53 protein-coding genes, 1 tRNA gene and 2 pseudogenes (1 of these 56 only partly in view) are annotated in these 53,158 nt (G+C 68.8%); 31 read left to right on the plus strand and 25 right to left on the minus strand.

The features are described from left to right. Window positions 1–446, plus strand: partial view of a peroxiredoxin gene (locus HNQ73_RS14285; RefSeq protein ID WP_183335553.1) — the 3' portion only. The gene continues 109 nt to the left of window position 1, outside the view; the window shows 446 of its 555 coding nt (coding positions 110–555); the start codon falls outside the window, past its left edge; the stop codon is at window positions 444–446. Between the two features lie 56 nt (window positions 447–502). Continuing rightward, window positions 503–1,039 (plus strand): alkylhydroperoxidase, AhpD family, encoded by a 537-nt coding sequence (gene ahpD / locus HNQ73_RS14290; protein ID WP_183335554.1) that lies wholly within the window; start codon window positions 503–505, stop codon window positions 1,037–1,039. Window positions 1,040–1,115: 76 nt separating this feature from the next. Here the strand turns inward: ahpD and HNQ73_RS14295 are convergent, their stop codons facing one another. Then, window positions 1,116–1,898, minus strand: a complete 783-nt coding sequence (locus HNQ73_RS14295) for a CPBP family glutamic-type intramembrane protease (protein WP_183335555.1) — start codon at window positions 1,896–1,898, stop codon at window positions 1,116–1,118. A gap of 203 nt (window positions 1,899–2,101) precedes the next feature. Between HNQ73_RS14295 and HNQ73_RS14300 the strand changes: the two genes are divergently transcribed. Together HNQ73_RS14300 and HNQ73_RS14305 are read left to right on the plus strand one after the other, a co-directional pair. Further along, window positions 2,102–2,842 carry a P-loop NTPase family protein gene (locus HNQ73_RS14300; protein ID WP_183335556.1) on the plus strand — a complete coding sequence of 247 codons (741 nt, stop codon included), beginning with the start codon at window positions 2,102–2,104 and terminating at the stop codon, window positions 2,840–2,842. A 31-nt stretch (window positions 2,843–2,873) separates the two neighbouring features. Continuing rightward, window positions 2,874–3,590 carry a hypothetical protein gene (locus HNQ73_RS14305; RefSeq protein WP_183335557.1) on the plus strand — a complete coding sequence of 239 codons (717 nt, stop codon included), beginning with the start codon at window positions 2,874–2,876 and terminating at the stop codon, window positions 3,588–3,590. Between the two features lie 11 nt (window positions 3,591–3,601). Here HNQ73_RS14305 and cueR read toward each other — a convergent pair. Both cueR and HNQ73_RS14315 read right to left on the minus strand, forming a co-directional pair. Further along, window positions 3,602–4,041, minus strand: a pseudogene (gene cueR, locus HNQ73_RS14310) (Cu(I)-responsive transcriptional regulator). A gap of 10 nt (window positions 4,042–4,051) precedes the next feature. Next, window positions 4,052–6,568 (minus strand): heavy metal translocating P-type ATPase, encoded by a 2,517-nt coding sequence (locus HNQ73_RS14315; RefSeq protein ID WP_183335558.1) that lies wholly within the window; start codon window positions 6,566–6,568, stop codon window positions 4,052–4,054. Between the two features lie 149 nt (window positions 6,569–6,717). On the opposite strand from HNQ73_RS14315, the gene HNQ73_RS14320 reads away from it, so the two are divergent. Next, the gene (locus tag HNQ73_RS14320; protein WP_183335559.1) at window positions 6,718–6,921 is read left to right on the plus strand and encodes a heavy-metal-associated domain-containing protein; all 204 of its coding nucleotides are present in this window, start codon (window positions 6,718–6,720) and stop codon (window positions 6,919–6,921) included. A 6-nt stretch (window positions 6,922–6,927) separates the two neighbouring features. Here the strand turns inward: HNQ73_RS14320 and HNQ73_RS14325 are convergent, their stop codons facing one another. The 6 genes from HNQ73_RS14325 to HNQ73_RS14350 form a co-directional block, all read right to left on the minus strand. Then, window positions 6,928–7,881, minus strand: a complete 954-nt coding sequence (locus HNQ73_RS14325; protein WP_183335560.1) for a homocysteine S-methyltransferase family protein — start codon at window positions 7,879–7,881, stop codon at window positions 6,928–6,930. Between the two features lie 116 nt (window positions 7,882–7,997). Beyond that, entirely contained in the window at window positions 7,998–8,786 is a 789-nt protein-coding gene (locus HNQ73_RS14330; protein ID WP_183335561.1) for a DeoR/GlpR family DNA-binding transcription regulator, read from the minus strand. 29 nt (window positions 8,787–8,815) lie between these two features. Further along, entirely contained in the window at window positions 8,816–9,541 is a 726-nt protein-coding gene (locus tag HNQ73_RS14335; protein WP_210305303.1) for an LOG family protein, read from the minus strand. Window positions 9,542–9,704: 163 nt separating this feature from the next. Continuing rightward, on the minus strand, window positions 9,705–10,619 hold the full coding sequence (locus HNQ73_RS14340; protein ID WP_183335563.1) for a DMT family transporter: 915 nt from the start codon (window positions 10,617–10,619) through the stop codon (window positions 9,705–9,707). Window positions 10,620–10,798: 179 nt separating this feature from the next. Further along, window positions 10,799–14,233: an autotransporter domain-containing protein gene (locus HNQ73_RS14345; RefSeq protein ID WP_183335564.1), complete on the minus strand. Its 3,435-nt coding sequence runs from the start codon at window positions 14,231–14,233 to the stop codon at window positions 10,799–10,801. A gap of 483 nt (window positions 14,234–14,716) precedes the next feature. Next, the gene (locus HNQ73_RS14350; protein ID WP_183335565.1) at window positions 14,717–15,517 is read right to left on the minus strand and encodes a DUF72 domain-containing protein; all 801 of its coding nucleotides are present in this window, start codon (window positions 15,515–15,517) and stop codon (window positions 14,717–14,719) included. Window positions 15,518–15,700: 183 nt separating this feature from the next. On the opposite strand from HNQ73_RS14350, the gene modA reads away from it, so the two are divergent. From modA to modC, 3 genes are read left to right on the plus strand one after another with little or no spacing between them, the layout of a single operon-like run. Continuing rightward, entirely contained in the window at window positions 15,701–16,453 is a 753-nt protein-coding gene (gene modA / locus HNQ73_RS14355) for a molybdate ABC transporter substrate-binding protein (protein ID WP_183335566.1), read from the plus strand. A 13-nt stretch (window positions 16,454–16,466) separates the two neighbouring features. Then, window positions 16,467–17,144, plus strand: coding sequence for a molybdate ABC transporter permease subunit (modB, locus tag HNQ73_RS14360; RefSeq protein ID WP_183335567.1), 678 nt, complete (start codon window positions 16,467–16,469; stop codon window positions 17,142–17,144). Continuing rightward, window positions 17,141–18,235 carry a molybdenum ABC transporter ATP-binding protein gene (modC, locus tag HNQ73_RS14365; RefSeq protein ID WP_183335568.1) on the plus strand — a complete coding sequence of 365 codons (1,095 nt, stop codon included), beginning with the start codon at window positions 17,141–17,143 and terminating at the stop codon, window positions 18,233–18,235. Before modB ends, modC begins: the two co-directional genes overlap by 4 nt. Here the strand turns inward: modC and HNQ73_RS14370 are convergent. Further along, complete coding sequence (locus HNQ73_RS14370; protein ID WP_183335569.1) at window positions 18,201–19,034, minus strand: helix-turn-helix domain-containing protein; 834 nt, start codon at window positions 19,032–19,034, stop codon at window positions 18,201–18,203. The two genes, modC and HNQ73_RS14370, sit on opposite strands and share 35 nt — an antisense overlap. A gap of 115 nt (window positions 19,035–19,149) precedes the next feature. Here HNQ73_RS14370 and HNQ73_RS14375 point away from each other — a divergent pair, with 115 nt between their 5' ends. After that, complete coding sequence (locus HNQ73_RS14375; protein WP_183335570.1) at window positions 19,150–19,554, plus strand: hypothetical protein; 405 nt, start codon at window positions 19,150–19,152, stop codon at window positions 19,552–19,554. Between the two features lie 19 nt (window positions 19,555–19,573). Continuing rightward, window positions 19,574–19,894: a DUF1330 domain-containing protein gene (locus tag HNQ73_RS14380; RefSeq protein WP_183335571.1), complete on the plus strand. Its 321-nt coding sequence runs from the start codon at window positions 19,574–19,576 to the stop codon at window positions 19,892–19,894. Here the strand turns inward: HNQ73_RS14380 and HNQ73_RS14385 are convergent. Further along, window positions 19,887–20,588, minus strand: coding sequence for an ArsR/SmtB family transcription factor (locus HNQ73_RS14385; RefSeq protein ID WP_183335572.1), 702 nt, complete (start codon window positions 20,586–20,588; stop codon window positions 19,887–19,889). The two genes, HNQ73_RS14380 and HNQ73_RS14385, sit on opposite strands and share 8 nt — an antisense overlap. Window positions 20,589–20,735: 147 nt before the next feature. On the opposite strand from HNQ73_RS14385, the gene HNQ73_RS14390 reads away from it, so the two are divergent. Together HNQ73_RS14390 and HNQ73_RS14395 are read left to right on the plus strand one after the other, a co-directional pair. After that, window positions 20,736–21,050 (plus strand): NIPSNAP family protein, encoded by a 315-nt coding sequence (locus HNQ73_RS14390; protein ID WP_183335573.1) that lies wholly within the window; start codon window positions 20,736–20,738, stop codon window positions 21,048–21,050. Between the two features lie 97 nt (window positions 21,051–21,147). Continuing rightward, entirely contained in the window at window positions 21,148–22,041 is an 894-nt protein-coding gene (locus HNQ73_RS14395) for a dihydrodipicolinate synthase family protein (RefSeq protein WP_276513681.1), read from the plus strand. Here the strand turns inward: HNQ73_RS14395 and HNQ73_RS14400 are convergent. From HNQ73_RS14400 to HNQ73_RS14415, 4 genes and pseudogenes are all read right to left on the minus strand, one after another. Beyond that, window positions 22,022–22,717, minus strand: coding sequence for an ATP-binding cassette domain-containing protein (locus HNQ73_RS14400; protein WP_183335574.1), 696 nt, complete (start codon window positions 22,715–22,717; stop codon window positions 22,022–22,024). The two genes, HNQ73_RS14395 and HNQ73_RS14400, sit on opposite strands and share 20 nt — an antisense overlap. Then, window positions 22,714–24,393 (minus strand): ABC transporter permease, encoded by a 1,680-nt coding sequence (locus HNQ73_RS14405; RefSeq protein ID WP_183335575.1) that lies wholly within the window; start codon window positions 24,391–24,393, stop codon window positions 22,714–22,716. The genes HNQ73_RS14400 and HNQ73_RS14405 overlap by 4 nt, the downstream gene beginning before the upstream one ends. A gap of 7 nt (window positions 24,394–24,400) precedes the next feature. Further along, window positions 24,401–25,624 carry an ABC transporter substrate-binding protein gene (locus HNQ73_RS14410; protein ID WP_183335576.1) on the minus strand — a complete coding sequence of 408 codons (1,224 nt, stop codon included), beginning with the start codon at window positions 25,622–25,624 and terminating at the stop codon, window positions 24,401–24,403. 129 nt (window positions 25,625–25,753) lie between these two features. Next, a pseudogene (locus HNQ73_RS14415) lies at window positions 25,754–26,246 on the minus strand (peptide deformylase). Window positions 26,247–26,443: 197 nt separating this feature from the next. On the opposite strand from HNQ73_RS14415, the gene HNQ73_RS14420 reads away from it, so the two are divergent. The 7 genes from HNQ73_RS14420 to HNQ73_RS14450 all read left to right on the plus strand — a co-directional run bounded on the left by HNQ73_RS14420 (window position 26,444) and on the right by HNQ73_RS14450 (window position 33,069). Continuing rightward, window positions 26,444–27,127, plus strand: a complete 684-nt coding sequence (locus HNQ73_RS14420) for a TetR/AcrR family transcriptional regulator (protein WP_244650216.1) — start codon at window positions 26,444–26,446, stop codon at window positions 27,125–27,127. A gap of 43 nt (window positions 27,128–27,170) precedes the next feature. After that, window positions 27,171–28,409 carry a metal-dependent hydrolase family protein gene (locus HNQ73_RS14425; protein ID WP_183335577.1) on the plus strand — a complete coding sequence of 413 codons (1,239 nt, stop codon included), beginning with the start codon at window positions 27,171–27,173 and terminating at the stop codon, window positions 28,407–28,409. Between the two features lie 32 nt (window positions 28,410–28,441). Next, window positions 28,442–29,662: an ABC transporter substrate-binding protein gene (locus HNQ73_RS14430; protein ID WP_183335578.1), complete on the plus strand. Its 1,221-nt coding sequence runs from the start codon at window positions 28,442–28,444 to the stop codon at window positions 29,660–29,662. 191 nt (window positions 29,663–29,853) lie between these two features. Next, the gene (locus tag HNQ73_RS14435; protein WP_183335579.1) at window positions 29,854–30,717 is read left to right on the plus strand and encodes a branched-chain amino acid ABC transporter permease; all 864 of its coding nucleotides are present in this window, start codon (window positions 29,854–29,856) and stop codon (window positions 30,715–30,717) included. Continuing rightward, window positions 30,717–31,604 carry a branched-chain amino acid ABC transporter permease gene (locus HNQ73_RS14440; protein WP_183335580.1) on the plus strand — a complete coding sequence of 296 codons (888 nt, stop codon included), beginning with the start codon at window positions 30,717–30,719 and terminating at the stop codon, window positions 31,602–31,604. The genes HNQ73_RS14435 and HNQ73_RS14440 overlap by 1 nt, the downstream gene beginning before the upstream one ends. Further along, the gene (locus tag HNQ73_RS14445) at window positions 31,601–32,359 is read left to right on the plus strand and encodes an ABC transporter ATP-binding protein (RefSeq protein WP_183335581.1); all 759 of its coding nucleotides are present in this window, start codon (window positions 31,601–31,603) and stop codon (window positions 32,357–32,359) included. Before HNQ73_RS14440 ends, HNQ73_RS14445 begins: the two co-directional genes overlap by 4 nt. Beyond that, window positions 32,356–33,069: an ABC transporter ATP-binding protein gene (locus tag HNQ73_RS14450; RefSeq protein ID WP_183335582.1), complete on the plus strand. Its 714-nt coding sequence runs from the start codon at window positions 32,356–32,358 to the stop codon at window positions 33,067–33,069. The genes HNQ73_RS14445 and HNQ73_RS14450 overlap by 4 nt, the downstream gene beginning before the upstream one ends. 4 nt (window positions 33,070–33,073) lie before the next feature. Here HNQ73_RS14450 and HNQ73_RS14455 read toward each other — a convergent pair whose 3' ends face one another. Next, window positions 33,074–33,493 (minus strand): DUF3830 family protein, encoded by a 420-nt coding sequence (locus HNQ73_RS14455; RefSeq protein WP_183335583.1) that lies wholly within the window; start codon window positions 33,491–33,493, stop codon window positions 33,074–33,076. A 402-nt stretch (window positions 33,494–33,895) separates the two neighbouring features. Between HNQ73_RS14455 and HNQ73_RS14460 the strand changes: the two genes are divergently transcribed. Together HNQ73_RS14460 and HNQ73_RS14465 are read left to right on the plus strand one after the other, a co-directional pair. After that, complete coding sequence (locus HNQ73_RS14460; protein WP_183335584.1) at window positions 33,896–34,177, plus strand: hypothetical protein; 282 nt, start codon at window positions 33,896–33,898, stop codon at window positions 34,175–34,177. After that, on the plus strand, window positions 34,174–34,629 hold the full coding sequence (locus tag HNQ73_RS14465) for a group III truncated hemoglobin (protein ID WP_183335585.1): 456 nt from the start codon (window positions 34,174–34,176) through the stop codon (window positions 34,627–34,629). The genes HNQ73_RS14460 and HNQ73_RS14465 overlap by 4 nt, the downstream gene beginning before the upstream one ends. Here HNQ73_RS14465 and HNQ73_RS14470 read toward each other — a convergent pair. Beyond that, entirely contained in the window at window positions 34,626–35,336 is a 711-nt protein-coding gene (locus HNQ73_RS14470; RefSeq protein ID WP_183335586.1) for a L,D-transpeptidase, read from the minus strand. The two genes, HNQ73_RS14465 and HNQ73_RS14470, sit on opposite strands and share 4 nt — an antisense overlap. 242 nt (window positions 35,337–35,578) lie before the next feature. Between HNQ73_RS14470 and HNQ73_RS14475 the strand changes: the two genes are divergently transcribed. Then, window positions 35,579–36,817, plus strand: a complete 1,239-nt coding sequence (locus tag HNQ73_RS14475; protein WP_183335587.1) for an MFS transporter — start codon at window positions 35,579–35,581, stop codon at window positions 36,815–36,817. 15 nt (window positions 36,818–36,832) lie between these two features. Here HNQ73_RS14475 and HNQ73_RS14480 read toward each other — a convergent pair whose 3' ends face one another. From HNQ73_RS14480 to HNQ73_RS14510, 7 genes are all read right to left on the minus strand, one after another. Next, complete coding sequence (locus tag HNQ73_RS14480) at window positions 36,833–38,566, minus strand: SLC13 family permease (RefSeq protein WP_183335588.1); 1,734 nt, start codon at window positions 38,564–38,566, stop codon at window positions 36,833–36,835. A gap of 156 nt (window positions 38,567–38,722) precedes the next feature. Then, complete coding sequence (locus HNQ73_RS14485) at window positions 38,723–39,847, minus strand: sulfate/molybdate ABC transporter ATP-binding protein (RefSeq protein WP_183335589.1); 1,125 nt, start codon at window positions 39,845–39,847, stop codon at window positions 38,723–38,725. An 11-nt stretch (window positions 39,848–39,858) separates the two neighbouring features. Further along, the gene (gene cysW, locus HNQ73_RS14490; protein ID WP_183335620.1) at window positions 39,859–40,740 is read right to left on the minus strand and encodes a sulfate ABC transporter permease subunit CysW; all 882 of its coding nucleotides are present in this window, start codon (window positions 40,738–40,740) and stop codon (window positions 39,859–39,861) included. A 13-nt stretch (window positions 40,741–40,753) separates the two neighbouring features. Beyond that, a complete protein-coding gene (cysT, locus tag HNQ73_RS14495) occupies window positions 40,754–41,614 on the minus strand; it encodes a sulfate ABC transporter permease subunit CysT (protein WP_183335590.1) in 861 nt (286 codons plus the stop codon). A gap of 9 nt (window positions 41,615–41,623) precedes the next feature. Beyond that, window positions 41,624–42,658: a sulfate ABC transporter substrate-binding protein gene (locus HNQ73_RS14500; RefSeq protein WP_183335591.1), complete on the minus strand. Its 1,035-nt coding sequence runs from the start codon at window positions 42,656–42,658 to the stop codon at window positions 41,624–41,626. Between the two features lie 86 nt (window positions 42,659–42,744). Continuing rightward, window positions 42,745–43,194, minus strand: coding sequence for an RrF2 family transcriptional regulator (locus tag HNQ73_RS14505; RefSeq protein ID WP_183335592.1), 450 nt, complete (start codon window positions 43,192–43,194; stop codon window positions 42,745–42,747). A 359-nt stretch (window positions 43,195–43,553) separates the two neighbouring features. After that, window positions 43,554–43,628, minus strand: a tRNA-Gly gene (locus tag HNQ73_RS14510). A 253-nt stretch (window positions 43,629–43,881) separates the two neighbouring features. Here HNQ73_RS14510 and HNQ73_RS14515 point away from each other — a divergent pair. The 4 genes from HNQ73_RS14515 (at window position 43,882) to HNQ73_RS14530 (ending at window position 46,385) form a co-directional block, all read left to right on the plus strand. Further along, window positions 43,882–44,439 carry a prolyl-tRNA synthetase associated domain-containing protein gene (locus HNQ73_RS14515; protein ID WP_183335593.1) on the plus strand — a complete coding sequence of 186 codons (558 nt, stop codon included), beginning with the start codon at window positions 43,882–43,884 and terminating at the stop codon, window positions 44,437–44,439. Between the two features lie 52 nt (window positions 44,440–44,491). Then, window positions 44,492–45,391 carry a thioredoxin gene (gene trxA / locus HNQ73_RS14520; protein ID WP_183335594.1) on the plus strand — a complete coding sequence of 300 codons (900 nt, stop codon included), beginning with the start codon at window positions 44,492–44,494 and terminating at the stop codon, window positions 45,389–45,391. 31 nt (window positions 45,392–45,422) lie between these two features. Next, complete coding sequence (locus HNQ73_RS14525) at window positions 45,423–46,094, plus strand: LON peptidase substrate-binding domain-containing protein (RefSeq protein ID WP_183335595.1); 672 nt, start codon at window positions 45,423–45,425, stop codon at window positions 46,092–46,094. 63 nt (window positions 46,095–46,157) lie between these two features. Beyond that, window positions 46,158–46,385 carry a Trm112 family protein gene (locus HNQ73_RS14530; RefSeq protein WP_183335596.1) on the plus strand — a complete coding sequence of 76 codons (228 nt, stop codon included), beginning with the start codon at window positions 46,158–46,160 and terminating at the stop codon, window positions 46,383–46,385. A 7-nt stretch (window positions 46,386–46,392) separates the two neighbouring features. Here HNQ73_RS14530 and HNQ73_RS14535 read toward each other — a convergent pair whose 3' ends face one another. Then, window positions 46,393–47,691 (minus strand): ubiquinone biosynthesis hydroxylase, encoded by a 1,299-nt coding sequence (locus tag HNQ73_RS14535; RefSeq protein WP_183335597.1) that lies wholly within the window; start codon window positions 47,689–47,691, stop codon window positions 46,393–46,395. Between the two features lie 121 nt (window positions 47,692–47,812). On the opposite strand from HNQ73_RS14535, the gene tesB reads away from it, so the two are divergent. From tesB to HNQ73_RS14560, 5 genes are all read left to right on the plus strand, one after another. Further along, window positions 47,813–48,682, plus strand: coding sequence for an acyl-CoA thioesterase II (gene tesB / locus HNQ73_RS14540; protein ID WP_183335598.1), 870 nt, complete (start codon window positions 47,813–47,815; stop codon window positions 48,680–48,682). Between the two features lie 198 nt (window positions 48,683–48,880). After that, complete coding sequence (locus HNQ73_RS14545) at window positions 48,881–49,219, plus strand: P-II family nitrogen regulator (protein WP_183335599.1); 339 nt, start codon at window positions 48,881–48,883, stop codon at window positions 49,217–49,219. Between the two features lie 34 nt (window positions 49,220–49,253). Continuing rightward, window positions 49,254–50,600 (plus strand): ammonium transporter, encoded by a 1,347-nt coding sequence (locus tag HNQ73_RS14550; RefSeq protein ID WP_183335600.1) that lies wholly within the window; start codon window positions 49,254–49,256, stop codon window positions 50,598–50,600. A gap of 281 nt (window positions 50,601–50,881) precedes the next feature. Next, entirely contained in the window at window positions 50,882–51,571 is a 690-nt protein-coding gene (locus tag HNQ73_RS14555; RefSeq protein WP_183335601.1) for an OmpW/AlkL family protein, read from the plus strand. Window positions 51,572–51,866: 295 nt separating this feature from the next. Beyond that, window positions 51,867–53,158: DNA translocase FtsK 4TM domain-containing protein (locus HNQ73_RS14560; RefSeq protein WP_183335602.1), on the plus strand; the 1,292-nt coding region annotated here is incomplete at its 3' end.

Below are 53,158 nucleotides of genomic sequence, written 5' to 3' on the forward strand. Positions count from 1 at the left end.
AGAGCTTTCCCGGCAAGTGGAAGGTGATCTTCTTCTATCCGAAGGACTTCACCTTCGTCTGCCCGACCGAGATCGCCGAATTCGCCCGCCTCGCCCAGGAGTTCGCGGACCGTGACTGCGTGGTCCTCGGCGGCTCGACGGACAACGAGTTCTGCAAGCTCGCCTGGCGCCGCAGCCACCCCGACCTCGATAAGCTGCCGATCTGGTCCTTCGCCGACACGAACGGCTCGCTGGTTGACGGCCTCGGCGTGCGTTCGCCCGAGGGCGTCGCCTATCGCTACACCTTCATCGTCGACAACGAGAACACCATCCAGCACGTCTACGCGACCAACCTCAACGTCGGCCGCAACCCCAAGGACACGCTGCGCGTTCTCGACGCCCTGCAGACGGACGAGCTCTGCCCCTGCAACCGCGAGATCGGCGGCGCCACGCTGAAGGCCGCGTGAGCAGCAAGGCCGGGCGCCCCGCGCCCGGCCCCTCCCAAGCCAAGGATTTGCACGCGATGTCGCTCGAGACGCTGAAGAGCAAGATTCCCGATTTCGCCAAGGACGTGCGGCTCAACCTCTCGTCCCTGGCGCAGGACGAAACCCTGACGGACCAGCAGAAGTACGGCCTCATCCTCGCCTGCGGCATCGCCACGCGCAATGCCGAGGTGGCCACCGCCTGCGAGGCGGAGGCGAAGGCCAGGCTGTCGCCGGCCGCGCTCGACGCCGCCCGCGCCGCTGCCGCCATCATGGCGATGAACAACGTCTACTATCGCTTCGTGCACCTTGCCTCGAACAAGGAATACGGCACCATGCCGGCGAAGCTGCGCATGAACGTCATCGGCAACCCGGGCGTCGACAAGGTCGACTTCGAGCTGTGGTCCCTGGCCGTCTCGGCCATCAACGGCTGCGGCATGTGCATCGATGCGCACGAGAAGGTTCTGCGGGAAGCCGGCGTTTCGACGGCCGCCGTGCAGACGGCGGTGCGCTTTGCCGCCATCATCCAGTCCGCAGCCGTGGCGCTGGAAGCGGCTGCGCTCGCGCAGGCCGCCTGAGTCGGCCCTGCCCGTCGGGCCAGAACACTCGGTCGCACAAGGGCCGCCACGCGGCCCTTTTTCATTGGCAGAACGGTCATGCCGGCCGCCGCTCAGCCCGTCGCGAACAACAGAGGCAAGAGCTGCAGCGGAAGGTGCGCAGCCGCATGGGCGGCCATCGCGGCCTCCAGCCCGCGCCGGACGAAGAGAAGACCGCAGACCACGCCCACGAGTCCGTGGTCAGCAGGGCCCGCGCGACGATGGCCGGCGTGAGCGGAGAAAGTGCAGCTGTCGCCGGCAGATGGCCCAGTCCGAAGACGAGGGCAGCCACGGCGATGGCGAACGCAACGTGCCCGGCGCCGGCCCGTGCGCCGGATCGCCAGCCGCGAGCCCGAAGATAGACAAGCGCCGAGAGCAGGAAAAGGCGCAGCAGGATCTCCTCGGCGATGCCGCCATAGAGCATGCCGGCGAGCAGGCGCTTCCACGGCGCGATCTCGGCGAAGGCCGCGACTGCCGGCGAAAGCGCTCCACGGAACAGAACCCCGTCGAGAACAACGGTCAGCAGGCCGACACCGAGACCCGCGGCGATTGCCCGCGCGAGCCGCGCGTCCGCCAGCGGCACGGACCGGCCGCCGACGAGCGCAGCCAGCAGCGGCGCTCCGGCAAGCCCGACGCGCCCGGCGGCCTTGAGGCCGAGATGGGCGGCGAGTGCGAAGACAACCAGCGCCTGCACCGCCAGCCCGCCTGTCAGCACCGGCAGGGGCGGCAGATCGGCGAACGCGCCGCCGAGGGCCAAGGCGATCGGAAGGGTGGCGAGGGAAGCCGCGCATCCGAGGCACGACAGCAGCAGGACAAGGCGATGATGGACGCGTTTCTCCATGGTTTCCCTGGGCGACAGGCCCGCAACGGGGCACCGTGAGACCCAGCTAGGGCGCGGAGATTACCGCTGCATGACGAACCGGCGTCGCAGCAGCACCCCGCCACTCAAATTGCATTCTTGACGAACTACAACCTCTGCGCGAATAATGATTTTGCTTTCAATCATCCGGTTGTCCAAAGCCAGAATTTTCTTGGGGTCGTTTCATGAAACATTCGGTTATCCTGGTCGGCGCCGACAAGGGCGGCGTGGGCAAGACCACGACGTGCCGCGGTCTTCTCGACTATCTTATCGAGCGCAATGTATTACCCCGAGCTTTCGACACCGAAACGCCTCGCGGCACGCTGCAACGCTTCCACCCGGACATCACCGAGATCGTTGACCTGTCGCAGACGGCTGGCCAGATGCGCATCATCGACACGCTGGCACGCACGGACGTGAAGGCGAGCGTCATCGATGTGCGCGCCGGCCAGATGTTGCGGACGCTCGCCGCCCTGCGCGACATGGGCTTTCTCGACGCGGTGGCCGAAAAGCGCTTCAACTTCATCGTCCTGCATGTCCTCGGGCCATCGATCGCCTCCCTGGACGAGATCGCCGAGGCCGTACCCTTCACGGGGGATGCCCAGTACTTCCTCGTGAAGAACAAGGTGAACGACACGACCTTCTTCGACTGGAGCCCTGCGACAGCAAAGGCCTATTTCGGTAAGATCAGATGCGCCGGCGAGATCGTCATCCCCAAGCTCAACGAGATGGCCTACGAACAGGTTGAGCTGGCGGGGACGAGCTTTTCGTCCTTTGTCGCCGACAGGACGCGTGACGGCGAGGAGGCCGGCTATTCCTTCGTGCTGCGCGGCTATGTCCGCACCTGGCTGCGTGCCGTCTACGCGGAGTTCGACCGGGTGCAGCTCGCCGACATCCTGACAGCGTCGCCCGGCAAGCGAAGCTGAGCAAAGCCGAGGCAACGATCTGGACGCTGCTATGCGACACGTTGTCATGAGCGGCTGGACGCCCATCTTCATCGCCTGCGGGCCCCGGGCGCACGTCGGCAAGACACTCTCTGCGCGACTCTTCCTGGAGTTCTGCCGGGCGAGCGGTCGACCGCCGCTCGCCTTCGATGCCAACCCGCACGATGCAATGCTGGCCGCCGCGACTAAGGGGGCAGCCGAGGTCGTCAACCTCGCCACATCGGTCGGGCAGATGCGGCTGTTCGAGGGCATGCTGAGAGCGGGCCCGGAGCCCCGCGTCGTCGACCTGTGGCACGGATTCTACGATCCGTTCCTCGATCTCGTGGAACAGACGGACTTCGCCTCGGAAGCCGCACTGCGCGATTTCAAGCTGGTGCTGCTGCTACACGGGCGGACGCTGGAGGAGTTCGCCATCCACGCCACGCAGCTCAGCGCGCGCATCACCCCGGCTGAAACCATCGTCGTGCTCAATGGGCACGTCTGCGAAAATGCCAATTCAGGCTTCGGCCGCTTCGAGCATTCCCTGACGATCCTGCCGATCGCGTCGTCGATCCTGCGGCGGCTGGAGCGCGGGGGGCTCGGGTTCGTCGAGGCGACGGACGCCAGACACGGCCTGCCCTCGCCGGTGGCCCGCGGTTGCCTGAGAGACTGGCTGACGCATGCCTTCGCGCAGTTTCACGCCATCGAGCTGCGCCACCGCCTCGGGGCGACGACCTTCAATCCAGGCTGAGCATACTGTCGTCACATGCGCGCAGAATGCTCTGCCGCCGCGTGTCGCGATGCCTCATCGGGTCCACCTTCGGCGAGGCTGTCGAGGATAGGGCAGTCGGGCCGGTGGTCGCCGTGGCAGTGGTCCGCAAGATGCCGGAGCGTGCTCACCATCTCGCGGATCTGGCGCATCTTTTCCTCAAGCTCGGCAATGTGGGCGACGGCGATACGCTTCACGTCCGCACTGGCCCGGCCGTGATCGGCCCACAGGGCGAGCAGCTCGGCGATCTCCCTGACCGAGAAACCGAGGTCGCGCGCCCGGCGGATGAAGCGCAGCCGGTGGATGTCGCTCGTCGAATAGACGCGATAGCCCGCCTCGGTGCGCGCCACGCCGCTGAGAGGCCGATCCGTTCATAGTAGCGGATCATCTTGGCCGAGACTCCCGAGGCGGCCGCGGCTTCGCCGATATTCATGAGTCACTCCTCAGCTTCGGGCGATGGCCTCGCGTGGCGGCGAGAAGCGCCGTAGCCGCAAGGCGTTGGTGACGACGAAGACACTCGACAGGGCCATCGCCCCGGCGGCCAGCATCGGCGACAGCAGGATGCCGAAGGCCGGATAGAGCACGCCGGCCGCCACGGGGATGAGCGCAACGTTGTACGCGAAGGCCCAGAAGAGGTTCTCGGCGATGTTGCGCATGGTCGCGCGCGAAAGGGCGAAAGCCGTCGCGACGCCGGTGAGCGCGCCCGACATCAGCACCACATCGGCGCTCTCGATGGCGACATCCGTGCCGGTGCCGATGGCGATGCCGACATCGGCTGCGGCGAGAGCCGGCGCGTCGTTGATTCCGTCGCCGACGAAAGCGACAAGCCCGGCGCGCCTCAGCCGCTCGACAACCTCCACCTTGCCGCCGGGCAGCACCTCCGCCTCCACCGCATCGATGCCGAGGCGCCGGGCTACTGCCTCGGCCGTGCGCCGGTTGTCGCCCGTGACCATCACGACGGTGAGGCCGAGACCATGCAGGGCCGCCAGGGCGGCAGGCGTGGAGGGCTTGATCGTGTCGGCGACGGCGACGATGCCCGCAAGGCGCCCGTCGACGGCCGCGTAGAGCGGCGTGCGACCCTCGTCGGCAAGACGCGCCGCCTCCTCGGCAAAGGGTGCCACGGAGACGCCCAGCCGCTGCATCAGGCGGTCTGCCCCCACCTCGACGCGCCGCCCGGCCACGACGGCGCTGACGCCGAAGCCGGGGTCGGCCGAAAAGGATTGGGCAGGCGCAAGTTCGAGGCCCCGCTCGGCGGCGGCACGCACCACTGCCTGGGCGATCGGATGTTCCGAGCGCGCCTCGGCGGAAGCGAGGAGACGCAGAAGCTCGTCCTCATCGAACCCGTCGGCGACGACGAAGTCCGTCAGCGACGGCCTGCCCTGGGTCAGCGTACCCGTCTTGTCGAGGGCGACGGTGCGCACGCCCCGCAGGCTCTGCAAGGCGTCGCCCTTGCGAAAGAGGATGCCGAGCTCGGCCGCGCGACCCGTAGCGACCATGATCGAGGTTGGCGTCGCAAGGCCCATGGCGCAGGGGCAGGCGATGATGAGCACTGCGACCGCGTTGACGAGGGCCAGCGACAGCGCCGGCTCGGGGCCGAACGCGAGCCAGGCGAGGAATGTCGCAACCGCCGCAGCCACGACGGCCGGCACGAACCAGGCCGTGACCTTGTCGACGAGTCCCTGGATCGGCAGTTTCGCCCCTTGCGCGGCCTCAACCATGCGCACGATCTGGGCGAGCAGCGTGGCGGCGCCGACCTTGGTGGCGCGGAAGGTGAAAGAGCCGGTGCCGTTGACGGTGCCCGCCACGACTTCCGCGCCCGCCGCCTTGGCGACGGGGATCGGCTCGCCCGTAATCATGGATTCGTCGACGAAGGAGCTGCCGTCGAGGACCTCGCCGTCGACTGCGATGCGCTCGCCCGGACGCACCACCACGACATCGCCCACGGCGACATCGCCGATGGCAACCTCGCGCTCGGCGCCGTTGCGCAGGACGCGGGCCGTGCGCGGCTGCAGGCCGACGAGACGGCGCACGGCCTCGCCGGTCCGGCCCTTCGCCCGCGCCTCCAGATAGCGGCCGACGAGGATGAGCGTGACGATGACCGCCGCCGCCTCGAAATAGACATAGGCGGTGCCCGCCGGCAGCAGGCCGGGGGCGAAGGTGGCCACGCTCGAGTAGAGGAAGGCCGCGCCGGCGCCGAGCACCACGAGCGCATTCATGTCCGGCGCACCGCGTAGCAGGGCCGGCACACCCTTGGCGAAGAAGCGGCGGCCCGGCACAACGAGCACCACCGCCGTCAGCGCGAACTGCAGCGGCCAGTTGAGATCGCCGAGGAGCGCCATCACCCGGTGGTGAAAGCTGTCAAAGATGTGGCCGCCCATCTCGATGACGAAGACCGGCACGGTCAGCACGGCAGCCAGGATGACGTCCCGGCGCAGGGCTCGCGTCTCTGCATCGCGGCGGTCGATCGCCTCGGCGTTGCCGGCAGCCGCTTTGTCGAGCGGGCGCATGCCATAGCCGGCGCGCTCCACCGCCGCCACGAGGCTCGCCGCATCAACGGTGCGGGCAACATGACGCACGGTGGCCTCGCCGGTGGCGAGGTTGACGCTGGCCGCGAGGACGCCGGGCACTGCGGAGAGCACCTTCTCGATGCGGGCCACGCAGGAGGCGCAGGTCATGCCGTCGACGGCAAAGCGGCTGGTCTCGACGGGCACCGTATAGCCGGCCCTGGCCACGGCGGCGACCACGGGTGCGATGTCGGCCTGGCGGCCGGAGAAGGCGATGCGCGCCCGCTCCGTCGCGAGATTGACGTCGGCAGCCGCGACGCCGGAGACGCCCGATATCGCCTTCTCGACACGTCGCATGCAGGAGGCACAGGTCATGCCCTCGATGGGCAGGAAGACCGTGGCACCCTCCGCGGCGGCGACACCGGGCGAGCCGGCCTCATCGGGTGATCGTTTCATCGGCAACTCCCGGAAAGCGAGGTTGCCCCTCATATGAGGCTTCCCACGATGGGAAGGTCAAGGTCACCCGCCCCGACCCACGGCCGCTTGACCTTACCACGATGGGAGGGAGTAGACAGGGCTGAAATCACCCCTTCCGGAGATCCTCCATGCTCGTGTTTCACGTTCCCGAAATGAGCTGCAGCCACTGCGTGGCGACCATCGAGCGCGCCATCGCGGCGCTCGACCCGCGCGCCGAGGTGGCCATCGATCTTTCCGCCCGCAAGGTGACGGTGAAGACCACTCGCGAGCAGGCCGAGGTCCGCCGGGCGATCGACGAGGCCGGCTACAAGGCCGAGCCGATCGCTGCGTGAGCCGCCTCAGGCGAGGCATTCCTCACAGATAGCGCGCAGGTGGCGGATGTCGGTACCGCAGCAGCCGCCGAGCACGCACACGTGCTGCATCAATCCCTCGCGCAGCTGCCTGTAGCGCCGCCCAAGATCGACCGGGTCGCCCGGGTCGAGCTCGGGCGAGGCATCAAGCTCGGCATGGCTCATCGTTGAGGCACTGGCCCGGATGCCTCCGATGCGCCGGCGCCATGCCGCGTCCGTTCCCCCCTCGTCGAGCACGCCGGCGAAATGGGTGGGGTGCGCGCAGTTGATCATGTAATAGGCCGGATAGCCGCCGGTCTCGTCATCCACCAGCGCGACGGCCTCGGCCGGGCTCTCGCCAGAGGGCCGCCTGCCATCGGTCTCGACGGTGAAGGAGATGACGACCGGCATGGCGTGCGCCTGCGCCGCCCGCGCGATGCCCGCCGCCTCGCGGGCGTAGGTCATGGTGATGGCGCTCACCATGTCGGCCTCCGTCGCCGCCAGTGCCGCGACCTGGTGGGCGTGATAGCTCTCCGCCTCGGCCGGAGACATGCTGGTGTCGGCGACATAGCCGTCGCCACGCGGGCCGACCACCCCGTTGATGACGATGGGCGTATCGGCGGTCTCGAAGCGGCGGCGCAGTGCCTCCGCGAAGGACACGGACTCCCGCTGCACCTGCGCCAGGTCGGACAGCGTGTAGCCGAGACGCGCGCCCCAGTCGGGATTGGCCCGCCACGTCGCGGTATCGAGCACGAAGCCTGCGCCGTGGGAGCGGGCAAGCTCGAGATAGGGCACGAAATAGTCGCTCAGCCGCTGGCGCCCCTCCTGGTCGAGCAGGAGGGGAAAGGCCGCGAAGCAGGGCAGATCGACATTCTCGAGAAAGACGAGGGTGGTCTCCAGTCCGCCGTCCGCCAGGAAGGGGCGTCCGTCGAGCTGTGGCAGTCGCTGTCGGTAGAGTGCCATCATCCGCTCCTCTCAGCGCACAACGCCTCATGAGGCACGGTTTCTGGCCCACCGGTCCGTGCCAGAGCACACATGGCACCCTGCCGACAGCAGCTATTATCTTGCAGCCGTGCTCGCTACGTCTCGTCGCTCCGGGCCTCGCCCACCTCGACGACTTCCACGCCGTGTTCGCTGCACAGTTCGCGCAGGGGCGCGGAGGTCAGCCGGTCGGTGACGAACACGTCGACCTCGCGCAGATCGGCGATGCGCACCGGCGCCGTGCGGTCGAGCTTGTGGGCATCGGCGACGAGGACCACGCGGCGCGCATTCTCGATGATGGCGCGCGCCACGCGCACTTCCCGGTAGTCGAAATCGAGCAGCGCCCCGTCCTCGTCGATGGCCGAGGCACCGATGACGGCATAGTCCACCTTGAACTGGCGCACGAACTCCACCGCCGCCGAGCCGATGATGGCGCCGTCGGCACGGCGGACCGGCCCGCCCGCAAGGATGACCTCGATCGCCGGGTGGCGATAGAGCAGCGTCGCCACATTGAGGTTGTTGGTGATGACGAGCAGGCCCTCGTGATCGACAAGGGCGCGCGCCACCTCCTCCGTGGTCGTGCCGATGTTGATGAAGAGTGAGGCGTTGTTGGGCACGAGCCGCGCCGCCGCCTCGCCGATGGCCCGCTTGCTGGCGTGGGCGATGAGGCGCCGGGCCTCGTAGGACAGGTTCTCTACGCCGGAGACGACGATGGCGCCGCCGTGCACGCGCGTCATCAGCCGCCGGTCACAGAGCTCGTTGAGATCCTTGCGGATGGTCTGCGGGGTGACCTCGAAACGCGCGGCAAGGTCCTCGACGTTGACACGCCCCTGCACGCGCGCGATGGCCAGGATGTCCTGCTGGCGCGGGGTGATGCTGTCGCTCATGGGGCGCCCCTACCTCGGGCCGATTCGGATCAGCGGGATTGTGGGGGCAGCCGGAGGCCGGAGGCAACGAGCTTGTCCCATATTTCCTCGGCGCTTTCGGCGAAGTCGAACAGGTCGAGATCATGCGGGGAGATGGTGCCCTCGTCCACGAGCGCCTCGAAATTGATGATCGAGCGCCAGTAGCTGGCGTCGTAGAGCACCACCGGCAGGCGCGGCGCCTTCTGCGTCTGCAGAAGCGTGAGGAGCTCGAACAGCTCGTCCAGCGTGCCGAAGCCGCCCGGAAAGACGACGAGGGCATTGGCGCGCATGGCAAGATGCATCTTGCGCATCGCGAAATAGTGGAAACGGAATGTGAGCTCGGGCGTCGAATAGGCGTTCGGCTCCTGCTCGTGCGGCAGGGTGATGTTGAAGCCGATGGAGGGGGCACCGGCCTCGAAGGCGCCCCGATTCGCCGCCTCCATGATGCCGGGCCCGCCGCCCGTGGCGATGACGTTGTCGCGCTGGCCGTCGCCGTCGTGGTTCATGGCGCCGCCCCGCTCGGAGGCGATGCGGCCAAAGCGGCGCGCTTCCTCATACCAGCGGGCGCGGCGCTCGAGCTGCTTGCGCTCGCGCTCGCTCATCGCCGCGACGGCCGCCGGGTCGTCGAGAGGCCTGGCCCTCGCCGTCCCGAAGACGACGATGGTGGAGCGCACGCCCCAGCGGCGCAGCGTGACCTCGGCCTTCGCGTATTCGAGCAGAAAGCGCACCCCGCGCATCGCATCGCTGAGCAGGAACTCTTGGTCCAGCGCCGGCAGTCGATAGGAAGGGGATTCCAGCTGCTTGCGGTTGTCGCTCGTCACTGTTTCTGCCTCTTGCTCGTCAGGCGTTCCAACATGGCTTGCGATTATCAGGCTCCGCCGCTTTATCGAGCCGGCCCGCTCAGCGCCGGCGCTGCAGCGCCTGCTCGCGCAGGAAGATGAAGAGGCCCGCCGCGATGATGATGGCCGCCCCCGTGAGCATGGCGGCATCCGGGATGTCCCCGAAGACGAGATAGCCGAGGACCACCGCCCACACGATCAGCATGTATTGATAGGGCGCCAGCACTGAGGCGCTGGCGTGCTTGAGCGCGCGCGTCACGCAGACATGGGCAGCGAGCGCCACCACGCCGAGCAGCGACAGCAGGGCGAAGTCCCCCGCCGTCGGCGGCACCCATCCGAACGGCGAGAACACGATGCCGAAGGCGAGCGCGCCGAGCGTCTGCCAGAAGACGAGGGCAGTGTCGCTCGTGCCCCGCAGGTGGCGGGTGGTGATCATGAGGAGGGCGAAGAAGATGCTGCCCAGGAGCGCAACGAGCGCGTGGATGTCGAACGTCACCGCCGAGGGCCGCAGCGCAATGAGCACGCCGACGAAACCGACGAACACCGCCGTCCACCGTCGCCAGCCAACCTTCTCGCGCAGGAAGAGCGCCGACAGCGCCGTCACGTAGATGGGGCCGGCGAGGTAGTAGGTGACGACATCGGCGAGCGGCAGGCCGATGACCGCCCAGTAGAAGAACACGACCTCCAGGGTGGCGCAGACGACGCGAATGAGCTGCAGACCGGGTTTCGGCAGGGCAAGGATGTTGCCGAGGCCCTCGCGCCACACAAAGGGCACAAGCACGACGAGCGCAGCGAAGCTCCGGATCAGCAGCACCTGCGCCACCGTGAAGGTGGCGACCAGCCACTTGCCGAGCACGTCGTTGACCGAAAACATGAAGATTCCGAGCATCATCAGGCTGATGCCCAGGAGGGCGTTGCCCGATGGCGCCGCCCTGGCGGCGGCCGCGTCATCCTCGCGCGCCGGTGTTGCCGACATGCTGCTTCTCCCACGGCGCCGAGACGGGCCGACCTCTCGGACACCGTGCATCGCCCGTCACAGCAGGAAAAGCAAGCGCGCCCGCTGCATGGCTCGCCGGCAGCAGCAGGACACCGTGGGAGGACGTTCGCCGCCCCGACGCGCCGGGCTCCTGGCGGGGAGCCGGCGCGCGCGGCTTCTCAGAACTTCCAGCTCAGGTTGCCAACGACGCCATGGGTCTCGGTTGCCTTGCTGAACTGGCCGGAATAGGCGACGCCGACCGTCAGTTTTTCGGTGAAGGCGGCATCGAGGCCGGTCTCCACGACGCCCACGTTCTTCGCAAGCGGCACGCCGTAGACCCTGAAGGGGCTGCTGCCGGCGAAGGCATGGACGGCACTGACCCAGGTCTTGCCGAAGGTATGACGCCAGCCCAGCATGCCGCGGGCGGTCAGCCCTACGCCGTAGACATTGAAGTTCTGCTCGAGCCGCAGACCGAGCGTGCCGAAAAGCTTGTCGACGGAATGGCCGGTGCTCGTCAGGGCCGCAACGCCTACTTCCTCGCGGTACTTGTCGTCCTCCTGCCTGACATAGGCGAGGCTGCCGAAGGGCTCCAGCTTCAGGGCCTCCCAGCGCAGCGCATAGCCGAGGTCGCCATAGGCCTGCAGCGTGCTTGCGTCATAGTGCGAGGCGAGGCGCTCCGAGAAGCCGGGGAAATTCACGTCGCGCGTGGTGCTGATGTCGTGCCAGGTGTAGCCGGCGCCGAGCTGCAGGCCGAGCCGGTTCCACTGCGCGCCTCCGTAGAGGCCGATATGATAGTTGTCGCTCGTCGCATTGGAATTGCGCTCGCGGACGTTGAACCGGGACTGGCTGTAGCCGCCGACGACGCCGACACGGACCTTGTCTGCGAGCGGAATGTCGGCGCCGACGAGGAAGCCGAGCGTGCTGTGCGCGACGGTGGCAGCGTTGCCATCGCCGTTGTTGCTGTTCCAGGTCCCCAGGCCTTCACCCCACAGGACGAGACCATCCTTGGCCCTCGGCTCACCTTTGTCCGGCATCGGGTCCTTGAGGTCGCGGCTCACCGTCCGCGCCTTGCGGGCAAGACCGCCGAGCGCCGTGCGCAGGCGGTTGCCCGTGGCATCGCGGACGAAGCGGCTTTCCTCGAGAAGCCTGGTCTTGGTCGAGGCGTAGATCTCGCCCGAGATCTTGTCGAAGGCGTCGCGCGCCTCGTCGTCCGTCTGCAGGTAGGCGATGGCGCGGAACAACTCATTGGTCGGGTAGTTGGTGACCGGATCCCGCTGCCACTTGAGCTCCTGCGCAGCCGTCGCTGCGTTGATCTGGTTGACCGTCCGCCCCGCTTCCGGGAACAGGCGGAACTGCGCCACGTCGAGATAGACGTTGTTGTCGTCGTATTGGTCCTCGATGCGGTAGAAGGTCGACACCCAGGTGTCGCCGGTCAGGGTATACGTGCCGGTGCGGCCACCGTCCGCCGTCAGCACCGTATATCGGTGCTCCAGCTCATAGCGGGCCGGATCGATCTTGGTCACGTTGAGGATGGAATCGGCCTCGATCGTTGCCGTGCCGGTGACGTGGATGAGGTCGTTTTCACCGGTCGAGCGCACCTCGGTCTGGTAGAAGGATCCTGCCTCCTGCGTGAGATTGCCGGCGATGGTGAGGGTGCCGATGGGGGTCCGGTCGGGATCGGTGGAGTTGCCCGGGGCGATGGTGCCGTCCGCATGCACGACCGTGGAGCCCACCTGTCCGAGGCCTTCCAGCGTGCCGCCCGCATTCACGTCCACTGTGCCGCCGAGGACGCCGTTGACGGAGAGCGTGCCGGCATCGACGAAGCTGCGGCCCGTGAAGCCGGAATTGTTGGCGGTGAGACGCGTCACGCCGGTGCCGATCTGCCGGATCGTGCCCGCGCCGGTGATCTGACGGTCAAAGATCTTCACGTCGGACCGGTTGAAGGCGAGGGTGCCGTCGGCACGGATGTCGACGCCCGACGTGGCGTCGATGGAGCCGGTGGTACCGCCGTCGCCCAGCTGCAGCGTGCCACGGAAGATAGTGGTGGGCCCAGTATAGGTGTTGGCGCCGGTCAGGATCGTCGTTCCGGTTCCGATCTGCTCGACTGCCCCGGTCCCGCTGATCACCTGGCCGTAGGTGTAGGCATCGGACCGGTTGAACTGCACCACGCCGTTGTTGACGACGTCGTTGACGACATGGCCGGTGACGCCGGCGTCGGTCGCCCCCTCGTGGCCGATGCGCAGCGTGCCGCCGGCATGCACCGTGACATCGCCGGCGAGCACGTTGTTGACCACCATCGTGCCGCCGTAGACGTGAGCCGGTCCGGTGAATCCGGATGAGTCCCCGTCGAGGACCGTGAAGCCATCGTAGTGATTGACAGTGCCGAGACCGGCGAAGCCCGCCTTGAAGCGGTAGTCTTGGGCCAGGCTGCCCGTATGCTTGAAATTGACCGTGCCGGAGCCCTCCCCGAAGAGGACGAAGTTGGCGTCGAGCGTGCCCGGCGCGACGGCGGCAGAAGTCGTGTCGGCGTTCGAGAGCCAGTCCTTCGCCGTCGCGTGCAGGCCATAGTCGATGCCGAGCGGTGAAAAGGCGCCGATGTTGAGGATGCCCGTGGAGCCGGCTTTCTCGCCGATGGTCAGCGTGCCCAGGCCATTGGCCACGCGCACCGTGCCACCTTCGTTGATGACGAGTACGCCCTCGGTGCCGCTCTCGGAGCCGAGGGTGAGCGACTGGCGGCTGTGCCAAAGGCTGCCGGCGCCGTTCACCAGCGCGTAACCCCACGCCCCCGGCTCCTTGGCGATGACACCGATCTCGTTGTTGACGCTTCCGCCGCTCTGGACGATCAGATGCCCCGCGCCGCGCACGCCGACATCGAGGCGCCCGCTGCCGTTCATGGTCCCCTGGGAAGTGATGGAGATGCCGACACCGGTAGCAGTCGCGCCGATGGCGATGTCTCCGCCCACGGTCGTCGTTGCCGGCAGTCCGACCGTGTACAACTCGCCGTAGCCCGACTCGCCGATGACGAAGTGGTCGCCACTCGTGATCCGGCCGTTGTTGAGGAGGCGGCCGGTGCCCGATGCATTCGTGCCGAGCGATACGCGGCCGTTGACTGTGATCGTACCGGTCGCGGCATTGGAGAGGGCACCGGACACGATCGTGCCGACCGCGAGGTTGCCCCCCACCGTCGTGGTGCCCGAGTTTGAGAAGTTGCCGACGCCAGTCGAGCCGACAACCATGGTATTGCTGACCGCCAGCGTACCGGAATTGGTGAGGTAGCCCGCACCGAAGCTGCCGCTGGCCGCCCTGCCCCCCGAGAAGCCGATGAAGAGGTTACCGGCAGCGGCTGAACCGGTATTCTGGACCGTGTCGTGCTGGACCGGGCGTCCGCTGGAGCCGCTCTGATAGGTCGAAAGGCCGATGTTGACGTCCTGCGACGCCGTCGGGATCCCGTTGGACCAGTTGCTGCTCGTCGACCACAGATTGTTGCCGGCCACCGAGCACGTATAGATACCGCACGTGTAGTAGTATGAGCTCCCTCCGGTCCAGGAATTCTGAGCCAGAGCCGACGAGGACGATACCATCGCCAGCGCAACGAGCGAACCGCTCAATTTCATATTATTAGCCGGCTTCATTCTATCCTCTACGCGTTGCGAGCGCTGTGGAGTGGTGGGAGCGTCGGACGAGCTACCTCGCGCGCTACGGCGACATGCGCCGAACGCGGGGCGGCGAAGCCTTAAAATGGACAGAACGAAGGAGCGCCCCTCGAACACTCCGCTGTAGAAAAGCCGCCAACGTGCCTGCAGCTCAATGCATTCCGCGGCTGTGTTATGGGCGATCTGTGCACACGAGAGCGATCAACGACATATCATCAATTTTTCTCTTTCCGCCCGTTCTATACTGTAAGAAAAAACAGAACATCGTCCTGCCCGCAGATCTAACTGTTCGCACGAAAACAATCCGGTGCCCGGCGGGCGCTGCAATGCAGGGCGCGCAGAGAAGCATTCTCTGCTCTCGCGCAGGGCCAGGATCAGGAAAGGAAAATCGGAGGCTCCCCCCTGCCGCGCCTGGCGGCGAGGACGCCACGAGCGCGGGCCGTGCTAGGCCAGCCGTTCGACGAGCGCCATGGCGGCTGCTGGATTGACCACCTTGTGGCCGCTGATGACGTAGAGGAACACGTCACGCCCCTGTGGCGCCGCAACGTGGGGGGAGACGGTGTCGAGGTCGCCGGGTGCGCTCCCCGCCGCCCAGGCACGGGCACGCTCGGCCCAGGCGTCGAGCGCAGCCGTAGCATAGCCGAGCGCCTCGCCCGCGCTCGTGCCCATGATGCGGGCATAGACGAAGGGCGCCGTCACATCCGCGATCTGCGGATACGGGCTGTCCCCCGCCACGACCTCCGCGTGCTCGCGCAGCAGGGCGATGAAGTCCGGCGAGCGGAAGCTGTCGTGGCGCACCTCCACCGCGTGGCGCAGGGCGAGCCCGTCGACCGATTTCGGCAGGAGCGCGAGGAAGGCAGCGAAATCGTCCGGGTCGAACCTCTTGGTCGGCGCGAACTGCCAGTTGATGGGCCCGAGTTTCTCGCGCAGTTCAGCGATGCCGCCGGTGACGAACCGCTCGATCGACTCGCCCGCCTCGGCCAGCACGCGCCGGTTCGTGGCAAAGCGCGGTCCCTTGAGGGAGAAGACGAAGCCCTCCGGCGTCTCCTCCCGCCATCTGGCGAAGCTCTCGGGCTTCTGCGAGCCGTAGAACGTGCCGTTGATCTCGATGGAGGTGAGCCTGCGGCTCGCATATTCGAGCTCGCGCTTCTGGGCGAGCCCCTCGGGATAGAAGGTTCCCCGCCAGGGCTCGTAGGTCCAGCCGCCGATGCCGATGCGGATGGAGGGCGCTGCGTCCTGCGGCACGTCTCGTCTCCCGGTTCGCTGCACACGGGGCGGCCCTGCCACGGCGCCGGCGCCGCGGCCACCCGTTTCGGGCCACGATAGCATCGCCTGTGCTTCCCCGCAGCCAGACGACGCGTTATATACGTCGGAATATAACGCCTGCACGAAGCCCGGACCGGCCGCCGCCCGCACGGAGCCCCGCCGATGAAGACGCCAGCCATCGTCTCCCTTCTCGTTGCGGCCGTGCTCGGGACGCAGGCTCTTGCGGGCGAGGTTCATGTCGCTGTCGCCGCCAACTTCACGGAGCCGGCGAAGGAAATCGCTGCCGCCTTCAGGGAGAAGACCGGACACGATGCCGTGCTGAGCTTCGGCGCGACAGGCCAGCTCTATGCGCAGATCACGCAGGATGCGCCCTTCGGCGTCTTTCTCTCCGCCGACGCCGAGCGCCCCCAGCAGGCGATCGACGAGGGCCTGGCAGAGAAAGGCAGCCGCTTCACCTATGCCGTCGGCCGCCTCGTCCTGTGGAGCAGGGACGCCAGCCGCAAGGCCAGCGAGGATGCACTGCGCGAGGGCGACTTCCAGAAGCTCGCCATCGCCAATCCGCAGGTCGCCCCGTATGGCGCCGCGGCCGTTGAGGTACTCCGGAGCCTTGGCGGGCTCGCGGCGGTCGAGTCCCGGCTGGTGCAGGGCAACAACATCACCCAGACCTTCCAGTTCATCGACACCGGCAATGCCGAATTCGGCTTCGTCGCCGCCGCGCAGCTTGCGGGACGGAGCGACGGCTCGCGCTGGCTCGTGCCCGAGCATTTGCACCGGCCGATCCGCCAGGATGCCGTGCTGCTGAGGAAGGCGGCCGGCAACGAGGCAGCGGCCGCCTTCGTCGCCTTCCTGAAGGGGCCGGAGGCGCGCGCCATCATCGAGCGCTACGGATACGGCACCGGCGACGGCGGAACCTGAGCCGGGCTGCCCCATGACGACGGAGATCTCGACAGCCGTTCGCCTCACGCTGCAGCTCGCTGCCGTCACCACGCTCGTGCTTATCCTCGTCGGCACGCCGCTCGCGTGGTGGCTGGCGCGCTCGCGGCGCTGGTGGGCGGAGGTCGTCGCGGCCATCGTCGCCCTGCCCCTCGTGCTACCGCCGACCGTGCTCGGCTTCTACCTGCTGCTGCTGCTCGGCCCGTCGGGGCCCGGCGGGCTGCTCGCAGGACTGTGGGGCGCACGCACCCTCGCCTTCACCTTCGAGGGGCTCGTCATCGGCTCCGTCATCTATTCCATGCCCTTCGTGGTTCAGCCCATCCGCAACGCATTCCTGGCCATGGGCGAGCGGCCGCTCGAGGTGGCGGCGACGCTGCGCGCCTCGCCGCTGCGCGCCTTCTGGACCGTGGCCGTGCCGCTCGCCCGGCCCGGCTTCCTCACCGGGGCCGTGCTCGGCTTCGCCCACACGGTGGGCGAATTCGGCGTGGTCCTCATGATCGGCGGCAACATCCCCGGCGAGACGAAGGTGCTCTCGGTGGCCATCTATGACTATGTCGAGACGCTGCAGTGGCGCGAGGCCAATCTGCTGGCCGCCGGCATGGTCGCCTTCGCCTTCCTCGTCATCCTGGCGGTGACGCTCGTGGACAGGCACGTGGGACGGGTGCGCGAATGACGGCGCCGACGATCGAGGTGGCCTTCACGGGGCGCCACGGCAGCTTCGCGCTCGACGTCGCCTTCACGGCGCCGGGCCGGGGCGTCACCGCCATCTTCGGCCCCTCCGGCTGTGGCAAGACGACGGTGCTGCGCTGCATCGCCGGCCTCACGCGTCTTGCCGGCTCCTGCCGCGTCGCCGGGGAGACGTGGCAGGACGCCGCCACCTTCCGCCCGCCGCATCGGCGGCCGGTCGGCTACGTCTTCCAGGAAGCAAGCCTCTTTCCGCACCTGTCGGTGCGGGCCAACCTCCTCTATGGCGTGCGGGGACGCATGCCGGCCGATGCGGCCATCCGCTTCGACGACGTCGTCGACCTGCTCGGCCTCTCCCCGCTCCTGTCCCGCGCGCCGCACAACCTCTCCGGGGGCGAGCGCCAGCGTGTGGCCATTGGCCGCGCCCTGCTTTCGCAGCCGCGGCTGCTGCTGATGGACGAGCCCCTGTCGGCCCTCGACCGGGACACGAAGGACGAGATCCTGCCCTTCCTCGAGCGGCTGCACCTCGCCCTTTCCCTGCCCGTCCTCTACGTCACCCACGACATGCGCGAGGTGGAGCGGCTCGCCGACCATCTCGTGCTGATGCGCGCGGGGCGCGTCCTCGCCGCCGGGCCGCTCGCCGCCCTGCAGAGCGATCCGGCCCTGCCGCTCGCGACGGCACGCGATGCCGCTGTCGGGCTCGATGCCGTCGTCACTGCGGTCGATGCCGCCTATGGCCTTGCGACGCTCGCCGTCGCGGGCGGCACCTTCATCGTGCCGGCAGGCGCGGGCACCGCGATCGGCGAGCGCCGGCGACTGCGCATCGCTGCCGGCGACGTGAGCCTCGCCCGCGAGCCCCCCGGACCGAGCACCATTCTCAACGTGCTCGAGACGCGCATCCTGACCGCACAGACTGGCGGCGACGAGGTCACGGCCGTGCTCGGCCTCGGGCGCGACGGCGCCGGAGCGCGCATCCTCGCGCGCGTCACGCGCCGCTCCTTCGAGCGGCTCGGCCTCGCCGAGGGCATGGCCGTCTATGCGCAGATCAAGAGCGTGGCGCTGGCACCCGGGGCGCGCTGAGGGCCGCCGCCGTCGCCTCGTCCGCCGGGAAGAAGGCCTCGATCGCGAGCTCCGCGAGGGTGATGTCGACAGGCGTGCCGAAGACGGTGGTTGTCGAAAAGAAGGAGAGCACGCCCCCCGGCGTCGCAAGGCGCAGCGGCACGAGCACGCCGCCGAAGTCCTCGATGCCCGCCAGCGCGCTGTCGCCCTCGCCTCCGTCCGGTGCGGGAAGGGCCTTCAGCTCGTCCATCAGCGCCATGAGGACGGGATCGGCGGTCACCTCGATCTGGTGCCGCAGACGGTCGAGGAGATGCGCCCGCCATTCGGCGAGGTTGAGGATGTGGGGCGCGAGCCCGGCCGGATGCAGGCTGAGGCGCAGCACGTTGACGGGCGGCTCCGTCAGGCTCCTGTCGGCGGCGAGCGCCACGAAGGGCGACACTGCCGCATTGGCGGCCACCATGGTCCAGTGCCGGTCAATGGCGAGGGCAGGGAACGGCGCATGGCCCTCGAGCACCAGGTCGATGGCCCGCCGGGCCGGCGCGAGGGCCGGATCGTCGAGGCTCCGCTCGGGATAGAGGGGCGCGTAGCCTGCGGCCAGCAGCATGAGGTTGCGCTCGCGCAGCGGCACGTCGAGCCGCTCGGCGAGGCGCAGGATCATCGCCCGGCTGGGCACCGAGCGGCCGCTCTCGATGAAGCTCAGGTGCTTCTGCGAGATCTCGACATCGAGCGCGAAGGCGAGCTGGCTGAGCCGCCGGCGCTGCCGCCAGCGGCGGATGTGGTCGCCCACAGTGCGGGCGGGAGTGGTGAAGGGCCTCGTCATGGCCCGACGATAGCGCCCCGGCGCCGCTTGCCAATTACCTGCGGCTTAATTGGCACGCCGCCGTCCGGGCGGGATGCTCCCCGGCGTTGATGACACCACGCCACGGAGAGAACCCATGCCGACCAAGCGTTCCATGTCCTTCCTGCGCCTCGCACTCCTCGGCGATGGCGTGGCGAGCGAAGCAACGGGGCTTGCGATGATCGCGGGCGCCGGCCTGCTGGAGGGCGTTCTCGGCCTGCCGGAATCGCTCCTGCGCTATGCGGGGCTGTTCCTGGTGCCCTATGCGATCGTCGTCGCCTTCGTCGGCACGCGCGAGCGCATTGCCCGCGGCGCGGTGCTCGCAATCGTCGCCGTCAACCTCCTGTGGGTCGTCGAGAGCCTTGCCCTCCTCGTCGGCGGCTGGGTGGCGCCGACCGCGCTCGGCACCGCCTTCGTGCTGTTCCAGGCGGCCGTGGTGGGGGGTTTTGCGGCGGCGCAGTGGCTCGGCCTGCGCCGCGACGCGGCCCTTTCGCCGGCCTGAACCATTCCGGGAGACCGACATGACCACTTTTGCCGTCGCCCACCTGCACGCCGTCAGGATGGGCCCTGCCATCGCGGAGTATCTCGAGCGGATCGACGCGACGCTCGCGCCCTTCGGCGGCCGCTTCGTCCTGCACGGCGAGCCCATCGAGCCGCTCGAGGGATCGTTCGAGGGCGACCTCGTCATCATCGCCTTTCCCGACAGGGCGAGCGCCCGCGCCTGGTACCGGTCCCCGGCCTACCAGGCCATCCTGCCACTGCGCCGGGAGAATGCGGAGGGTGCGGTTTTCTTCGTCGATACGGTCGGCAGCGACCATCGCGCCACCGACATCCTCAGGTGAGGACGATGCCGAAATGCCGGCGCAGCGCCTCCTCGCCCCTGCGCGTGACGGCGACTGCGCGGCTGCCCTCGATGCGCCGGATCCAGCCTTGGGCGAGGCAATGGCTGCACAGGGCCGCACCGACGGCGCCGCCCAGATGCGGGCGGCGCTCGCTCCAGTCGAGACAGGGCCGGCACAGCATGCGGGCGCGCCGCCCGGCCGCCGGAGACGGCAGGTCGATGCCGAGGCTGGCGAGGAGATCGACGCCGCTCGCCGTCAGGCTGGCGGCCTCCGGCTCGATCTCGGCATGCCCGGCCGCGACGAGCGCATCGGCCAGGGCGACCCCGAGCCGGCCGGCGAGGTGATCGTAGCAGGTGCGGGCGCGGCGCAGCGCCTCGTCGCGCGGCCCGACCACCAGCCGTCGCACCGGCGCGGGGCGCGTCGCGGCGATCTGCATAATGCCCTCCACCATCTGCGCCACGGCCGGCGAGGCGAGCCGGTGATAGCGATGGCGGCCCTGTTTCTCGACGGCGACGAGACCGGCCCCGGCCATACGGGCGAGGTGGCCGCTCGCCGTCTGCGGCGTCACGCCGGCGGCCCGGGCCAGTTCACCGGCCGTCAGCGCCCGCCCCTCCATCAGGGCCTGCAGCATGGCCGCCCGTGCGGGCTCCCCGGCGAGGGCGGCAATTTCGGCGAAGGCCGCTGTCGACACCATCTGCGGTCTCCCTGCGAGGCACCCAGTCTGGCACATGCCTTTGCCTTATGTTTCGGAGAAGACCGTAACACCGGCGCCCGCATGAGCCCATGGTACCGCTCCGGTCTCCACCGACAGGACTGAAGCCGAATGGCCAGGAGCGACCCCATGACCGTCACCGTCTCCATCCGCTACTGGATAGACCCCTACAGGCGCGACGCCTTCGAGGCCTATGCGCGCAACTGGCTCGACATCATCCCCGCCTGCGGGGGCGACCTCGTCGGCTATTTCCTGCCGCACGAGGGCGTGAACAACATCGCCTGGGGCCTCATCTCCTTCGACAGCCTCGCCGCCTACGAGGCCTACCGGGCCCGGCTCCGGGCCGACCCGGCCGGGGCGGCGAACTTCCGCATGGCGGAGGAAGGCCGGTTCATCCACGCGGAGGAACGCACGTTCCTGAAGCCCGTCCGGCGGCAGCCGTGAGCGGTGCCGCGCACACTTGCCAGTCAATGTGGAATCTGTAACATGTTAGTCTATCCATCACGCGGCCCTCCTCCGCTCTCGTCAGGGGATTCTCGTCTTGTCCGCCACGCGCGACCGTTTCGGCCTGTCGGCCGCCATGACCCTTCCCGTCCAGACGGACGGCGCCATCGACCTGCCGCGCCTCGTGGCCCATGCCGGATGGTGCCTTGCCAACGGCTGCGACAGCGTCACGGCGTTCGGCACCACCGGCGAGGGACCTTCCATCGGGCTCGCCGACCGGTACAGGATCACCGGCGCGCTCCTCGGCGCCGGCATTCCGGGAAGGAAGATCGTCGGCGGTCTCGCAGCAACGTCGCTGGACGAAGCGCTCGCGCAGGCGCGGCTGACGCTCGACGCCGGCTGCAGGGCCCTGCTGCTGCCGCCGCCCTATTACTTCAAGGGCGTGAGTGACGACGGGCTCTTTGCCTGGTTCGCCGCCTTCTTCGAGAAGCTGGGCGGCGCGGCGCGCGACGTGATCCTCTACAATATCCCGTCCGTCACGGAGGTGCCGCTGTCGGTCGCGCTGATCGGCCGGCTGAAGGCCGCCTTCCCCGGCATCGTCGCGGGTGTCAAGGATTCCTCCGGCGACTGGGCCTATACCGAGGCGCTCCTCGCCGCCCATGGCGATCTCGTCATCCTGATCGGCGACGAGCGCTACCTCGCGCAGGGCGTGGCGCTCGGCGGCCAGGGCTCGATCTCGGGCCTCGCCAACGTCTGCCCGGACAGGCTCGCCCGGCTGATCGACCGCGCCGAGCCGGACGAAGGCATCAGCCGGCTCGTGGAGCTGGTGCTGAAATATCCCGTCACACCGGCGGTGAAGGCGCTCGTCGCCCACCGCACCGGCGACCCCGCCTGGCTCAACGTGCGCCCGCCGCTCGTGCCGATATCGGTGAGCGATGCGGCCGCCATCGGCGCCGGCTACGACGCCATTTTCAATCGCAGGGCGGCCTGACGCCGCCGGGGCCGTTGAGCGCCACCACCGGGCCACCTGCCGCCTCGGCATCCTCCGCGTCATGCGTGACGAGCAGCGTCGGCAACCCGCGCTCGCGGGCATGGGCAAAGACGAAGGCGCGCACCTCCGCGCGCAGCGGAGCGTCGAGCTTGCCGAACGGCTCGTCGAGCAACAGCGCCCGCGGCTCGGCGAGCAGGGTGCGCAGAAGGCTGACACGCGCCTTCTGCCCGCCTGACAGCGTGGCGGGATCGCGGTCCTCGAAGCCGGCAAGCCCGGCCTGCGCCAGCACCTCGGAGACCCGCGCGCGACGCTGCGCCCGGCTGCGCCAGCGTGTGCGCGGCAGGCCGAACAGCAGGTTGCCGGCGACGCTGAGGTGCGGAAACAGCACCGGATCCTGGAACAGGATGCCGACGTGCCGCGCCTCGGCCGGCAGCGTATCGAGCCGCTCCTTCCCGATCATCACGCGCCCCTCGGCCGCGAAGGTGCGCCTGTCGAGAAAGCCGGCGACATAGGCGAGCAGGGTGGACTTGCCGATGCCGCTCGGCCCCATCACCGTCGCCACGGTGCCGGGGGCGACGGTGAGGCTGAGCCTGTCGATGAGCCGCGCGCCCACGCGCGAGGTGATCGAAACCTCCTCGAGCACAAGCGCGCCGCGCAAGGCCGTTCCCTCGCTCATGCCATGCCCCTGAAGCGGCGGAAGGCGAGGAAGGGCAGCGCCAGCGCGAGGCCGTAGGCCGCAAGCGGCAGCGCCGCCTGCAGCACGGCGACGAGACCGAGGATGCGCCGATCGCCGCCGGAGGAGAGCGTGACGGCCTCCGTCGTCAGCGTCGCCACCCGCCCGGCCCCGGCGAACAGCGTCGGCAGGTACTGCGCGATCGAGACGGCAAAGCCGACGGCTGCGGCGATGAGGATGGGCCGGGCGAGCAGCGGCAGCTTCACCGTGAGGAAGACCTGCCACCGGCCGGCGCCCATCGCTGCCGCCGTCATGGCATAGCGCGGGTCGAGCGCACGGTAGGCATCGGCAAGGGACAGGAAGACGAAGGGCAGCACGAAGACGAGGTGGGCCCAGACGACAGCAAGCAGCGTGCCGTCGAGCCCGGCCCGGACCAGCAGCACCTGCACCCCGAAGAGGAAGGCGATCTGCGGCACGATGAGCGGCAGATAGACCAGCCATTGCACCGCAGCCCCGGGATGCAGCCCGTGGCGCTGCTCGTTCTCGAGGCAGGCCAGCGTCAGCACGAGGGCGACGGCAACGGCCGCAAGACCAATGCCGGCGCTCGTCGAGGCGAGCGCGGCGGCATCGCCGGCCTCGCCCCGCCAAAGCCACAGCTGCCAGCTGTCCGGCAGGGCGGCGGGAAAGCGCCACGACCCGGCGAGCGACCACACCAGCATCGCGAGCAGCGACAGCAGGCCGAGAAGGATGAGGAGAGCGGCGACGGCTCCGGCAACGCCGGCAGCCCCGCCGGCTGCGCGCGAGCGCGATCCGCGGGCGAGCCAGCGGCGTCCGAGGGCGGCAACGGGCCTTTCGAGGGCGAGCCAGAGCAGGATGGCAAGCGCCACGAGCACGAGCTGCAGCGTCGCGGCCGCTGCGGCCGTATGGAAGTAGGCAAGGTCGTAGCCCAGGAACCACCGCGTGGCGAGGACCGCAAGCGGCGGCGGGTTGGTGGAGCCGACGATGATGGCAACGTCAACGACCGACATGGAGAAGGCGAGGACGGCGAAGACCGGCAGGCGCACCTGCCTGTAGAGCTGCGGGAAGACCACCGACACCCAGGCCGTTGCCGCATCGCGGCCGAGCGCCCGCGCCGCCGCCATGAGCCGCTCGACCGGCACCGTGGCGGAGGCGGCGAAGACCATCAAGGTGAGATAGGGCACTTCCTTGATGAGAAGCGCGGCGACGAGGCTGATGCCGAGCGGGTCGCCCACTGTCACCAGCCCTGCCGGCGGCACCGCCCAGCCCGTCGCCCAGGGGGAGACGAGGCGCACCAGCCAGCCGCTCGGCATGACGAGGAAGGCGAAGCCCAGGGCGAGCCCGCTCGGCGGGCTGGCGAGCAGCGGAACCATGAGGCGCTGCAGCCGCGCCATGCCGGGCCGGTGCGCCACAGCGGCGCAGAGGCCCGCGGCGAGCGCGAGGGCAAGAAGCGTCGTCGCGAGCCCGGTGCCGACGGTGAGCGTCAGCGCGGTGGAAAGGCCGGGCGCGGCCAAGAGCCCGCGCCAGGGATCGAGCGAGAAGGTCGTGCCGCCGAGCGCCGGGAGGAAGCCGAAGGCCGGCAGCACCGTGAAGGCGAGCCCCAGGACAACCGGCCCGGCGAGGACGGCGAGCGTGGCGGCCGGGGCAAGGCGCAGCAGCATCGCCAGCTCAGCGCGTATAGCGCCGCTCCCACTCCGCGACGAGCCGCGTCATCCAGCTCGGATGCGGCTCGGGCAGCGGCGTGCCCAGCGCGGCATTGTCCGGCAGACCGACCGCATCGGCCGGCGGCGTGAAGCGGGCGCGCTCGGCCTCCGAAAGGCTGGCGAGGTCGAGCACCGTGAAGGCGCCGATCGTCGCAGGATCCTGCGCGCGCGCCTGCACCTCCGGCGACATCAGCAGGTTCGCCAGCACCATGGCGGCTTCCTTGTGCGCCGCGTTGAAGGGAATGGCGACGAAGCTCGTGTTGCCGATCGTGCCGCCGTCGAGCACATGGACGCGCGCAGTCTGCGGCAGCGTGCCCTTGCGGATGCCGACGGCAGCGTCGGCCGGGTTGAAGGAGATGGCGAGGGCGATCTCGCCGTCCGCGAGCATGGAGAGCTGCGCCGTGCCGGTGGCTGGAAAGTCCTCGCCGCCGCGCCACAGGTGCGGCCGCAGCGCATCGTACCAGGCCCAGAGCGGCGCCGTAGCCGTCGCGAAGGTTTCCTCGCTCGCCGGCTGCTGCAGCACGGCGGGGTCCGGCGCAAGCTCGACGAGCGCCTGCTTGAGGAAGGTGGCCCCCAGGAAGTCCCGCGGATGGGGATGCGTCAGCCGCCCCGCATGGGCCCTCGCCCAGTCGAGGAAGGCGGGGATCGTCCTCGGCAGGCTGGCGGGAGGCGTGCGCGCCGAATCATAGAGAAAGACGACCTGCGCCATTCGCCAGGGCGCGGCGTAGCCCTCCACCGGGATGGTGAAGTCGGTGAGGTTGGAGGGCTTGGTCCTGTCGACATGGCGCCAGTTGGGCAGCTTCTCGACGAAGGGACCGAAGAGCAGGCCCTTCTCCTTCAAGGACAGGAGGTTGGGGCCGTTGATCCAGACGAGGTCGACACTGCCCCCCGTCTCACGGCCGGCCGCCTTCTCCGCCACGACGCGGGTCACCGCCTCGGCGGTATCGGCGAGCTTCACGTGCCGCACGTCGATGCCGTAGCGCTCGCGGGCAAGCTCGCCGACCCAGGCGATGAAGGCGTTGGTCTGCGGATCGCCCGCCCAGGCGTTGAAGTAGACGCTCTGGCCGCGCGCCGCCGCCAGGATGTCCTGCCACGCCTCCTTCGCCTCGTCGGCCCCGGCAGGCGGGCCGAGGAAGGCGGCGAGGGCGGAGAGGCCCGCGGCCAAGGCAAGCGCGATAGAGCGATTCATGAACGGTACCCCGGCGCAGGCATGCGAGCCCTCCCGGCCGAGATTGGCCCGCTTTGCCGCCGCCGTCACGCGCCCGCCGGCCGCGCGGCGACGACGCCCGTTCAATTTGCGTTGAGGAGCCCTCCGTTCTCAGGGCCGGCGCAGCTTCTCATAGCGGCGCACGGCGCGCTCGCGCTTCAGCCGCGACAGCCGGGCGGTCCAGAAGATGCCGTCGAGCTGGTCGATCTCGTGCTGCAGGCACACCGCGAGGAGCCCGCCGGCCTCCTCCACCTTCTCCTCCCCGTCGAGCGTCCAGAACCGTACGCGCACATACGCCGGCCGCTCCACTTCCTCGCTGATGCCCGGCATGGAGACGCTGCCCTCCGTATGGCGCGCGTTCGTCGGATGCCCATTCGACAAGCGGGTTGACGTAGAAGCGTGGCTCCTCGTCCGGCAGCTCGATGACGACGAGCCGCAGCGGAACGCCGATGTGCGGCGCGGTGATCCCGATGCCCGGCGCGGCCCGCATCGTGTCGAGGAGGTCGTGCGCCAGGGCGTGCAGCGCCTGGTCGAAGGCGACGACGGGGGCCGCCACCTCGCGCAGGCGCGGATCCGGAAACATCACGATCGGTCTTGCCGCCATCGGCCCACGTCCTCGGCCCGCTTGCTCTCGGGCGGGCTTTGCCACGGGCGGGGCCGAAAGTCATCCCATCCGCGAAACGACGAGCAGGATGCCCGTTTCGGCGGCAGCCGTGCCCAACTTAAAAACAGGCCGGTCTGTACAAACAGGATTGACGGTTTCTTTCCGACGATTCAAACTTGTGGCGAAAAGGAGGCAACATGACAGAACGCCGGCAGCGACGGACGCAGCAGGAGCGCAGCGCGGACACGGTGGCACGCCTGCTCGAGGCGACCATTGACCTGCTGCACGACCGCGGCCTCTACCGCATGTCGACATCGGACATCGCCGAGCGCGCCGGCGTCTCGCGCGGGGCCCTGACCCACCATTTCAGCTCCAAGGAAGAGATCATCGTCGCCGCCGTGGCGCATATGCTGCGCCAGAGCACGGCCTCCCTGCACCAGATGGCCGCTGACATCCGCCACTCCGGCGGCTCCACCGACGAGATCGTCGACTTCCTCTGGCGGATCATGAACGACCGCCTGTTCTACGTGACGATGGAGTTCCTGCCGGAGGCCCGCCATAATGGCGACTTCCGCGAGAGCATCATTCCCGTCGTCAAGGAGTTCCATGCCGGGCTCAACGCCGTCTGGGCCGAGCTCGCCGGCCAGGCGGGGGTCGAGGTCGACCATGCGCTCGTCCTCATGAACGCAACCATGTGCCTCATCCGGGGCATGATCGCCCAGACACCCGTGAAGGACGACCCGGCCTATTTCCGGGACCTGCTCGCCTTCTGGAAACGCCAGGTCAAGCGCGAGTTCCGCCCCGCGGGGGAAACCGCCGCGACCGCCAGCAGCATCGCCGAGACCGTACCGGCGCGCGCGGACGTCGCACGGAAGGGCTGACAACGAGACACGGCGGCACCGCCGCACAAACCCAGGGAACACGATGAGCATCACCATCTTCCAGAACGCCAGCATCGTCGACGGCACCAGCGACGCGCCGCGCGAGGGAGTTCACGTCCTGGTGGAGGACAAGTACATCCGCGAGGTCTCCGACGCGCCGCTGCACGCGAAGGATGCCCGCGTCGTAGACCTTGCCGGCAAGGTGTTGATGCCGGGCCTCATCGACTGCCACGTCCACGTCGTCGCCTCCGAGGCGAACCTCGGCCGCAACGCGCTGCTGCCCGACTCGCTCGTGGCCGCCCATGCCTCCGCCATCATGCGCGACATGCTGATGCGCGGCTTCACCACCGTGCGTGATGTCGGCGGCGCCGACGTCGGCCTGCAGCAGGCGGTGGAGCTGGGGCTCTTCGAGGGGCCGCGCCTCGTCATCTGTGGCAAGGCGCTGTCGCAGACCGGCGGCCACTGCGATTTCCGCGGCCGCTACGACGTGCGCGACCGCCACGCCTTCGACCGCAAGCTCGGCTCCCTCGGCCGTATCTGCGACGGGGTGAGCGAGGTGCGTCTGGCCGCGCGCGAGGAGATCAAGGCCGGCGCCCAGTTCATCAAGATCATGGCCAACGGCGGCGTCGCCTCGCCCACCGACCCGATCGCCTTCATGGGCTTCTCGCGCGAGGAGCTGACGGCCATCGTCGAGGAGGCGCGCAACGCCCAGACCTATGTTGCGGCCCACCTCTACACCGACGAGGCCATCCGCCGCGGGGTCGAGTGCGGCATCCACTCCGTCGAGCACGCCAACCTCATCACGGCCGAGACAGCCAGGCTGATGGCCGAGAAGGGCGCCGTCGCCTGCCCGACGCTCGTCACCTACGAGGCACTGAAGAACGAGGGTGCCGAGTACGGCCTGCCCGAGACCTCCGTGGTCAAGATCGACGACGTGCGCCTGGCGGGCCTGCGCTCGCTCGAAATCCTGAAGGCGGCGGGCGTAACCATGGTGTACGGATCCGACCTCCTCGGCGCCATGCACCGCCACCAGTCGGAGGAGTTCGTCATCCGCGGCCGCGTGCTGCCTGCCGGGGACGTGATCCGCTCGGCCACGATCGATGCGGCGAAGCTTTGCGGCATGGAGGGCAAGATCGGCTGCATCGCGCCCGGCGCCTATGCCGATCTCATCGTCGTCGACGGCAACCCGCTCGACGACCTTGCCCTGCTGACGGGCCAGGGCCGGTCAATGCCCGCCATCATGAAGGAGGGGCGCTTCGTGAAGGACGCGCTCGACGCATGAAGCAAGAAACCCGATAAGCCAGAGGATATGCCATGAAGACAACCAGACGGGAATTCCTGGGCTCGGTCGCCGCCGGTGCGGCGCTCATTGCCGCGCCCGCGATCGTGCGCGCCCAGGGCGCCGACGTCATCCGCATCGGCGCGCTCTGCCCCATCACCGGTGCCGGCGGCCCCTACGGCTCCGGCATGCAGAAGATGATCATCGCCGCCGCCGAGGCCGTGAATGCGGCGGGCGGCGCCGCCGGCCGCAAGATCGAGATCGTCGCCGAGGACACGCAGACGAACCCGCAGGCGGCCGTGCTCGCGGCCAAGAAGCTCATCGAGGTCAACAAGGTGCAGGCCATTCTCGGCACCTGGTCCTCGGGCGTGTCGCTTGCCGTCATTCCGCTGACCAACGACGCCGGCATCCCGCTGATGCACTGCTCGGGCGCGCCGGCCCTGTCCGTGCCGCCGGCCAACGCCAAGGGCCTCGGCTTCCGCTTCCAGGCCACCAACGAGCGCTTCGGCCGCGCCTTTGCCGAGATCTGCGAGAAGGAGGGCTTCAAGCGCCCGGCCACCATGGCCTTCAACAATGCCTCGGGCATCGGCAACACCGAGGGCTTCGCCAAGGCCTGGAAGGCCAAGGGCGGCGAGGTGGTGGAAAGCGTCGTCTACGAGCCGAACCAGGCGAGCTACCGCTCCGAGCTGATGAAGGTGCTCGCGGCGAACCCGGACGTCATCGTCACCGGTTCCTACATCGCCGATACCACCATCATCCTGCGCGAGTGGTTCCAGACAGGCCAGCCGGTCAAGTGGATCATCCCCGGCTGGGCCGCGAACCCGCAGCTCGTCGAGGCCCTCGGCAACGAGGTCGTGGAAGGCATCATCTCGGTCGACTCCGTGTCGAACGAGGGCTCCGAGGCCTTCAAGGTCTATGACGAGGCCTACCAGAAGGCGATGGGCCAGCCCGGCACCAACAACGTCTATGCTGCCATGACGTGGGACATGATGACGTTGCTGGCGCTCGCCATCGAGGCGGCCGGGACCGCCGACATCCCCGCGGTCGTCGCCAAGCTGCGCGACGTCGACCACGCCGACGGCAAGAAGGTTTCCACCTTCGCCGAGGGCAAGGAGGCGCTGAAGGCCGGCAAGATCAACTACGAGGGCGCCTCGTCGTCGCTCGACCTCGACGAGTACGGCGACGTGACGCCCGACTTCGGTGCCTACTTCATCGAAGGCGGCAAGTTCAACCGCCGCTACATCGTCAAGATCTGAGAAGGGTTCGGGCGGCACCGCCTCCTGCACGTCGTCCGGATGGCCGGGAGCGGCCCGGCCATCCGCACGCCTCACGGCCCCCCTGCGCGGCCCGGCCGTGAGACTGACGGGAATCGGTCTGCGGAACTGTCGTCAAGCGACGCCGGCCCCGGGCGGCCGCCGTCGTTCATCAACCGGGCGGGGGAGATCCCTTGATCTACGCTCAACTCGCCGTCAACGGCCTTGTCCAGGGGCTCGTGGTCGGTCTCGGCGCCCTGGCGCTCACTCTCGTCTTCGGCATCGCGCGCTTTCCCAATGCGGCGACGGGTGACACCATGACCTTCGGCGCCTACACGGCGCTTACGGTCCACAAGGCCAGCGGCTCGCTGGTGCTCGGCAGCATCGCCGCTGTCGGCGGTGCCGCGGTGCTGGCGCTCGTCGCCTATCTCGCCGTCTTCAAACGCCTTGCCGGACGCTCGGTCGTGTCGCTGCTCGTTGCCTCCATCGGCATCGGCTTCATGATCCGCGCCGGTCTCGGCATCGCCTTCGGCCATCAGCAGCAGGTGTTCAACGTGCCCCTGTCGCGGCCGATCCGCATCGCCGGACTCGCCATCAACCCGCTCGACCTGCAGCTGGCCGTGGTCGCCGCGGTCGCCCTCGCAGCGGTCTTCGCCATTCTCTATCTCACGCCCATCGGCCGGCAGATGCGCGCCGTCGCGGACAACCGGGATCTCGCCCGCGTCTCCGGCATCCGCCCCGAGCGCGTGATGACGGCCATGTGGCTCATCGCCGGCGGCGTCTGCGCCATCGGGGGCATGATGCTCGGCATCAAGACGGTCGTCGCGCCGGAGGTCGGCTGGGACATGCTGCTGCCGATCTTTGCCGCGACGATCCTCGGCGGCATCGGCAGCCCGGTGGGTGCGGTGGTCGCCGGGCTTGTGCTCGGCGTGGCGCAGGAGGTGTCGACGCCCTTCGTCGGCTTCACTTACAAGATCGCCCTGTCCTTCGTCGTGCTGCTCGCCGTGCTCCTGGTGCGGCCACGCGGTCTCTTCGGACGCATTGAGGGAGTGCGCTGATGGACGCCTATCTCGCGGCGATCGCGATCATCGCCCTCATCTACATGCTCCTGTCGCTGGGCCTGACCTTGCAGTACGGGCTCACCGGCCTCATCAACTTCGGCCATGTCGGCTTCTTCGCCATCGGTGCCTACACCTCGGCGCTCCTGTCGCTGCAGGGCGTCCCGCTGGCGCTGTCCATTCCCGCCGCAGCGGTGACGGCGGGCATCGCGGCCTGGCCCATCGGCCTCATCTCGCTGAGACTGCGCGACGACTATTTCGCCATCGTCACGCTCGGCTTCTCCGAGACGGTGCGCCTCGTCATCACCAGCGAGAAGTGGCTCACCAATGGCGTGCAGGGCATCCCCGGCATTCCGCGCCTGTTCGAATCCATCTCGGTGGGCATCGGCGCGCAGCTCGCCGTCATGGGCGTGCTCCTCGTCGTCACGCTCGCGGCGATCTATGCCATGCGCCGCATCGTCGCGAGCCCCTTCGGCCGCGTCATCGAGGCGATCCGCGACAACGAGGAGGCGCTGCAGGCTCTTGGCAAGGATCCGGCCCGTTTCAAGATCCAGGTGCTGATCCTCGGCTCGGCGCTCGCCGGCATCGCCGGGGCCTTCTATGCCCACTACATCACCTACATCGTGCCTGACCAGTTCATCCCGCTCGTCACCTTCTACGTGTGGATGGCCATCATCATCGGCGGCGTGGGGCGCGTCTCCGGCGCCGTCGTCGGCACCGGGCTCCTGATGCTCTTCCTCGAGGGCTCGCGCTTCCTGCGCGACATCGTGCCGGGCGTCTCGGAGGTGGAGATGGCCTCGCTGCGCATCGGCGTCGTCGGGCTCCTGCTCGTTCTCTTCACCATCTACCGCCCGCAGGGCCTCATGGGGGATTTCACCAAGCGATGAGCCTCCAAGTCAGCAACATCTCCAAGGCCTTCGGCGGCTTCCAGGCGCTCTCGGGCGTCTCGCTCGAGGTGCCCACGGGCGCCCTCGTCGGCCTGATCGGCCCGAACGGCGCCGGCAAGTCGACGCTCTTCTCCGTCATCTCGGGCTTCATGCCGCCGGACGAGGGCTCGATCAGCTTCGACGGCAGGAGCCTCGACGGGCTGAGCCCGGCGGAGCGCGCCCGCAGCGGCCTCGTGCGCACCTTCCAGGTGCCGCGCGAGTTCGCCCACCTCACCGTGCGCGAGAACATGATGGCCGCAGCGCCCGACCAGACGGGCGAGAGCCTCGTCGGCCTCTTTTTCCGCCCGGGCAAGGTGCGCGAGGAGGAGCAGCGGCTGGCCGAGGAGGTCGCCGAGGTCATCCGCTTCCTGCGGCTCGAGCGCGTGGCGGACCAGCCGGCGGGCAAGCTCTCCGGCGGGCAGAAGAAGCTCGTGGAGCTTGGCCGGGCGCTCCTCGTCAAGCCGCGCCTCATCCTGCTCGACGAGCCCTTCGCCGGCGTCAACCCGGTGCTCATCGGCGAGATCATGGAGCGCATCCGCGAGCTCAACGGCCGCGGCATCGGCTTCCTCGTCATCGAGCACGATCTTGAGGCGCTGACGCGGCTGGCCCCGCACCTCTACGTCATGGACCAGGGGCGCATCCTCACCCAGGGCGCGCCGGACGCGGTGCTCGCCGACGCGCGCGTGCGCGAAGCCTATCTCGGAGGCGCAGTGTGACCATCCTCGCCATCGAAAACCTCAAGGGCGGCTATTCCGAGGTCGACATCCTCAACGGCATCGACCTCTCCCTCGACGAGGGCGAGATCCTGACCGTGGCAGGCACCAACGGCGCCGGCAAGTCCACGCTCGCCAAGGCGGTGGTCGGCCTGCTGCCGCGCGTCTCGGGCGCGGTGCGCATCGCCGGGCGCGACATCCTCTCCCTGCCGGCGGAGGACCGCATCGGCCTCGGCATCGGCTACGTGCCCCAGGTCGCCAACATCTTCCCCTCGCTCAGCATCCTCGAGAACCTGCAGGTCGTGCAGGGCGTCAGGGACCAGCACGCCCGCATTGCGGAACTGTTCGAGCTCTTTCCGCTGCTCGGCGAGCGGCGGCGCACGCGCGCCGGCAGCCTCTCGGGCGGCGAGCGCCAGCAGCTCGCCTTCGCCCGTGCCCTGATGCCGCGGCCGAAACTGATGATCCTCGACGAGCCGACGGCCGCCCTGTCGCCGGCGCGCGTGGCCGACGTCTTCTCGCTCATCGCCCGGTTGCCGTCGCTCGGCGTCTCCGTGCTGATGGTGGAGCAGCGCGCGCGCCAGGCACTCGCCATCTCCCATCGCGGCTGCATCCTTGACGGCGGCAAGGTGGCGCTCGAGGGCTCGGCGGCGACGCTGCTCGCCGACGAGCGGGCGGCCGAGCTCTATCTTGGCCGCGGCCGCACGGAGGGTTGAGACCTCACACGCGCTCGAAGGAGATGTCCTGCGCCCCCTCCCACAGCACCTTGTTGCCGAGCTCCGGCAGCTTGTCGAGATTGCTGGTGATGGTCAGGAAGTGGTTGCCGGCAAGCGGGCCGGCCATGCTGGCGAAGGCAACGCGGCCGTAGGCAAGCAGGATCTCCGTCTCGCTGACGCCGCCGGGATAGAGCACGACCTCGCCCGGCGCCGGATAGCAGGTGGCGTTCTCGAAGCCGACGCCGAACTGCATGTCGCCGAGCGGGATCCACACCGCCTGGCCGCTCCAGCGTACGTGGATGGCCTTGTTGCGGAAGGGCAGATGCTTCAGGAAGGCTGCGCAGGTCGCCGGGGCCTTCTGTGTTTCGAGCCGTGCGTCAAACCTGACGCCGGCAAGCGTGATGACGAGTTTCTCCACACCCATGCTCCCCTCTTGCGGGACGGCGCGGGCGGTTGCACCCGCCGCCCTCCGTCCTGTCGATCGTTCGCCGCGGCGTACGGCGGCTCCGTCGTTCTCGCCCGCCGGTGCCGTCCGGGCAAGCCCGTTCCGTCGGCACCTGCGCCCGAGGCCTCGGGCGCGGTTTCGTGCGTACGATGGGCGACGGCAAAAGTCCTCCAAACTGCCGCAATCGTCCGGCACTCGTGAGCACATGATTCTCGGCGCATCCAGAGATCCGAACCGCTTCCGCCGGCTGACGCATGTCGTCACCCGGAACGGGTGCGGTCCGGCCTGACGACCAGGCGAGCGCCTCACCCGTTCCGGGACTTCCGCACATCGAACATCGCTGTGTTGCAGCGCGCACCCGCGCGCAAAGGAGGTCGACCCGTGACGATCGGTATCCGGACGTTCTTCTGCCATGCGTGCAGCCGCACCGTGCCGCGCGCGGCCGTGCGCTGTCCGTGGTGCTTCAGGCCCGTCCATGCCGGCATTGCTGCCCCGCTGCCTGCGGACTGGCAGGGCTATCTCGCGCCCGCCGAGCCGGCAGTGCCCCGGCGCTCGCCCGTACAGGGCGACAAGGGAGGCCATGAGCCGCACCCCGAGAAGGTTCTGCCGGAAGGCGACCGTGATAAGGTACCGATCGCCGACATCGACGCGGAACAGGGATGATGGAACAGAACCGGCGCCCGCGCGGCGCCAGTCCAGGCGGCGACACCGGCATCGACGAGGCGATGATCGAGCGGCTCGTGCGGACCTTCTACGGCAAGGCTCGCGCCGATGATCTGCTCGGGCCGGTTTTCGCCGCCCATGTGGCGGACTGGGAGGCGCACATTGCGCAGATCTGCGCCTTCTGGTCCTCGGTGACGCTGAAGACCGGGCGCTACAGCGGCCGGCCAATGGCGCGGCACCTGCCGCTGCCGGTGGACGCGCGGCACTTTGACCGCTGGCTGGCGCTGTTCGAGGAGACGGCGCGCAAACTGTGCCCGCCCGCAGCAGCCGCCCGTTTCATGGCCCACGCGAGAGCCATCGCCGAGAGCCTCGAGCTCGGCATCGCGACCCATAACGGCCGCCTTCTCATGCGCGGCGAGCGCTACCGGATGGACGCCCCCGGCCGGAACTAGGCCGGCAGCACGATCACCTTCGTCTTGACCGGCGTGCGGTCGTAAAGGTGGATCATGTCCTGGCTCAGCAGGCCGACGCAGCCGCTCGTGATGTTGTTGCCGATCGTCTCCGGGTCGGAGGTGGCGTAGATCGTGTAGAGCGTGTAGGCGCCGTTCTGGTAGAGGTAGAGCGCGCGCGCCCCGAGGGGGTTGTCGAGCCCGCCCGGCATGCCGCGGGCATATTTGGCAACCTCCGGCTGACGGCGGATCATCTCCGGGGGCGGCGTCCAGACGGGCCATTCGGCCTTGCGCCCGACATAGGCATCACCGTGCCAGAGGAAGCCCTGGCGGCCCACATTGGCGCCGTAGCGGGTGGCGTAGCCGTCCCCCTCGATGCGGTAGACGTAGTAGTTGCTCGGGTCGACGATGATGGTGCCCGGCTCCTCCTTCGACTCGTAGCGGACGGTGCGGCGGTAGTATTTCGGATCGACCTTGGAGACGTCGACCGCCGGAATGGGAAACTTCTCGTCGGGCACCGGCCCGTAGACCTGCCGCGCTTCGGCGAGGCTCATGCCCTCCGATGTCACGCAGGCCGACAGCCCCAGCCCGCCGAGGCCGACGGCGGAGCCGACCAGGAACGCCCTGCGGTCCAGAAGCCCCCGGCAACGCCCGGGCGAAACCGCCTTGTCCGTCTCGCCGGCATCGGCAAACCCACCGTCCATCGTCATGTCTGGAGCCCTACGCCTGTTACCCGGCAAGGGAACGGTCGCCCTTTGCCGCTGTCGTACCGAGACTGCCGCCATGCGGCGCCGTTGGCAAGCTCGGCCCGTTCGCGGCGCGCGGCGCTTGCCCTGCTGCCGGTGCCGTGCACGGCTGCGCCGGACGCGCTTGTCCCCCCGGCGGACCGCACCTAATCATGGGCCAACGACAAGGCCGGCGTCTGCCGGATGAGGCTTTCGAGGGAGGAGACATGACGCCCGACGAGCGGCGCTATGCGCCGGATTCCGCCTATGCCTGGCTGCGCCTCGCATTGTCGCTCGTCATCGGGACCGTCGCCTGTGTCGGCAGCTGGTCGGTGGTCGTCGTGCTCCCTGCGGTCCAGGCGGAGTTCGGCACGTTGCGGGCGGGCGCCTCCCTGCCCTACACCTGCGCCATGCTGGGCTTCGGCTTCGGCAACATCGCCCTGGGCCGCATCGCCGACCGCTACGGCATCGTGGCACCGATCTTTGGCGGCGGCATCCTGCTCGGGTCCGGCTACATCCTAGCAGGGCTCTCCGAAACGCTGTGGCAGTTCGCCCTTGTGCATGGCCTGCTGATCGGCATCGGCGGCGGGGCGGGCTTCTCGCCGCTCATCGCGGACCTGTCGCACTGGTTCCGCCGCCACCGCGGCCTCGCCGTCGTCTTCGGCGCCTCCGGCAGCTACCTCGCCGGCGTGATCTGGCCCCAGGTGATCAGCTGGGGCCTGCAGAGCCACGGCTGGCGCGCCACACACATCGGCATCGGCATCGTCGCCCTCGTCGTGATGCTGCCCCTCGCCCTCTTCTTCCGCAAGCGTCCCGCCGCCGAGACGCTGGTAGAGGCCGAGCTGTCCAGCGCCGGCGCGCGCAGCGACCTCGGCCTGACGCCGAACCAGCTGCAGGCGCTGCTCGTGGTCGCCGGTTTCTGCTGCTGCGTCGCCATGGCGATGCCGCAGGTCCACATCGTCGCCTATTGCGGCGATCTGGGCTATGGCGTGGCGCGTGGGGCGGAAATGTTGTCCCTGATGCTCTTCCTCGGCATCGTCAGCCGCATCGGCTCCGGCTTCGTCGCCGACCGGATCGGCGGCACGGCGACCCTCGCGCTCGGCTCGCTGATGCAGGGCGTGGCGCTCTTCCTCTATCTCTGGTTCGACGGGCTGAGTTCGCTCTACATCGTCAGCGGCATCTTCGGCCTGTTCCAGGGCGGTATCGTGCCGATGTACGCAGTCATCATCCGCGACTACCTGCCCCCTCGCGAGGCCGGCGTCCGCATCGGCATCGTCATGTCGGCGACCATCCTCGGCATGGCCTTTGGCGGCTACGTCTCGGGGCTGATCTTCGACCTCTTCGCCTCCTACCGCATGGCCTTCCTGAACGGGCTGCTGTGGAACCTGTTCAACCTCTCCATCGTCTGCTGGCTGATGGTGAAGGCACGGCCCAAGCTGCGGGCGGCGCCGGGCGCCGCCTCCTGAGGCCGGCGGCGGGCCTCACGTCCACCACGCCCACAGGGCGAGGATGGCGGCCACGGCGACGACGAGCGTAACAGGCCATCCTGCCCTCGGGAAATCGCTGAAGCGATAGCCGGCGATGCCCATGACGACAGTGTTGTTGTGGTGGCCGATCGGCGTGAGGAAATCGACGGAGGCGCCGACGGCCACAGCGAGCAGCAGCGGCTCGGGCGGCAGGCCGGAGGCTTGCGCCGCCCCGACGGCGACGGGGCCGAGCACGAGCGCCGTTGAGGCGTTGTTGACGAAGGGGGTGATGAGGAGCGCGATCGTCATCATGACGGCCGCGACGACGAGCGTGTCGTGGGACGGCAGGACGGACAGCAGGCCGTCCGCAAGAAAGGCCGCCGCGCCGGTCGTTTCCACGGCGCTGCCCAGAGGGATCATCGTCGCGAGCATGAGCAGGATGGGCCAGTCCAGTTCGGCGAGCCCCTGCCGCAGGTTGAGGCGGCCGAGAGCCGCGAGGACGAGCACGACCAGGGCGAAGGCGAGCTCCGGCGGCGCGAGACCGAGAGCCGCCAGCGCGATGCCGCAGGCGAAGGCGGCGACCGGCGTCCAGCGCACGTCGCCCGCCTTGTCCCGCGGATCCGGCCACAGCGGCAGGATCTCGGCCTCGTCAATCGCCTCGTCGATGGCCGCCCGGTCGCCCTCAAGATAGAGCACGTCGCCGATCGACAGGCGCAGGTCGGCGAGGGAGCCCTCGATGCGCGGCGTCCGGGCGGCGACCGCCACGACCGTGATGCCGCGGCAGGAGAGCAGCTCCAGCGTGCCGACGCGCGAGCCCACCAGCGTGCTCTCCGGCATGATCACCGCCTCCACCCGCTGCCGCGCCCCGGACGGGGAAGCGCCGCCGGGCAGCGCCAGCGCCCCCGCGGCCAGAAGCGCCTCAAGATGCAGCAGGCCGGTCTCGACGAGCAGCGTATCGCCGCTCGCGATGGTCGTGCCGGGCCGCTGGTGCAGAAGGTGGGCACCGGCGCGCCGCACGGCATGGATCGCAAGTCCCGCCTCCCCGACCGGCCGGCCGACGAGCGGCGAACCGGCCGGCACCACGACCTCGCTGATCACGGTGCGGAACGCCTGCGGCGGCAGGCGGCCGCGGCCCGCGGTGTCGCGGCCGAGCACCCGGCGCGGCCAAACGACGACCGCGAGAATGCCGGCCACAGCGGCGGGCAGCCCCACCCAGGCGAAATCGAAGAAGGCGAAGCCGCGTCCCGTCGCCGCCGCGAGCTGGCCGCTGACGATCAGGTTGGCCGGCGTGCCGATGACGGAGCAGAGGCCGCCGAGCAGCGCCGCGAAGCTGACGGGCATCAGCATGCGCCGGCTGTCGAGCCCGCTCACCCGGCAGACGCTGGTCACAACCGGGATCATCAGCGCCAGCGCGCCGATGTTGTTCATGAAGACCGAGATGCCCGCCGTCGCTATGCACAGGAGGGCGAGCACCGCCGTCTCGGTGCCGGCCACCTCGCTGACGCGACGGGCGAACGGATCGAGGATGCCGCTGCGCCCCAGCACCTGCACGATCAGCAGGATTTCGACGACAGTGACGAAGGCAGGGCTGGAGAAGCCCGCAAAGGCCTGCGCCGGTCCCACGAGGCCGAGCGCCACCGCAAGGCCGAGGCCCCCGAGCGCCACCAGCTCCATGCGGATGCGGTCGATGGCGAAGAGGGCGAGCATGCCGACGAGAAGAGCGAGGATCGCGGCCTGCTCGAAACCCATCGTCGCATTGGCCCCCGGTGCCTGTTTTCGCCATGCCAGGTGCGATGGCCGGAGGCTGAGAGATAGCATGCCAGGCGCCGCAAGCGTAGCCGCGGCCGCCCTCGGGGCAGGTCACCGCCCGCGCCCCCCGGGCGCGGGAGCACGGTCGACGGGCAGCTACAGGGACGCAGCGAGCATCAGCTCGGCTTCGTCGGCCTTGCCGGCACTGCCGTCGTCCGTTGCCGACAAGGCAGCCGTGCCGCCGCTTGCGGGAAAGAGCTTCCAGCGCCGCGGGCGGAACGAGATGCGGCTGTTCGCGGCCTCCGGGTGATCGACCGGAAGCTCGATCTCCACGCGCTCGCGCGCGCCGCCCACCTCGAGCTCCACGCGGCGCGTGCCGGCAACGCGCCGGCTCGCCGTGACGGTGCCCGCGATGCACCCGCCGCCGCCGTCGAGCAGCTCGACGTCGTGCGGGCGGAAGTAGAGGCTGGCCGGCCCGTCCGGCACGTCCCGCACCTCGATCCCGATGAAGCGGTCCTGCAGCCAGAGCTTGCCATTCTCGACCCGCACGGGCAGCACGCTCGAGTCGCCGATGAAGCCGAAGACGAAGGGCGAGTTCGGGCGGTCGTAGACGTCATCGGCCGAGCCGACCTGCTCGATGCGCCCCCGGCTCATCACCACGACGCGGTCGGCGAGTTCGAGCGCCTCCTCCTGGTCGTGCGTGACGAAGACCGTCGTGTGGCCGGTGCGGTCGTGAATCTCGCGCAGCCAGCGGCGCAGCTCGCGGCGAACCTGCGCGTCGAGCGCGCCGAAGGGCTCGTCAAGCAGGAGCACGCGCGGCTCGATGGCCAGCGCCCGCGCCAGCGCCACGCGCTGGCGCTGGCCGCCGGAGAGTTGGCTCGGATAGCGGTCTTCCAGCCCGGAGAGCTGGACGAGATCGAGAAGCTCCGAGGCGCGGCGGCGGATCTCGCGTTTTGACGGGCGGTTCGCCGCCGGGCGCACCTTGAGGCCGAAGCCGATGTTCTCAGCCACCGTCATGTGGCGGAAGAGCGCGTAGTGCTGGAACACGAAGCCGACATTGCGCTCCTGCACGGTGCGGTGCGAGGCATCCTCGTCTCCGAAGAAGATGGCGCCGGCGGTGGGGCGCTCGAGGCCGGCGATCAGGCGCAGCAGCGTCGTCTTGCCCGAGCCGGACGGCCCGAGCAGCGCGATCAGCTCGCCCGAGCGGATGTCGAGCGAGACGTCGTGCAGTGCCGGATAGCCGTCGAACTCCTTGGAAACGGATCTGATCGAGACGTCCATGGCGGGCGCTCCTAGTGCTTGGCCGTCGCGGCGATCTCGTCGCCATAACGGTATTCGAGGAAAGACTTGAAGACGAGCGTCACCAAGGCAAGGCTCGCAAGCAGCGTGGAGACGGCGAAGGCGGCGACGAAATTGTACTCGTTGTAGAGGATCTCGACATGCAGCGGCATGGTGTTGGTCAGGCCGCGGATGTGGCCCGAGACTACCGAGACGGCGCCGAATTCGCCCATGGCGCGCGCGTTGCAGAGCAGGACGCCGTAGAGCAGGCCCCATTTGATGTTGGGCAGCGTCACGTAGCGGAACGTCTGCCAGCCCGACGCGCCGAGCGACAGGGCGGCCTCCTCGTCGCCGGTGCCCTGGTCCTGCATCAGCGGGATGAGCTCGCGGGCGACGAAGGGGAAGGTGACGAAGACGGTCGCCAGCACGATGCCCGGCACCGCGAACAGGATCTCGATTCCGTGCGCCTTCAGCCACGTTCCGAGCACGGACCCGGTGCCGAACAGCAGCACGTAGACGAGGCCGGATATCACGGGAGAGACCGAGAACGGCAGGTCTATCAGCGTCGTGAGGAAGGCCTTGCCCTTGAACTCGAACTTGGCGATCGCCCAGGCGGCGGCGACGCCGAAGACGAGGTTGAGCGGCACGGCAATGGCCGCCACCGTCAGCGTGAGCCGGATGGCTGCCAGCGTGTCAGGCTCGCCGAGCGCCGCGAGGAACTCGCCCGCCCCCTTGCGGAAGGCCTCGATGAAGACCGCGATCAGCGGCAGGACGAGGAACAGGGCCAGGAATCCGAGGGCAATCGTAATCAGGATGGCCTTGGCGAGCGGCCCTTCCGTCGTCGGGCGGCGGAAGCTGTGCGCAGCGGCGGGACGGGCCGCAGCCGGCCGTGGCATGCCCGTCAGCGTGTCAACCGACATAGCCAAACCTCCTGCGGCTCCAGGCCTGGATGAGGTTGATCGCGAACAGCATCGCGAAGGAAATAACCAGCATGATGGCCGCGATCGCTGTCGCGCCCGCGTAGTTGAACTCCTCGAGCCGGATAACGATGAGCAGCGGTGCGATCTCGGACACGTAGGGGATGTTGCCCGCGATGAAGATCACCGAGCCGTACTCGCCGACGGCCCGCGCGAAGGCGAGCGCAAAGCCCGTCAGCACGGCCGGCGCAATGCCGGGCAGGATAACGCGGCAAATCGTCTGGAAACGGCTGGCGCCCAGGGTCGCCGCCGCTTCCTCGACCTCGCGGTCCATGTCCTCCAGGAGCGGCTGCACGGTGCGCACCACGAAGGGCAGCCCAATGAAGATGAGCGCGATGACGATGCCGAGCGGCGTGAAGGCGACCTTGATGCCGAGCGGGGCGAGGAGCTGCCCGACCCAGCCGTTGGGGGCGTAGATCGAGGCGAGCGATATGCCCGCGACCGCTGTGGGAAGCGCGAAGGGCAGGTCCACCGCGGCGTCGACGATGCGCCGCCCCGGGAAACGGTAACGAACAAGCACCCACGCCACGAGCGTGCCGAACACCACGTTGACCATGGCGGCAATCAGCGACGCGCCGAAGGAGATCCTGAGTGCCCTGACCGTCCGCTCGTCGGTGGCGATGGCCCAGAACTCGGCCCAGCCGAGCTCCATCGAGCGCCAGGCAACGCCGGACAGCGGAATGAGGATGATGAGCGTAAGATAGGCGACCGTGAAGCCGAGCGTCAGCCCGAAGCCGGGGATGACGCTCGGCTTCCTGAAATGCCATCCCTGCGCCGCGACGAGGGTGGTCATCGTCCCTCCTCAGTTCGACGAACCGGGGCGGTAGATCTGGTCGAAGATGCCGCCGTCACCGAAGTGCAGAGGCTGCACCTTCGCCCAGCCGCCGAACAGCGGATCGTCGATCGTGACCAATTTAATCTCCGGCAGCGCCGTGAGTTCCTCCGCCGGCACGAGCTCGCGCTTGGAAGGACGATAGAAGTGCCTGGCGGCGATGCGCTGGCCCTCCGGCGAATAGAGGTATTCGAGATAGGCCTGCGCCACGTCGCGCGTGCCCTTGGCGTCGACATTGCCGTCCACCAGCGCCACCGAAGGCTCGGCAAGGATCGAGGTGGGCGGAACGACGATATCGAACTTGTCGTCGCCGAACTCGGCGCCGGCCAGATGCGCCTCGTTCTCCCAGGCGAGCAGAACGTCGCCGATCTGGCGCTGGGCGAAGGTGGTCAACGATCCGCGCGCCCCCGTGTCGAGCACCGGCACGCGCTTGAAGAGCTCGGCCATGTAATTCCTGATCTTGGCCTCGTCCCCGCCGAACGTCTCGTGCGCCCAGGCCCACGCCGCCAGGTAGTTCCAGCGCGCGCCGCCCGAGGTCTTGGGGTTCGGCGTGATCACCTGCACATCGTCCTTCACGAGGTCGCCCCAGTCCTTGATGCCCTTGGGGTTGCCCTTGCGGACGAGGAAGACGATGGTCGACGTGTAGGGAGCGTTGTTGTTCTCCAGCTTGCCGCGCCAGTCGGCGGGGATCTTGCCCGTGTTCTTGGCGATGGCGTCGATATCCGCCTCGAGCGCCAGGGTGACGACGTCGGCATCGAGGCCGTCGATCACGGCACGCGCCTGCTTGCCGGAGCCGCCGTGCGAGGCGCGGACCGTGATCGTCTCGCCGGTCTTCTCCTTCCAGTACTTCGTGAAGGCCTGGTTGAAATCGCGATAGAGCTCGCGCGTCGGGTCATAGGACACATTGAGAATGGTCCTGTCGGCAAAGGCGGTGCCGGACGCGCCCAACTGGACCGCAGCCGCGACTGCGGCGACAAGCAGCACTGACCGTCGATTGAGCGACATGGCTACCCTCCGTTGTTAGTAGATAAACTCTATCGACATAGTCGTGATAAGCTGCACACCTTCCTCTTGCAAGCAGGAATTGGAAACTAGGCGATCAGCATGCGCGCCTCGTCCTGCGCGGCATCACCGATGCAATCGGCGATCGTGGTGCCGTCGAGAACCTCCCGCGTCGCGGTCGCGACACGGGCGAAAACCTGGCGGATTTCGCAACTCGCCTCGTCGCTGCAGTCCTCGCAGCGGCGATAGGCCACATGGCTCAGGCACGGCAGCGGGGCGACCGGGCCGTCGATGATGCGCAGCACCTCACCAAAGGTGATGGCGTCGGGGCTCTTGAGGAGCATGTAGCCCCCCGCCTTGCCCCGCCGGCTCGACACGATGCCGTGATGCTTCAGGTCGAGCAGGATTTGTTCCAGAAACTTCTTGGGTATGCGCTGCTGTTCGGCGATCTCGGAAATGAGCCGGGCGTCGTCGCGCCCGTGCGTCCGCGCCAATGCGACCAGGGCCCGAAGCGCATATTTGGCCTTTTGTGAAATCATGGTCTCGTTCGTGTCTTGAGCGCTTCCGGGGAAGGGCGATTGACCCGAGGGCCACCGAACCGGCTGGCCGACACCTCCCGAGCAGCTGCCCCGGCCACACCGTTTCGGCGGGCTGCTCGGTCCAAGAGTGTACGCGACGATCTCGACCTGATGGGTCGTATAATGGCGTGCCGGGCTGGCCGAGTCCAGACGGGCGGCTGTCCGGGGCGCCGGCCCGTATCCTCGGGCCCGGGCGGAACGACCCGATCCGCTCCTGCGGGTAGCTGCGAAAACGCTGGTGGCGCAACGCTTCCGCAGACCCGGAAACGACAAAGCCGCCTTGCGGCGGCCGGGCGTAAGACGTCGATTTGAGAGAGAACTGGAGCGGGCGAAGGGATTCGAACCCTCGACCCCAACCTTGGCAAGGTTGTGCTCTACCCCTGAGCTACACCCGCATCCATGTCCGGCGGCGATCAGCGCCGTTGCGGTGGGGTAAATGCCGCAAACCGGACGACATTGCAAGGGGCAAATTGGGCATGACCGACAAAATGCCGCCTCCGGCCGTCCTGCCTGTGGATGACTCGGCCGCGTAGGGGGCGCTCGGGCACGGGGGCCCATCCGCCCCCCGCGAGCGACCGGCCGTGCGGGCCGGCGGCCGGCGCCCGCGGACGCCTTGCCGCACGCCGGACCGCCCGGTACAACCGGGGCATGTCTGTGACGCCCGACGATCTCTTCGCCTTTCTCGCCCGCCTCGGCATCACGCCGGCAACGGCCACGCACCCGCCGCTCTACACTGTCGCCGAGTCGCAGGCGCTGCGCGGCCTCATTCCCGGCGGGCACACCAAGAACCTCTTCCTCAAGGACCGCAAGGGACGGCTCTTCCTCCTCGTGGCGCTGGAGGATGCGGCGATCGACCTGAAGGCACTGCCGCCCCTGGTGGGCGCGAGCGGCAAGTTCTCCTTCGCCAGCGCCGATCTTCTCAGGCAGCACCTCGGGGTGGAGCCGGGGTCCGTCACCCCCTTCGGCGCCATCAACGACCGAGACGGCGCCGTCACCATCGTGCTCGACGCCGCCCTGATGGAGCACGAGCGGCTGAACTTCCATCCCCTCGTCAACACGATGACAAGCACCATCGCGCGCGAGGAGCTTCTCGCCTTCCTGCGCGCCACGGGACACGAGCCCCTCATCGTCGCCGCCTCACGCCCGCAAGCTGCGCGCGAGGCGCGCTCCGACGATTGCCAGACGCACGTTGGCACACCATCTTGAACATGCCGCGGGCAGAAGGCCCGATCCGCATTCGTCACAAACAGAGGTTTGAATGGTGAACGAACAACCCGCCGTGGCTGATGCCGGCATCATCAAGGATACGACGACGGCCGCCTTCCGGCAGGACGTTATCGCCGAATCCATGCGCCAGCCGGTGCTGGTGGACTTCTGGGCCCCGTGGTGCGGCCCTTGCAAGCAGCTCGCCCCCATCCTCGAGAAGGTGGTTCAGGCGGCCAAGGGCAAGGTCAAGCTCGTCAAGCTCAACATCGACGAGCATCCGCAGATCCCCGGCCAGCTCGGCATCCAGTCCATTCCCGCGGTCATTGCCTTCCAGCGCGGCCAGCCGGTGGACGGCTTCATGGGCGCCCTGCCCGAGAGCCAGGTGAAGGGGTTCGTCGAGCGCCTTGTCGGTCCGGTCGGCCCCGCAGCGAAGGACACACTGCTGGAGGAGGCGGCCGCGAAGCTCGAGGCAGGCGACGCAACCGGCGCGGCCGAGCTCTATGCCGCGGTGCTGACGCAGGAGCCTGCCAACACCACGGCCATCGGCGCCCTCGCCAAGCTGCACGTCACTCTCGGTGACATCGAGGGGGCGAAGCGCTTCCTCGCCATGGCGCCGGCCGACAAGGCCAACGACCCGGCCATCGCCGCCGGCCGGGCCGCCATCGAGCTTGCCGAACAGGCCGCCTCCCTCGGCGACATCGCGGAGCTCGAGGCGCGTGTCGCGGCCAACCCGAAGGACCATCAGGCGCGTTTCGACCTTGCCCTGGCGCTCAATGCGCGCGGCCGGCGCGAGGCGGCGCTCGACCATCTGCTCGAGATCGTGCGTCGGGACCGCAGCTGGAACGACGACGGCGCCCGGCGCCAGCTCGTCCAGTTCTTCGACGCCTGGGGCCCGACGGACGAGATGACGATTGCGGGGCGCAAGCGGCTGTCCTCGCTCCTGTTCGCCTGACGGGACCTGCAACCCGGCGGGAGACGACGGCATGGTGATGAACCCGACCTATCGCAGCCCGGCGGATATGCCGTCCACCATCCCGCTCTTTCCCCTGTCGGGCGTGCTGCTGCTGCCGCGCGGGCAACTGCCGCTCAACATCTTCGAGCCGCGCTACCTCGCCATGGTCGACGACGCGCTCGCCGGCCGCCGCATCATCGGCATGATCCAGCCCCACGCCGAGGAGAAGGTGCAGACGAGCACGCCACGCCTCTATGCCGTGGGCTGCGCGGGGCGCATTACGCAGTTCGCCGAGACCGGGGATGGGCGCTATCTCATCACACTGAGCGGCATCGCGCGGTTCCGCGTGCGCGAGGAGCTCACGGTCATGACGCCCTATCGCCAGGCGCGCGTGGACTACGAGCCCTTCGCGGTCGACTTTACGCCCCGGGCGGGAGAGGAAGAGGTGGACCGCAACGCCCTCATCACGGCGCTGCGGAATTTTGCCGCGGCCAACGACCTGAAGATCGACTGGAAGAGCATCGAGGAGGCGCCGAACGAGGCGCTCGTCAACGCCCTGTCGATGATGAGCCCCTTCGGCCCCAAGGAGAAGCAGGCGCTGCTCGAGGCCCCTGACCTCAAGGCCAGGGCGCAGACCCTCGTCGCCATCACCGAGATTGAGCTCGCGCGCATCGCCGGCGGCTCCGAAACGACGTTGCAATGAGCCGCGTCCCGTGCGATTCGCACGGCCAGGAAGTGTCGAGACGAGACGAGGCGAGACGAGACGATGAGCGAAGGCCGCAACGAGGGGCAGAAGCCGCAGCCGGGCGCGACCCGCACGTCGGGCGGCGTCGACCCGAAGCTGCTCGAGATCCTCGTCTGCCCGCTGACCAAGGCGACACTGGAATATGACGCGGAACGGCAGGAGCTGATCAGCCGCCAGGCCAAGCTCGCCTACCCGATCCGCGACGGCATCCCGATCATGCTGCCGGAAGAGGCGCGGCCGCTGGAGTAGACAGGGCCTAGAGCGCCTCTCCCCGCATCAGCCGGGGCACGGCGCCTACGAGGCCCGCCGCCTCGCGGATGAAGAAGCGCTTGACGGCCGGCATCCGCTCGACGAGGCCGAAGCCGAGGTCGCGCACCAGGCGCCCGGGCAGGAAGTCGTTGGAGAACAGGCGGTTGAGGCCGTCGGTGGCGATGCCCATGGTCACCGTGTCGAAGCGCCGGGCGCGCTCGTAGGCGAGAAGCGCCTCCTCATCCGCCACGTCGCGGCCGAGCCGGCAGGCGTCGATAATCTTCTCCGCCAGGACGGCAACGTCGCGCAGGCCGATGTTGATGCCCTGCCCGGCGATGGGGTGGACGAGATGGGCCGCATCGCCGACGAGGGCGAAGCGCTCGGCCACGAAGCGCCGGGCGATGCCGATGGACAGCGGGAAGCCCCGGGCGGGGGACAGAAGCGTGATCTCGCCGAGTTCGAGACCGAATCGGCGCTCCAGCTCCTCGTGCAGGTCCTCCGCCGGCAGTTGCAGCAGATAGTCGGCGTCGGCCGTGCGCTCCGTCCAGACGATGGAGGAGCGGTGCCGCCCCTCCCGCGTGGCGAGCGGCAGGATGGCGAAGGGACCCGAGGGCAGGAAATGCTCGATGGCGCGCCCCCCGTGCGGGCGCTCGTGGCCGATGGTCGCGACGATGCCGACCTGGCCGTAGCTGCGGCCGATCCAGCCGATGTCGGCCATGTCGCGCAGGCGAGAGCGCGCGCCGTCTGCCGCCACCAGAAGGCCGGCCTCGATCTCCTCGCCCGAGGCGGTGGTGACCGAGACACGATCCGGTCCGGCGGAGAAGCCCATCACGGCTTCGGCGACGAGCGTGACGCCCGCCTGCCGGCAGGCGGCGGCGAGCGCGTTGATGAGGTCGTCGTTCTCGACCATGTGCGCGAAGGGCTCGCCTGGCGTCACCTCGCCGGAAAAGTTCAGGATCGAGGGGCGCACCGGGTCGGCGAGGCGGCTGTCGGTGATGACCATGTCGAGGATCGGCTCGGCGCGGTCCGCCACGGCGCTCCAGACGCCGAGGGCCTCGAACATGCGCCGCACGCCCGCGGCGATGGCCGAGGCGCGCGATGCATCACCGCCGGGCGCCGGCTGCGCGAGCGCCGGGTCGAAGACCGTCACATCGAGCCCGCCGGCACTGCCCTTGGCCAGCGACAGGGCGAGCGTGAGACCGGCAAGCCCGCCACCCCCGATGACGACGCGGCGCGCAGGCGGGAGCCCGCGCCCCCCCTGAAGCCCTTCGCCGTGCTTGCGTCCCGTCCCTGTCGCTGCCGCCATGCCCTCTCTCCGACGATCTTGACGAACAGGCCCGGCAAGGGCCTCATGCGTCCGGGCCGACGTTTCGCACGGGCCCCTTTCCATCTTCGCAGGTTCTCGCACACCTGCTCCGGGACGGATCATGAAACTCGCCATTTCCGACCTGCTCGAAATACTCGATCTCGAGGTGCTGGAACACAATCTGTTTCGTGGTCGCAGCCCGCAGGTGGGTTGGCAGCGCGTCTTCGGCGGTCAGGTCATTGGCCAGGCCCTCGTGGCGGCCACGCGCACGGTCGAGCCGCAGCGCAGCGTGCACTCGCTGCACGCCTATTTCCTGCTGCCCGGAGACCCGAAGGTGCCGATCATCTACGAGGTGGACCGCATCCGCGACGGTCGCAGCTTCACGACGCGCCGGGTGGTCGCCATCCAGCACGGGCAGGCCATCTTCTCCATGTCCGCCTCCTTCCACGTGCACGAGCCCGGTCTCATGCACCAGGTGCCCATGCCGAACGTACCGGCGCCGGAGGAGCTGCCGAGCGACGAGGACATCAAGGCGCGCGCGCTGCCGCTGATGCCCGACCCGGTGCGGGCTTACTTCGAGCGCGAGCGGCCCATCGAGCTCCGGCCCGTGGAGTTCCGTCGCTACATGTCGCGCGAGCCGATGGAGCCGCGCTTCAACGTGTGGATCCGCGCCACGGGACGCCTGCCGGATGACCCGGCCATCCACCAGTGCGTGCTCGCCTATGCGTCGGACATGACGCTGCTCGACACCAGCCTCGTCGCGCACGGGCGCACGGTTTTCGAGCGCACCATCCAGGCCGCGAGCCTCGACCATGCCCTGTGGTTCCACCGCCCCTTCCGCGCGGACGACTGGCTGCTCTACTCGCAGGACAGCCCCTCGGCCGGCGACGCCCGCGGTTTCTCCCGCGGGCTCATCTTCTCGCGGCACGGCGAGCTCGTCGCCTCGGTCGCCCAGGAAGGGCTGATCCGCCCGCGCGACGATCTCGCCTGACGCGCCCTTGACTGCCTATTTTTTGGGCAGTACGTCGCCGCGGCCAGCCTGCCTAAAGTGCAGGCAGGTCGATTCAGGCCTTTCAGGAAGTGGCGTTGCCGCGAATCCGCGGGTTGGCACGCCGCTTGTTTCGTCCCTCCCGGTACTTCACCGGGCCCGGCGCCGCCGGGCCTGCTCGGGGTCAAGGGGAAACGGGACATGAAAATCGTGATGGCGATCATAAAGCCGTTCAAGCTGGAGGAGGTCCGCGACGCGCTGACCGCCATCGGCGTGCACGGCCTCACCGTGACGGAAGTCAAGGGTTATGGCCGGCAGAAGGGCCATACCGAGATCTACCGCGGCGCCGAATATGCGGTGAGCTTCCTGCCCAAGCTCAAGATCGAGGTGGCCGTGCCGGCCGACCTCGCCGACAAGGTGGTCGACACCATCGCCGACACAGCACGCACCGGCCAGATCGGCGACGGCAAGATCTTCGTCTACCAGATCGAGAAAGCCGTGCGCATCAGGACCGGCGAGACCGACGCCGACGCCCTTTGATCCGCCTTCCAATTCTTCCGACAGGAGTTGATAGATGACGCTCTCGCGCAGATTGCAGGCGGGACTCGGCGCCCTTGCGCTCGCTCTCGCCATGGCGGAGCCCGCGCTCGCCCAGGCTCAGGCGGAGGCTGCCGCCGCGCCCGTCCCGAACAAGGGCGATACCAGCTGGATGATGCTCTCGACCATCCTCGTGCTCACCATGACGATCCCGGGGCTGGCGCTGTTCTACGGCGGCCTTGTGCGCACCAAGAACATGCTGTCGGTGCTCACGCAGGTGTTCTCCATCGTCTGCATGGTGAGCCTCGTCTGGGTGATCTACGGCTACAGCCTCGCCTTCACCGACGGCGGCGCCCTGACGAGCTTCGTCGGCGGCTTCTCCAAGATGTTCCTGTCCGGCGTCAATGCTGACTCGACGGCCGACACCTTTACGGCAGGCGTCGTCATTCCCGAGTTCGTGTTCATCTGCTTCCAGATGACCTTCGCCTGCATCACGCCCGCCCTCATCGTCGGCTCCTTCGCCGAGCGCATGAAGTATCCGGCGCTGATGCTCTTCATCCTGCTGTGGGTGACGTTCGTCTACTTCCCCATGGCGCACATGGTGTGGTTCAGCGACGGCTACCTCTTCTCGCTCGGAGCACTCGACTTCGCCGGCGGCACGGTGGTGCACATCAATGCGGGCATCGCCGGCCTTGTGGGCTGCCTCGTGCTCGGCAAGCGCATCGGCTACGGCAAGGAGCCCATGCCGCCGCACTCGCTCACCATGACGATGATCGGCGGCTCGCTGCTGTGGGTCGGCTGGTTCGGCTTCAACGCCGGCTCCAACCTCGAGGCGACCGGCGGCGCTGCCCTCGCCATGGTCAACACCTTCCTCGCCACCGCTGCCGCGGCCCTGGCCTGGCAGTTCGTGGAGTGGGCGGCCAAGGGCAAGCCCTCGCTGCTTGGCACCGTCTCCGGTGCGGTCGCCGGTCTTGTGGCCGTCACGCCGGCCGCCGGCCTCATCGGCCCGATGGGCTCCATCGTCCTCGGCATCGTGGCCGGCGTGATCTGCTTCTACGCCTCGACCACAATCAAGAACGCCCTCGGCTATGACGACTCGCTCGACGTCTTCGGCATCCACGGCGTCGGCGGCATCATCGGCTCGATCGGCACGGGCATCCTCGTCAGCCCGGCGCTGGGCGGCGTCGGCGTGGACGACTACAGCATGGGCGGCCAGGTCTGGGTCCAGACGGTGGCAGTGATCGTCGCCATCGCCTGGAGCGGCATCGGCTCGTTCATCCTCTACAAGATCGTGGATGCCATCGTCGGCCTGCGCGCCACGCCCGAGCAGGAGCGCGAGGGCCTCGACGTCGCCGACCACGGCGAGCGCGCCTACAACTACTGATCCTCCACGAGAACCGAACCTCGGCCCTGGCCTTGCGCCGGGGCCTTTTTGTTTGCCTGGCAAACCTGCAGCAGGTCGGGACCCGACGGCACGCGGGGCCACCGCGTCGGGACAGGGACAACGCACTGCCATCCGCCGTGGTTGTCCACACCGTCGGCCGCCCGCACGGGGCGGAAAGCGCCTCGCGCGCCGCGAACCGTCGAGATTGACCTGCATCAAAGATCGGCGTCGCCCTCGTTGACAGGTTCGATTCGTTGCAACCCACCTTCAGGGCAGCTCTGATGAGACTTCTCACCCGCAAGCTTCTGGCCGCCTCGGCCCTGTCGCTGTTAGCATCGCCTGTTTTCGCCGCCGATCTCGTGGATCGGGCTCCTTCTGTCGCGCCTGCACCCGCGCTGGCGGCGGCTCCGTCGCCGTGGCAGCTGCGCGTCCGCGGCGTCGGCGTGATCGCCGAGGACAGGGGCAACGTCACCGGCATTCCGGGGTCAGACCTGAGCTACTCGCGCTCGGTCACACCGGAGCTCGACATCTCCTACTACTTCACCGACAACATCGCGGTGGAACTCATCCTCGCGACCACCTACGCGAACATCAACGGCAAGGGTACGATCGCCGGCCTCGGCAAGATCGGCCGGACCTGGATCCTGCCGCCGACGCTGACGCTGCAGTATCACTTCACGAACTTCGGCGCCTTCAAGCCCTATGTCGGCGTGGGTGTGAACTACACCATGTTCTATGACCAGAAGGCCGTCGGCGTCAGCCACCTCGACGTCAAGGACACCTTCGGCGCTGCCCTGCAGGTCGGCTTCGACTACATGATCAACGAGCACTGGGGCGTGAACTTCGACGTGAAGAAGCTCTTTCTCGAGCCGAAGTTCAACGCCACGCTCGCCGACGGCGTCACACGCGTCCGCGGCAAGGCCAAGCTCAACCCATGGCTGATCGGCGCCGGTGTCACCTACCGGTTCTGACCGATGAAACGTTGCCTGCAGCGCCCGACGCGCTGCAGGCGCCCGGCCGCGCATGCCGCTTTCCTGTCGCAGGAGTGCAGGAAGAACGGCATGCGCCCCCTGCGCCGGCGATCGCGCCCCCGCAAGCGCGCGCGGGCGCGGCAACCGCCTGCCCGTTAACCCATTCAACAAGATCGCGTTTTCGTTCGCCGGAAAGTTAACGGCGGCTTAACTGGCCAGCCGCTAGGGTAACGCAATCGGCCGTGCCGGCCTCGCCGGGGCGGCAGGAAACGTTCACCCCATCCCGGTTGCCGCCATGCGAACGAGCCGACACTCCCTTTCGCAAGCCGACGAACTGTCGGATGCCCTGCGCCGCTTTTTCGCCCGGCGTGCGGCGGAGCTGGGAGGGCTCGGGCTTTTGGTGCTGGCCTTCGCCTTCGGTCTCGCCCTCGCCACCTGGTCGGTCGAGGATCCGAGCCTCACCCACGCCACCAACGGCCCCGTGCGGAACCTTCTCGGCCCGCTCGGCGCCGTCATCGCCGATCTCGGCATGCAGATCCTCGGGATGGGCTCCATCGTGCTCGCCGTGCCGGTGGCGATCTGGGGCCTGCAGCTCATGGGCCGGCGGCGTCTCGAGCGGCTGCCGCTGCGCATCGGCCTGTGGCTCGCCGGCACCGCTGCAGCCGCTGCTGTCGCCAGCGCCATGCCGGCCACCGCCGCCTGGCCCCTGCCGAGCGGTCTCGGCGGCGTCATCGGCGACGGCCTGCTCTTCGGCCTGCGCGGTATCCTGGGTCTCACGAGCGGCCCCGGCGCCGCCATCATCACCCTCGTCTATGCCGGCGTCGCCATCCTCGCGCTCACCGCGGCCTGCGGCTTCGGCTTCCCCGAGACGGCAGACGAGGATGAGGAGGAGGATCTTCCCCCGCGCCGCTCCTCACGACGGGCGCCGGCAGACGACTTCGACGACGAAAGCGCCGATGAGCCTGGCTGGGGCATCATCTCGATCGGCGCCGTCGTGCATGGTTTCATGACGCTGAAATCAGCCATCGCCCGCCGTCTCGCCGCGCGACGCTCCCCCGCGCCGGCGCGCGCGGACCTGCCGGCCGCGCCGGTCCCCTCCATTCCGCACACTGCGCCCCGGCGCGAGCCGCGCTTCGACCACGATCCCATCCCGGCCGGCGAGCCCTGCGACGAGGGCGACGATGTCGACGCAGCGCCCTATTCCCGCGCGGAGGAGGAGGCCTTCGCGCCGCGCCCGGCGGGACAGGCCGGATCGCGCATCGTGCCGCCGCGGGCGGCGCCGAAGCCCGGCAAGCGCCTGGCACGGGAGGCGCAGCCCTCCTTCCTCGACGAGGCCGAGGGCTATCAGCTGCCGCCTCTTTCCCTCCTCGCCGAGCCGAAGAAGACCAGCGGCGCCGTGATCTCGCCCGAGGCGCTGGAGCAGAACGCGGCGCTTCTGGAGAGCACGCTGGAGGACTTCGGCGTCAAGGGCGAGATCGTCAACGTGCATCCTGGCCCGGTGGTGACGCTCTATGAGTTCGAGCCGGCGCCGGGCACCAAGTCCTCGCGCGTCATCTCCCTTGCCGACGACATCGCCCGCTCCATGAG

This window comes from Chelatococcus composti (assembly GCF_014201415.1).
Taxonomy (GTDB): Bacteria; Pseudomonadota; Alphaproteobacteria; order Rhizobiales; family Beijerinckiaceae; genus Chelatococcus_A; species Chelatococcus_A composti.

Excerpts from the sequence above, each read along its gene's own strand:
- HNQ73_RS14480 (WP_183335588.1), bottom strand. The coding sequence starts at position 38,566 with ATGGGTTTCGAGCAGGCCGCGATCCTCGCTCTTCTCGTCGGCATGCTC.
- HNQ73_RS14300 (WP_183335556.1), top strand. The coding sequence starts at position 2,102 with ATGAAACATTCGGTTATCCTGGTCGGCGCCGACAAGGGCGGCGTGGGC.
- HNQ73_RS14550 (WP_183335600.1), top strand. The coding sequence starts at position 49,254 with ATGACGCTCTCGCGCAGATTGCAGGCGGGACTCGGCGCCCTTGCGCTC.
- HNQ73_RS14455 (WP_183335583.1), bottom strand. The coding sequence starts at position 33,493 with ATGGGTGTGGAGAAACTCGTCATCACGCTTGCCGGCGTCAGGTTTGAC.
- HNQ73_RS14505 (WP_183335592.1), bottom strand. The coding sequence starts at position 43,194 with ATGATTTCACAAAAGGCCAAATATGCGCTTCGGGCCCTGGTCGCATTG.
- HNQ73_RS14470 (WP_183335586.1), bottom strand. The coding sequence starts at position 35,336 with ATGACGATGGACGGTGGGTTTGCCGATGCCGGCGAGACGGACAAGGCG.
- cysT (WP_183335590.1), bottom strand. The coding sequence starts at position 41,614 with ATGACCACCCTCGTCGCGGCGCAGGGATGGCATTTCAGGAAGCCGAGC.
- HNQ73_RS14305 (WP_183335557.1), top strand. The coding sequence starts at position 2,874 with ATGCGACACGTTGTCATGAGCGGCTGGACGCCCATCTTCATCGCCTGC.
- HNQ73_RS14390 (WP_183335573.1), top strand. The coding sequence starts at position 20,736 with ATGACCGTCACCGTCTCCATCCGCTACTGGATAGACCCCTACAGGCGC.
- HNQ73_RS14385 (WP_183335572.1), bottom strand. The coding sequence starts at position 20,588 with ATGGTGTCGACAGCGGCCTTCGCCGAAATTGCCGCCCTCGCCGGGGAG.
- modC (WP_183335568.1), top strand. The coding sequence starts at position 17,141 with ATGACGGCGCCGACGATCGAGGTGGCCTTCACGGGGCGCCACGGCAGC.
- HNQ73_RS14375 (WP_183335570.1), top strand. The coding sequence starts at position 19,150 with ATGCCGACCAAGCGTTCCATGTCCTTCCTGCGCCTCGCACTCCTCGGC.
- HNQ73_RS14320 (WP_183335559.1), top strand. The coding sequence starts at position 6,718 with ATGCTCGTGTTTCACGTTCCCGAAATGAGCTGCAGCCACTGCGTGGCG.
- HNQ73_RS14295 (WP_183335555.1), bottom strand. The coding sequence starts at position 1,898 with ATGGAGAAACGCGTCCATCATCGCCTTGTCCTGCTGCTGTCGTGCCTC.
- HNQ73_RS14325 (WP_183335560.1), bottom strand. The coding sequence starts at position 7,881 with ATGGCACTCTACCGACAGCGACTGCCACAGCTCGACGGACGCCCCTTC.
- ahpD (WP_183335554.1), top strand. The coding sequence starts at position 503 with ATGTCGCTCGAGACGCTGAAGAGCAAGATTCCCGATTTCGCCAAGGAC.
- HNQ73_RS14340 (WP_183335563.1), bottom strand. The coding sequence starts at position 10,619 with ATGTCGGCAACACCGGCGCGCGAGGATGACGCGGCCGCCGCCAGGGCG.
- HNQ73_RS14545 (WP_183335599.1), top strand. The coding sequence starts at position 48,881 with ATGAAAATCGTGATGGCGATCATAAAGCCGTTCAAGCTGGAGGAGGTC.
- HNQ73_RS14345 (WP_183335564.1), bottom strand. The coding sequence starts at position 14,233 with ATGAAATTGAGCGGTTCGCTCGTTGCGCTGGCGATGGTATCGTCCTCG.
- HNQ73_RS14440 (WP_183335580.1), top strand. The coding sequence starts at position 30,717 with ATGGACGCCTATCTCGCGGCGATCGCGATCATCGCCCTCATCTACATG.
- modB (WP_183335567.1), top strand. The coding sequence starts at position 16,467 with ATGACGACGGAGATCTCGACAGCCGTTCGCCTCACGCTGCAGCTCGCT.
- HNQ73_RS14405 (WP_183335575.1), bottom strand. The coding sequence starts at position 24,393 with ATGCTGCTGCGCCTTGCCCCGGCCGCCACGCTCGCCGTCCTCGCCGGG.
- HNQ73_RS14555 (WP_183335601.1), top strand. The coding sequence starts at position 50,882 with ATGAGACTTCTCACCCGCAAGCTTCTGGCCGCCTCGGCCCTGTCGCTG.
- HNQ73_RS14525 (WP_183335595.1), top strand. The coding sequence starts at position 45,423 with ATGGTGATGAACCCGACCTATCGCAGCCCGGCGGATATGCCGTCCACC.
- HNQ73_RS14475 (WP_183335587.1), top strand. The coding sequence starts at position 35,579 with ATGACGCCCGACGAGCGGCGCTATGCGCCGGATTCCGCCTATGCCTGG.
- HNQ73_RS14370 (WP_183335569.1), bottom strand. The coding sequence starts at position 19,034 with ATGACGAGGCCCTTCACCACTCCCGCCCGCACTGTGGGCGACCACATC.
- trxA (WP_183335594.1), top strand. The coding sequence starts at position 44,492 with ATGGTGAACGAACAACCCGCCGTGGCTGATGCCGGCATCATCAAGGAT.
- cysW (WP_183335620.1), bottom strand. The coding sequence starts at position 40,740 with ATGCCACGGCCGGCTGCGGCCCGTCCCGCCGCTGCGCACAGCTTCCGC.
- HNQ73_RS14315 (WP_183335558.1), bottom strand. The coding sequence starts at position 6,568 with ATGAAACGATCACCCGATGAGGCCGGCTCGCCCGGTGTCGCCGCCGCG.
- modA (WP_183335566.1), top strand. The coding sequence starts at position 15,701 with ATGAAGACGCCAGCCATCGTCTCCCTTCTCGTTGCGGCCGTGCTCGGG.
- HNQ73_RS14330 (WP_183335561.1), bottom strand. The coding sequence starts at position 8,786 with ATGAGCGACAGCATCACCCCGCGCCAGCAGGACATCCTGGCCATCGCG.
- HNQ73_RS14380 (WP_183335571.1), top strand. The coding sequence starts at position 19,574 with ATGACCACTTTTGCCGTCGCCCACCTGCACGCCGTCAGGATGGGCCCT.
- HNQ73_RS14530 (WP_183335596.1), top strand. The coding sequence starts at position 46,158 with ATGAGCGAAGGCCGCAACGAGGGGCAGAAGCCGCAGCCGGGCGCGACC.
- HNQ73_RS14445 (WP_183335581.1), top strand. The coding sequence starts at position 31,601 with ATGAGCCTCCAAGTCAGCAACATCTCCAAGGCCTTCGGCGGCTTCCAG.
- HNQ73_RS14485 (WP_183335589.1), bottom strand. The coding sequence starts at position 39,847 with ATGGACGTCTCGATCAGATCCGTTTCCAAGGAGTTCGACGGCTATCCG.
- HNQ73_RS14500 (WP_183335591.1), bottom strand. The coding sequence starts at position 42,658 with ATGTCGCTCAATCGACGGTCAGTGCTGCTTGTCGCCGCAGTCGCGGCT.
- HNQ73_RS14410 (WP_183335576.1), bottom strand. The coding sequence starts at position 25,624 with ATGAATCGCTCTATCGCGCTTGCCTTGGCCGCGGGCCTCTCCGCCCTC.
- HNQ73_RS14335 (WP_210305303.1), bottom strand. The coding sequence starts at position 9,541 with ATGCGCGGGGTGCGCTTTCTGCTCGAATACGCGAAGGCCGAGGTCACG.
- HNQ73_RS14400 (WP_183335574.1), bottom strand. The coding sequence starts at position 22,717 with ATGAGCGAGGGAACGGCCTTGCGCGGCGCGCTTGTGCTCGAGGAGGTT.
- HNQ73_RS14535 (WP_183335597.1), bottom strand. The coding sequence starts at position 47,691 with ATGGCGGCAGCGACAGGGACGGGACGCAAGCACGGCGAAGGGCTTCAG.
- HNQ73_RS14515 (WP_183335593.1), top strand. The coding sequence starts at position 43,882 with ATGTCTGTGACGCCCGACGATCTCTTCGCCTTTCTCGCCCGCCTCGGC.
- HNQ73_RS14465 (WP_183335585.1), top strand. The coding sequence starts at position 34,174 with ATGATGGAACAGAACCGGCGCCCGCGCGGCGCCAGTCCAGGCGGCGAC.
- HNQ73_RS14425 (WP_183335577.1), top strand. The coding sequence starts at position 27,171 with ATGAGCATCACCATCTTCCAGAACGCCAGCATCGTCGACGGCACCAGC.
- HNQ73_RS14420 (WP_244650216.1), top strand. The coding sequence starts at position 26,444 with ATGACAGAACGCCGGCAGCGACGGACGCAGCAGGAGCGCAGCGCGGAC.
- tesB (WP_183335598.1), top strand. The coding sequence starts at position 47,813 with ATGAAACTCGCCATTTCCGACCTGCTCGAAATACTCGATCTCGAGGTG.
- HNQ73_RS14430 (WP_183335578.1), top strand. The coding sequence starts at position 28,442 with ATGAAGACAACCAGACGGGAATTCCTGGGCTCGGTCGCCGCCGGTGCG.